Source organism: Amycolatopsis ponsaeliensis, assembly GCF_030182635.1.
Taxonomy (GTDB): Bacteria; Actinomycetota; Actinomycetes; order Mycobacteriales; family Pseudonocardiaceae; genus Amycolatopsis; species Amycolatopsis ponsaeliensis.
The window spans coordinates 1-57671 of record NZ_JAPZLD010000005.1 but is presented as its reverse complement, the minus strand read 5'-3'; the positions used below and the strand labels follow the sequence as shown (position 1 = coordinate 57671).

Annotated in this window: 42 protein-coding genes (1 of these 42 running past the window's edge); 17 read left to right on the top strand and 25 right to left on the bottom strand. The window is 67.8% G+C overall.

Annotation, left to right across the window (positions count from 1 at the left end; genetic code table 11):
* From QQ657_RS09145 to QQ657_RS09120, 6 genes are all read left to right on the top strand, one after another.
* Positions 1-713, top strand: the 3' portion of a protein-coding gene (locus tag QQ657_RS09145; RefSeq protein ID WP_284741675.1) for a fatty acid desaturase family protein. 361 nt of this gene lie to the left of the window's left edge; 713 of the gene's 1074 nt are visible here — the last part of the coding sequence; the start codon falls outside the window, past its left edge; the stop codon is at positions 711-713.
* A 124-nt stretch (positions 714-837) separates the two neighbouring features.
* Entirely contained in the window at positions 838-1962 is a 1125-nt protein-coding gene (locus QQ657_RS09140) for a glycine amidinotransferase (protein ID WP_284741674.1), read from the top strand.
* 97 nt (positions 1963-2059) lie between these two features.
* Entirely contained in the window at positions 2060-3355 is a 1296-nt protein-coding gene (locus QQ657_RS09135) for a JmjC domain-containing protein (RefSeq protein ID WP_284741673.1), read from the top strand.
* Positions 3352-4185 (top strand): DUF3865 domain-containing protein, encoded by an 834-nt coding sequence (locus QQ657_RS09130; RefSeq protein WP_284741672.1) that lies wholly within the window; start codon positions 3352-3354, stop codon positions 4183-4185. The genes QQ657_RS09135 and QQ657_RS09130 overlap by 4 nt, the downstream gene beginning before the upstream one ends.
* Entirely contained in the window at positions 4182-4604 is a 423-nt protein-coding gene (locus QQ657_RS09125; protein ID WP_284741671.1) for a GFA family protein, read from the top strand. Before QQ657_RS09130 ends, QQ657_RS09125 begins: the two co-directional genes overlap by 4 nt.
* A 137-nt stretch (positions 4605-4741) precedes the next feature.
* Entirely contained in the window at positions 4742-5608 is an 867-nt protein-coding gene (locus QQ657_RS09120; RefSeq protein WP_284741670.1) for a dimethylarginine dimethylaminohydrolase family protein, read from the top strand.
* A 71-nt stretch (positions 5609-5679) separates the two neighbouring features.
* Here the strand turns inward: QQ657_RS09120 and QQ657_RS09115 are convergent, their stop codons facing one another.
* From QQ657_RS09115 to QQ657_RS09090, 6 genes are all read right to left on the bottom strand, one after another.
* The gene (locus QQ657_RS09115) at positions 5680-7137 is read right to left on the bottom strand and encodes an NsdA family TPR-like regulatory protein (RefSeq protein ID WP_284741669.1); all 1458 of its coding nucleotides are present in this window, start codon (positions 7135-7137) and stop codon (positions 5680-5682) included.
* A gap of 796 nt (positions 7138-7933) precedes the next feature.
* Positions 7934-13396, bottom strand: a complete 5463-nt coding sequence (locus QQ657_RS09110) for a DEAD/DEAH box helicase (protein ID WP_284741668.1) — start codon at positions 13394-13396, stop codon at positions 7934-7936.
* A 72-nt stretch (positions 13397-13468) separates the two neighbouring features.
* Complete coding sequence (locus tag QQ657_RS09105) at positions 13469-15997, bottom strand: DEAD/DEAH box helicase (RefSeq protein ID WP_284741667.1); 2529 nt, start codon at positions 15995-15997, stop codon at positions 13469-13471.
* Positions 15998-16391: 394 nt separating this feature from the next.
* Complete coding sequence (locus QQ657_RS09100) at positions 16392-16691, bottom strand: hypothetical protein (RefSeq protein ID WP_284741666.1); 300 nt, start codon at positions 16689-16691, stop codon at positions 16392-16394.
* A 509-nt stretch (positions 16692-17200) separates the two neighbouring features.
* On the bottom strand, positions 17201-19573 hold the full coding sequence (locus QQ657_RS09095; RefSeq protein ID WP_284741665.1) for a LuxR C-terminal-related transcriptional regulator: 2373 nt from the start codon (positions 19571-19573) through the stop codon (positions 17201-17203).
* Positions 19574-19947: 374 nt separating this feature from the next.
* Positions 19948-21165, bottom strand: coding sequence for a hypothetical protein (locus tag QQ657_RS09090; RefSeq protein ID WP_284741664.1), 1218 nt, complete (start codon positions 21163-21165; stop codon positions 19948-19950).
* Positions 21166-21333: 168 nt separating this feature from the next.
* Between QQ657_RS09090 and QQ657_RS09085 the strand changes: the two genes are divergently transcribed.
* Both QQ657_RS09085 and QQ657_RS09080 read left to right on the top strand, forming a co-directional pair.
* Positions 21334-22713: a hypothetical protein gene (locus QQ657_RS09085; RefSeq protein ID WP_284741663.1), complete on the top strand. Its 1380-nt coding sequence runs from the start codon at positions 21334-21336 to the stop codon at positions 22711-22713.
* A 27-nt stretch (positions 22714-22740) separates the two neighbouring features.
* Positions 22741-23904: a hypothetical protein gene (locus QQ657_RS09080; protein ID WP_284741662.1), complete on the top strand. Its 1164-nt coding sequence runs from the start codon at positions 22741-22743 to the stop codon at positions 23902-23904.
* A 437-nt stretch (positions 23905-24341) separates the two neighbouring features.
* Here QQ657_RS09080 and QQ657_RS09075 read toward each other — a convergent pair whose 3' ends face one another.
* The gene (locus QQ657_RS09075) at positions 24342-24635 is read right to left on the bottom strand and encodes a hypothetical protein (protein WP_284741661.1); all 294 of its coding nucleotides are present in this window, start codon (positions 24633-24635) and stop codon (positions 24342-24344) included.
* 315 nt (positions 24636-24950) lie between these two features.
* Here QQ657_RS09075 and QQ657_RS09070 point away from each other — a divergent pair, with 315 nt between their 5' ends.
* Positions 24951-25412 (top strand): hypothetical protein, encoded by a 462-nt coding sequence (locus QQ657_RS09070; RefSeq protein WP_284741660.1) that lies wholly within the window; start codon positions 24951-24953, stop codon positions 25410-25412.
* Positions 25413-26324: 912 nt separating this feature from the next.
* Here QQ657_RS09070 and QQ657_RS09065 read toward each other — a convergent pair.
* Both QQ657_RS09065 and QQ657_RS09060 read right to left on the bottom strand, forming a co-directional pair.
* Positions 26325-27752: an APC family permease gene (locus QQ657_RS09065; RefSeq protein ID WP_284741659.1), complete on the bottom strand. Its 1428-nt coding sequence runs from the start codon at positions 27750-27752 to the stop codon at positions 26325-26327.
* A 34-nt stretch (positions 27753-27786) separates the two neighbouring features.
* Positions 27787-28398 (bottom strand): GPP34 family phosphoprotein, encoded by a 612-nt coding sequence (locus QQ657_RS09060; protein WP_284741658.1) that lies wholly within the window; start codon positions 28396-28398, stop codon positions 27787-27789.
* A gap of 418 nt (positions 28399-28816) precedes the next feature.
* Here QQ657_RS09060 and QQ657_RS09055 point away from each other — a divergent pair, with 418 nt between their 5' ends.
* The 3 genes from QQ657_RS09055 to QQ657_RS09045 are packed head-to-tail and all read left to right on the top strand — an operon-like array spanning position 28817 to position 31605.
* Positions 28817-30268 carry a helix-turn-helix domain-containing protein gene (locus QQ657_RS09055; protein WP_284741657.1) on the top strand — a complete coding sequence of 484 codons (1452 nt, stop codon included), beginning with the start codon at positions 28817-28819 and terminating at the stop codon, positions 30266-30268.
* Positions 30265-30855, top strand: coding sequence for a GNAT family N-acetyltransferase (locus QQ657_RS09050; protein ID WP_284741656.1), 591 nt, complete (start codon positions 30265-30267; stop codon positions 30853-30855). The genes QQ657_RS09055 and QQ657_RS09050 overlap by 4 nt, the downstream gene beginning before the upstream one ends.
* 15 nt (positions 30856-30870) lie before the next feature.
* The gene (locus QQ657_RS09045) at positions 30871-31605 is read left to right on the top strand and encodes a hypothetical protein (protein WP_284741655.1); all 735 of its coding nucleotides are present in this window, start codon (positions 30871-30873) and stop codon (positions 31603-31605) included.
* A gap of 42 nt (positions 31606-31647) precedes the next feature.
* On the opposite strand, the gene QQ657_RS09040 is transcribed toward QQ657_RS09045, so the two are convergent.
* Positions 31648-32109: an Imm1 family immunity protein gene (locus QQ657_RS09040; RefSeq protein ID WP_091628557.1), complete on the bottom strand. Its 462-nt coding sequence runs from the start codon at positions 32107-32109 to the stop codon at positions 31648-31650.
* Positions 32109-34457 (bottom strand): magnesium transporter, encoded by a 2349-nt coding sequence (locus tag QQ657_RS09035; RefSeq protein WP_284741654.1) that lies wholly within the window; start codon positions 34455-34457, stop codon positions 32109-32111. Before QQ657_RS09035 ends, QQ657_RS09040 begins: the two co-directional genes overlap by 1 nt.
* 357 nt (positions 34458-34814) lie before the next feature.
* Between QQ657_RS09035 and QQ657_RS09030 the strand changes: the two genes are divergently transcribed.
* A complete protein-coding gene (locus tag QQ657_RS09030) occupies positions 34815-35453 on the top strand; it encodes a hypothetical protein (protein WP_284741653.1) in 639 nt (212 codons plus the stop codon).
* Between the two features lie 114 nt (positions 35454-35567).
* On the opposite strand, the gene QQ657_RS09025 is transcribed toward QQ657_RS09030, so the two are convergent.
* Both QQ657_RS09025 and QQ657_RS09020 read right to left on the bottom strand, forming a co-directional pair.
* Complete coding sequence (locus QQ657_RS09025) at positions 35568-36107, bottom strand: hypothetical protein (protein ID WP_284741652.1); 540 nt, start codon at positions 36105-36107, stop codon at positions 35568-35570.
* Positions 36108-36198: 91 nt separating this feature from the next.
* Complete coding sequence (locus QQ657_RS09020; RefSeq protein WP_284741651.1) at positions 36199-37083, bottom strand: hypothetical protein; 885 nt, start codon at positions 37081-37083, stop codon at positions 36199-36201.
* Between the two features lie 233 nt (positions 37084-37316).
* On the opposite strand from QQ657_RS09020, the gene QQ657_RS09015 reads away from it, so the two are divergent.
* On the top strand, positions 37317-37874 hold the full coding sequence (locus QQ657_RS09015) for an AAA family ATPase (RefSeq protein ID WP_284741650.1): 558 nt from the start codon (positions 37317-37319) through the stop codon (positions 37872-37874).
* Between the two features lie 191 nt (positions 37875-38065).
* On the opposite strand, the gene QQ657_RS09010 is transcribed toward QQ657_RS09015, so the two are convergent.
* Together QQ657_RS09010 and QQ657_RS09005 are read right to left on the bottom strand one after the other, a co-directional pair.
* Positions 38066-39349: a GGDEF domain-containing protein gene (locus QQ657_RS09010; protein ID WP_284741649.1), complete on the bottom strand. Its 1284-nt coding sequence runs from the start codon at positions 39347-39349 to the stop codon at positions 38066-38068.
* 383 nt (positions 39350-39732) lie between these two features.
* Positions 39733-41004 carry an MFS transporter gene (locus QQ657_RS09005; protein WP_284741648.1) on the bottom strand — a complete coding sequence of 424 codons (1272 nt, stop codon included), beginning with the start codon at positions 41002-41004 and terminating at the stop codon, positions 39733-39735.
* A gap of 188 nt (positions 41005-41192) precedes the next feature.
* Here QQ657_RS09005 and QQ657_RS09000 point away from each other — a divergent pair, with 188 nt between their 5' ends.
* Positions 41193-41588, top strand: a complete 396-nt coding sequence (locus QQ657_RS09000; RefSeq protein ID WP_284741647.1) for a hypothetical protein — start codon at positions 41193-41195, stop codon at positions 41586-41588.
* Between the two features lie 91 nt (positions 41589-41679).
* Here the strand turns inward: QQ657_RS09000 and QQ657_RS08995 are convergent, their stop codons facing one another.
* From QQ657_RS08995 to QQ657_RS08975, 5 genes are all read right to left on the bottom strand, one after another.
* Positions 41680-42909, bottom strand: coding sequence for an ATP-binding protein (locus tag QQ657_RS08995; protein ID WP_284741646.1), 1230 nt, complete (start codon positions 42907-42909; stop codon positions 41680-41682).
* A gap of 67 nt (positions 42910-42976) precedes the next feature.
* Complete coding sequence (locus QQ657_RS08990; protein WP_284741645.1) at positions 42977-43165, bottom strand: hypothetical protein; 189 nt, start codon at positions 43163-43165, stop codon at positions 42977-42979.
* Positions 43166-43254: 89 nt separating this feature from the next.
* On the bottom strand, positions 43255-43869 hold the full coding sequence (locus QQ657_RS08985; protein WP_284741644.1) for a hypothetical protein: 615 nt from the start codon (positions 43867-43869) through the stop codon (positions 43255-43257).
* A 44-nt stretch (positions 43870-43913) separates the two neighbouring features.
* Positions 43914-46193, bottom strand: coding sequence for a dihydrolipoamide acetyltransferase family protein (locus tag QQ657_RS08980; RefSeq protein WP_284741643.1), 2280 nt, complete (start codon positions 46191-46193; stop codon positions 43914-43916).
* A 126-nt stretch (positions 46194-46319) separates the two neighbouring features.
* A complete protein-coding gene (locus tag QQ657_RS08975; protein ID WP_284741642.1) occupies positions 46320-46622 on the bottom strand; it encodes a hypothetical protein in 303 nt (100 codons plus the stop codon).
* Between the two features lie 664 nt (positions 46623-47286).
* On the opposite strand from QQ657_RS08975, the gene QQ657_RS08970 reads away from it, so the two are divergent.
* Positions 47287-47454: a hypothetical protein gene (locus QQ657_RS08970; RefSeq protein ID WP_284741641.1), complete on the top strand. Its 168-nt coding sequence runs from the start codon at positions 47287-47289 to the stop codon at positions 47452-47454.
* Between the two features lie 691 nt (positions 47455-48145).
* Here QQ657_RS08970 and QQ657_RS08965 read toward each other — a convergent pair.
* Positions 48146-49084 carry a hypothetical protein gene (locus QQ657_RS08965; RefSeq protein WP_284741640.1) on the bottom strand — a complete coding sequence of 313 codons (939 nt, stop codon included), beginning with the start codon at positions 49082-49084 and terminating at the stop codon, positions 48146-48148.
* A gap of 349 nt (positions 49085-49433) precedes the next feature.
* On the opposite strand from QQ657_RS08965, the gene QQ657_RS08960 reads away from it, so the two are divergent.
* Positions 49434-50528 (top strand): hypothetical protein, encoded by a 1095-nt coding sequence (locus tag QQ657_RS08960; protein ID WP_284741639.1) that lies wholly within the window; start codon positions 49434-49436, stop codon positions 50526-50528.
* A gap of 557 nt (positions 50529-51085) precedes the next feature.
* On the opposite strand, the gene QQ657_RS08955 is transcribed toward QQ657_RS08960, so the two are convergent.
* The 4 genes from QQ657_RS08955 to QQ657_RS08940 all read right to left on the bottom strand — a co-directional run bounded on the left by QQ657_RS08955 (position 51086) and on the right by QQ657_RS08940 (position 57147).
* The gene (locus QQ657_RS08955) at positions 51086-53140 is read right to left on the bottom strand and encodes a helix-turn-helix domain-containing protein (RefSeq protein ID WP_284741638.1); all 2055 of its coding nucleotides are present in this window, start codon (positions 53138-53140) and stop codon (positions 51086-51088) included.
* A 461-nt stretch (positions 53141-53601) separates the two neighbouring features.
* Complete coding sequence (locus tag QQ657_RS08950) at positions 53602-53880, bottom strand: type II toxin-antitoxin system Phd/YefM family antitoxin (RefSeq protein WP_091628532.1); 279 nt, start codon at positions 53878-53880, stop codon at positions 53602-53604.
* 585 nt (positions 53881-54465) lie between these two features.
* Positions 54466-55542, bottom strand: a complete 1077-nt coding sequence (locus tag QQ657_RS08945; RefSeq protein WP_091628530.1) for a ParA family protein — start codon at positions 55540-55542, stop codon at positions 54466-54468.
* A gap of 60 nt (positions 55543-55602) precedes the next feature.
* Positions 55603-57147, bottom strand: coding sequence for a ParB/RepB/Spo0J family partition protein (locus QQ657_RS08940; protein WP_284741637.1), 1545 nt, complete (start codon positions 57145-57147; stop codon positions 55603-55605).
* Between the last annotated feature and the right edge of the window lie 524 nt (positions 57148-57671).

The window sequence follows — 57671 nt, the reverse complement described above, 5'->3', positions numbered from 1 at the left end:
TCGGTGAAGGATTCCCGCCCTACCGCAGCAGCCACTACGTCCATCACGCCAAGCTCGGCTCCGACGACGATCCGATGTTCCAGTCCTACCGAGCCGGCAACATCCGTGCGGCCGGGGTGATGCCGAGCCGTCGTTCCTTCGTCGTGCGGGTCATCGTGCGCAATGCCTTGTGGCGCCTACCGAAAACCGCTGCCTTGGTCCTTGTCACCAGGGCGCCCGGGGAGACCTGGCGAGCGCTGGTGGCACGAGGCGCGTTGTGGGCCGCCGCCCTCGCGGTGTGCTGGCCCTTCGACGCCGAGCTTCAATTCCTGTTCTACTGGCTGGTTCCGCTGGTCTTCGTCAGGCCGGTCGTCACCTGGACCACCGATCTGGGCAACCACGCCGGCCTCATCGAGAACTCCGACGTGCTGCGGCAGACCCGCGGATGGTCTTCGCACTGGCTCACCCGGCACCTGCTCGGCGGCCATCTCGACGACATGTACCACCCGATCCATCACTGGTGCCCGCAGATCCCGTGGCGGCGCCTGCCCGAGGCCAAGGCCCTGGCCTCGGCGAGCCTTCCGCGCTGGAACGACGTTCCCTGGTGTTCCGGCTACTTCTTCCGCCGAAGGTCCACACCCGACCTGCCGTGCGTGATCGAGGACATCATCGCTCGCCTGAGCACGGACGCCGACGACACCCGACTCCCGCCCGCCAGCACCGCGGCCGCCTGACTCGCACCCGCCACGCCTACCCACCGACCAACCGGCACCGAGTCCCGCCGGGCACTCCTCGTCGCGCGGGCAGCGAGGCGTGCCCGAGGACATTCGGTCACCGCCGCCGAGGAGGCGGCACACCATGACCCAAGCCGATCCCATCGCCAACAGTTTCGACGAGTGGACTCAGCTGAGCGAAGTCGTCGTCGGCCGCGCCGAGCACTACACCGAGCACCACGTCGACACCTCGTGGCGCCTGTTCTTCTTCGACAATGTGGCCCCCACCCTCGGAAACACTGGTCCCTCGCAGCCACTTCTGCAGATTCCGGAGCAGCTGGTCGACGAGCTCAACGAGGACATCGCCGGCCTGGTCGACACGCTGGCCGGCTGCGGGGTGAACGTCCTGCGGCCCGCGGCTCCGGGCAAGGCCGTCGACATCCGCACCCCGCAGTGGGATGCCCGGGCCACCCCGCCGCTCAACGTCCGCGACCAGACGATCATCCTCGGGAACACGATCGTCGAGACCGCGCCGCACGTGCGCGCCCGAGTCTTCGAGAACGACCTGCTCAAGCCGATCTTCTACCGGTATTACGCGAGCGGCTCGAACTGGCTAAGCATGCCGCGGCCGGCGCTGACCCGTGATTCCCTGGACGACGCCTACTTCCGGCGCCGGGGTGTCGACGTCTCCCGCGCCGCCGAAGGGGAAGCGGCCCTCAGTATCGACGGCCTGGGCTTGGAGATGATCTTCGACGGTGCCCAGTGCATGCGACTGGGCCGCGACGTCCTGGTGAACGTCGCCAACGTCAATCACGAGCTGGCGCTGCGCTGGCTGCGCGAGAACATCCCGCAGCTGCGGTTCCATCTCCTCGATGGCATCGCCGACAACCACATCGACAGTGTGGTCGTGCCTCTGCGTCCGGGGTTGCTGCTGTTGCGTTCCCCGGAGTACCTGCAGTTTCTGCCGGAGGCCATGCGGTCGTGGGACGTGATCTATCCTCCGCCCACCGACGAACCCGAACCCGACTACAGCGGTTTCGGTTTTGTCGTGCCCATCGCCAGCCGGTACATCGACATCAACGTGTTATCGGTCAACGAGGACACGGTCGTCGTCAACTCCCATTACCCGGAGCTGGTCGCTCTGCTGGAGAAGCGTGGCTTCACCGTCGCGCCGGTCCGTCACCGGCACCGCCGGCTCTTCGGCGGGGGCTTCCACTGCTTCACCCTCGACACCGTGCGCGCCGGTGGCTGCGAGGACTACATGACCTGATCGCACCCGGCACTTCGCCGCGGACCCGCGCGCACCCTTGCCTCAGCCGTTCCCGAGCTGTTCGACGCACGCCCCCATCCGACCGTCAGGAGATCGAGTGAAGACCTACACCTGGCCCCCGGGCCCAGACTTCTGGACCGGCGAGTTCCCAGCGCACACCACGACACGGACCACGCCGTACCTGTTCAAGGGCATCATTCCGGAGGCGGCCGCGTGCTCGGACGACGTCCTGGCCGGCTTCGAGACCATCCGCCGGGCGCACGCCGCGCATCTGGACATTAAGGCCAAGGCCCGCGTCTACGTCGGTGAGGACCGTCGTGACGACCTTCTGCCGGCAGTGCTGACCGCCCCGGCCTGGGACGGGGCGAGTTTCGTGCCCTGGATGCAGGACCTGGTCGGCGCCGAGCGGTTCAGCCTGGTCATCAACAACCTGGAGACCGTCAGCCCCGCTCTCGCCGCCGGGCTCGGCGCGTTCCTGCGCACGCTCGTCGACGGGTGGGGATTTCCGCTGGGCGGCGCCGAGCAAGTCGCCTTCGCCGGCAACTACGCGGGAACGGCGTTCGGGGTCCACGAGGGCTACGAGGACGCCTTCCTCATCCACCTCGGCCCGAACCCGAAGAACTTCTACACCTGGCCCGCCGACGAGTACGAGAAGCTGACCGGCGGCAAGGACCCGCTCTACGGCGACTACCAGTGGCTGCTGGAGCACGGCGAGCACTTCGTGCTGGAACCGGGCGACGCTCTGTTCCTGCCGCGGCGGGTTTTCCACGTCGGCACCCAGGACCAGTTCTCCGTCTCGGTGGCCATTCCGCTCTACACCTACCCGCACGCGGCCATCCTGCGCCAGCACATCATCCCCGACGTGCTCGCCTCGCTACTGGCCGACCGCGGGCCCGACGACGCGCTGAGCGAGCCGTCGCCGATGGCCGCCGCGGCCGCGGGCAGCGCGCCCGTGGCCGAGCAGCTGGCCGGCCTCGGCCGCAACCTCCTGCTCGCCGCCGCCGACCGGGTCACCGACGCGGCCGAGCGCCACGCCCGCCAGCGCTGGCACACCGTGCTCAGCAACGGCGGCTGGGAACTGTCGGAGAACGACCTGGCCCGGCGGGACGCCGCCGCGGCGTTCGACCCCCGGCAGGCGACACCGGGCGCCGCCGTGTCCCTCATCGCCCCCTACCAGCTGTTCGTCACCGACGACGGTGTCTTCCTGCGCGGCTTCGAAATCGACCTCGACGTCACGTCGCTGGGCCAAGACACGGTCGCCGCCCTCAACGCCGGCGAGAGCATCACCCTGCCCGCCGACGACGCCGTCCTGGCCGCCATCTGCACCCTCGGCGCCACCGGCGGGCTGCGCATCGCCATCCACCCGACCGACCAGGAGGAATCCGCGTCATGACCCCCGAAACGTCGTACGTTCACGCCTACCTCAATGTCCATCCGGAGACGCGTGAGGTCGTCAAGGGTGCCCTTCTGGGGACCTTCACCTCGGGCCAGGACCTTGTCGAGAAGCACCTCGCGCCGATGATCGACTGGGTGTACGAGCAGATCGCCGACCAGGTCGGCGCCAGCGAGCTCAACGCAGCCCAGGCGCGGATGTACATCGAGGAACTGTCGGTGTTCGCCCGCTACAACGCCCAGTTCCTCAAACAGGCCGCCACCGCCGTCGAGGGCTTCTGTCCCGAGCTCGCCCACGAACTGCGCCGCAACCACCTGGAAGAAGGTGGCGAGCGCGGGAAGATCCCGGCGCACTTCGTGCTGTACTCCCGGGCGCTGCTGGCCGACCTCGGCCTGCTCGTCAACGGCCACGTCCCGGCGGCCGAGACCCTCACGCTGGTCGCCTTGCACCAGTTCATGGTCGGCTCGCACATGCCCAGCTCCATCGCCGGCAGCTACTACGCCACCGAGGCCGTCGCGATCGCCGAGACCGAGATCCTGCGGGACATCACCGACCGGTACGGCCTGCTGACGATCCAAGCCAGCGGCAGCGAGCTGCCGCAGCTCGACTATTACTACCGGCTCCACCTCGACGACGACCACGAGGGCACCCAGGTCGCAGGGCTCAGCGTCGAAGCAGCACACATCGAAGGCCTCGCCCAGTTCATCAAGAAGAGTGAACTCTTCCACATCGACCTTCCGCAGGCCCTCGACGGCTTCCTGCAGATCCTCGAGGCGATGGCAGACTGGTGGGCCCAACTGATCCGCCGCTCGCAGGAGATGAACCAATGACCGCTGACACCACCGACGTCGACACCGCGGCCCGCACCGGCGGCTGCCTGTGCAGGCAGCTCCGGTTCCGCGCCACCGGTGAACCGGACTACCCGCACACCTGCAGCTGCCGACACTGCCAGCACCTCGGCGGCGGCCCGATGATGTCGTGGGTGAGCTTCCCGCTGACCGGATTCTCTTGGTGGGCCGGCAGTGAGCCGTCCTGGTACTACACGTTCGAAGGTGAGACCAAGCGCGGGTTCTGCCCGAACTGCGGAACCCAGGTATGCGCCCTGGACGACGACGGCGACAGCATCGCCATCACCCTCAGCGCGCTGGACTCCGCCGACGACCTGCGCCCGGTCAACCAGTCGTTCCGGGATGACGCGGTGTCCTGGCTGCCCCAGGTCCCCGACACGCGGCACAGCACCGTCGGCTAGCGCCGCGGCTGCCCGGGATGGGCGGCAGCCCTGCTGTCGCCCATCCGGCCCGCCGGTGTCCGCCACCGGCATGACGCGATCGGCTCGACGTGTGCCACTTTCCCTTTTACACAAGCACATTCACGAGGAGCCGCATCGTGTTCAGCCCGGCCGCCACGACCGAATTCGGTGTTCTGCGGTGCGTCGCGATGCGCTACGCCGGCAACTTCACCCGCGTTCTCGACGGGGATGACGTGCACCCGGTCCTTGCCCGGCAGATGACCACCAGCACCTGGTCGCAGCCCACCGTGTCTCTGGTCCGGGCGCAGCAGGACGCCCTGATCGCACTGCTCCGCAACCGGGACGTCGAAGTCATCCTGCTCGAGCAGGCCCCGGGATGCTCGGTCCAGCACTATCCCCGTGATCTCGGCTTCGTCATCGACAGCACCCTGTTCCTGGCCAGGCTCAACTCCGAGCACCGGCAGCCGGAAGCCGACGCACTCGCGCGCCTGGCCGCGCAGGTCCCGAACGTCGCACGTCTATCGGCCGGAACGATCGAGGGCGGGGACGTCATGCTGCACACCGGCTCAGTCCTCGTCGGCCGCAGCGAGGAGACCTCCAGCGCCGGCATCGACGCACTGCAGGACGCGCTGGGCGAAGCCGGGATCGATCGCGAGGTGATCCCGGTGCCCTTCGCCGTCCCCGGCATCGTCCATCTCGACGACCACTTCAACATCGTCGCGCCGGGCATCGCGCTCATCCACGCCGCGGTCTTCGCGCACCCCCAGCAGCGCTGGTTCGAGCAGAACTTCGATCTGATCCACGTCACCGACGACGAAGCTCGCGACGTCCAGGTCAACGTTCTCGCGATCGCGCCCGGCACCGTCGTCGTCGCCGAAGGCAGCGAGCGGATCTCCGGCGAGCTGCGCGACCGCGGCCTCGAGGTCCTGGCGGTCGACTACTCGGAAGTCACCAAGGTGCCCGGGTCCCTGCGATGCACGACGTTGCCGCTCACCAGGGCGTGAGCCGCCGCAAGGCCGTCGGAACGCACCAGGTGAGCCACCCGGGACTCTCACCCTCGTCCGGCGGTGGGTGGCTAGAAGTCGTGGAGGGGCTCGCCGGTGACAAGCCGGCCGATCCGCTCCGTGAGCCTCCGGCTCTGCAGGTCCTGGGAGAGCAGCGACGCTCGATTCGTCAGCGAGGCGTGCTCGGCGGTGTCACCGCGCAACCTCGCCAGCTCGGCGCCGGTGATCAGCAGTTCAACGGCGTCGCGCGTGCGCTTGGACGGCAACGCCGTCGTTTCCTTCAAGGCCTGCGTCCCGGGCTCGGCCAAGCCGGCCACCGCGAACGCCCACGCCGCCTGCCCCTCCAGCTCCGGGCGATCGAACCACGCGATCCAGTCGGGAGTGGTGGATGGCCGGGCCCGTTGGAAGTGGTCCCTGGCACGCGACACCGCATCGAGCACCTGCGCCGGGCTGTCGTTGAGTGCCCATGCGCGGGCCTCGGTGATCGCGGCGTACGCGCGCATCAGCTGTGGTGCCCCTGCTGCCGCCAGGACTGCGCTGCGGGCATGGGCAAGGACGTCGTCCCGGCCGCCTTGGGTGGCGGCCAGCCGAGCTTGGTGGATGTGCACGCGCGTGATGCGCGCGCGGTCTCCGATCGCCTGGGCCAGGCGCATCGCCTGCAGGTCGTAGCGCTGGGCCAGACCCGGAAGCTGATCGTCGTAGGCCATGCTCGCGACGGTGAGCACGGCGTCCACGACGCTGCCGAAGAGCCGATGTCCTCTCCGCGTGGAGAAGGAGCCGTTGAGCATTGGGGTGGCGTGCGTGGCGAGGAAGGAGGCGAAGACGCTTCTGAACTTGCCGCCGCCGTACTGGGCGTCCAGTTTCCCAAACAGGCGGGTCTGATCATCGAGCAGGTCGATGTCGGCCGCGGAGACCTTGTACGGCCCGCGGCCGGAAGTGACCGCGTCGGGGGGCATGACGAGTGCTTCGCGGGAGGCGGTTCCGAAGACGCTCGCGGAGAACGCGCTCTTGACGACCGTGCGTTTGCGCATGGCGTCGAGGGTCCACAGTTTCGAGAGCATGCGCACGGCGTGGGCGACGTCTCGGTATTCCAGGGATTCGGCCGCGATCCTCGTGGTGTCGGATGACCAGCCCAGGCTTTCGGGCGTCACGTGCCTGCGCAGCGCGGAGGACAGGACGTGACACACCGCGGCCGCGAGCTCGGCGCCGGGCTTTGCGTTGGTCGTGCACCAGCGTGACACGGTGCTTGGGCTGACTGTGTGCGGCACACCCACGGCCTCGCACCGTTCTCTGACTCGGTGGGCGAAGCCTCGCAGTGACCAGTCAAGGCGCTCGAGGTGCTTGCACAGCACCTCGTTGCGGTCCTCGTTCTTCTCCGTGTGCGGGCCGGAGCGCCCCATCGCACCACCATTCGTTGCACGCGTCGTGGCGATGTCCGGCAGGACGACCAGTGTGCAAGCCTGTCGGCATCCGGCCGTCGGCTGAGCCTCGGCTGTAACTCGGATTTCCCGTTCGGCTGCGTTGTTCACCCGCCCCCCTCACATCAGGGAAATATCTCTACTCGGACAATTCTCAAATTCGAATTACAGCGACACAGTTCCTTCCAGGAGCACCGACTCGCGACTCAACTGGAAAGACATGTCGATGCGAATGCCGCGCGGCGGCGACGGGCGAATGCACCAGCTTTGTCCTTCCTGGCAAGGTGTTCTCGCCGTTGCCCAACTTGCGGTGCGGCAAGTCCTGGTCCTCGGACAGTCGCGGGCTCTGCAATGGCTGTTACGCCGGGGCTCTTGTTTCGCAACGCCGTGACTTGTCGTTACCTGGGGAATTCCGGCCAGGGACAGGAATGGGAAACTGGACATGGTTCGCGGTCTCCCCGGCAAAGTTGTCGCGTTGTACGCCGGCATCCTCACCTCGGCGTGGCCGCGGCGGCTCAGGGGCGTCGCGATGCGTGCTCGGCGGTGCGGCTCTTTCACGTCGTCGGCCTCTTCCCATCGTGGTCGTTGTGGGCAATCGGGCGCTGAAGATCTGGATTCCCAGCCTCGGACCTTGTGTGTCGCGCGGGCTGCGCCCGTGTCGAACCTGCGGCTTCCACCCTGTAGCGGATCACTGCGGCGCGACAGCGGCTGGTGTCAAGGCCCGTCCCAGTGGCGTCAAGTCCGCCACGTTGACCTCGGGCCCGCGCGCCGAAGATGGCGTCGGCCTCGCGATCTTCGGGCCACGACGGTTCCTGTGAAGGGAGTCAGGCCGCAGTCGGGCATACGGGTCATGGCATCCGCTCTCGGTGAGCCGCTGAATGCGGCGCACGACGGCCGTCCCGCGTCGTCACCGGGTCGTCGGTTTCTGGCATGAGCGGCGGCCCGTGATGCGCAGTCCGCAGGAGACAAGGTCGATGACCGCGGGTTCGGGCAGATCTCCACGATCGGCCATGGTGCGGGCACGCCGGAGCCAGTAGTAGAGCCCGAAACCGTCTGGACTTTTATACTTTGCGGGCATGTCGTTGGGATTTCCCTCGGTTTCGCAGTATGTGCGCAACCTCGCGACGGCTTGACTCCATGCGCGCTCATGGTCCGGGCGCCAATCCATGCCGATCTCAGTGAGCAGCACGGCCCGGTCGGGTCGGAGTTCTCCCTTGGCGTGCAGATTTCGCTGATGGGTCAGCCACTTTCCCAGTTTGATCATGGTCGCGTCGGCGCACCCGAAGGAGAAGTGGCCGTGTTGTTCGCGGAATTCCTTGACTTCACCGAAGATTCGCAGCCATTCGGCTTGTTTGGCGGGAACCGGGTTCCATTGCATGCCGATCGATTCCAGCAGCGCGACCCGGTCTCTGCCGAGGCCGCCTTCTTGGTGCAGGCGCCGCTGGGTGCAGACCCAGTTGTAGAGGGCATTGATTTCCTTGGCCTGGCTGGGTTTGACGGCTGGAACGTTGAGATGTCCGTGTTGCTGGTGAAAGAGCTGAGCGACGGCGAAGTGGGCGCGCCAGGTCTCTTCGGTTGCCTCGGCTCGCTCCCAGATCATCCCCAGCGCGTCGAGCTCGGCGATCTGGGCGTCGCTGAGCTCACCGGCAGCGCGATTGGTGCGTTGGCGCCCCAGCCATCCCCTGACTTCGACGCCGTCAGTTGAGTGGGTGCCGCGGCCGGTGAGGATGCCTGGCGCGGTGCGTACGTCGTCGGGAACGCGGATGTGGCCGTGTTCGGCCCGGTAGGCGGTCAGGAACTCGATCATCTGTCGCCAGGCGGTGTCCTTGGGTGACCAGACCATGCCCAAGGCGTCAAGGGCCGCGGCGCGGTCGGCCGCGAGGTCGCCGACGGAGTGCTGGCGGCGCGCCCGGTGGACTGCTTGGCCGATGTCGACGCCGTCGTGGGTCTGGGACTTTGACACGGCGATGTGGCCGTGTTCGGCGTGGTATTCGCGCAGGGCTGCGAGGTGGGTTTCCCACAGCTCCTGGTGCGTCTCCTGACGGCTCTGGACGGGGTTCCAGCCCATGTCGAGGGCGTCGAGGGCAGCGACCCGGTTGGCGGGGAGGGTGCCGGCGCGACGGTGGCTGCGCTGCTGGTTCAGGAACCGGACCAACGGGTAGGGCTTTCCGCGTAAGTCAGCGCACTCGAAATTGTGCGGGACTTTGAGGTGGCCGTATTCGGCGTGGAACGCGGTCGCAGCGGCGAGCTCCTTGTCCCAGGTTGCCTGCTGCAGGTCCCAGACCATGCCGAGGGCATCCAGCTCGGCGATCTGGGCATCGGTGAGCTGATCGGCGGCGCGCGCGGAGCGGCGAGCGCTGATCCACCCGGCGAGGTCGACGTCGCCTTCGATGTGGCCGGGTTCAGGCAGGAGGTGGCCGTGCGCGGCGTAGAAGGCCCGCGCGGCGGAGATTCCGCGTTGCTTGGCGCTGTGGCGGGGTTCCCAGTTGATGCCGAGGTCTTCCAGGGCGGCGATGCGGTCGGCGGGCAGGGTGCTGGCGCGGCGGGCGGCGCGGACTCGCGCGACGATCGCGCCGACGATCGGCTCGCGATCACGGCTGACGTTGATGTCGCCGTGTTCGGCGTGGTACTGCCGGAGCGTGGCCAGGTCTTCGGACCATGGCGTCCGTTTGGGTGCCGCGGTGGTCTTGCGCGTGCGGGGCCGGCGGGTCAGCGCGCCGAGATCGCGTAGATGCTGGACGCGTTCCGCGGGCAGGTCGCCTTGTTCGGCTCGGCGTCGCTGCCTGACGACCCAGCCGTAGATGTGGAAGCCGCTGGCAGTCTGCTGGCCGGCGCGCAGGGCCGAGAGCGGGCCGACGGTGCGGATGTAGTCCTGGAGCTCGGCGATCGCGCGGTCCCAGGGGTCGCTGGGGGCGGGCCATTCGATGCCGAGGGCGTCGAGGAGTTTGGCGCGGTCGGCGGGAAGTTGCCCGCGGCCGTGCTTGGCTTTCTGGTAGGCCAGCCAGTTGTCCAGGTCTGCGCCGTCGCCGATGCTGTGGCCGGGGGGAATGTCGAGGTGGCCGTGCTGAGTGTGGAAGACCCGGACGGCTTCGTAGGCGGCTTGCCACTGCTGTTCGCGGGCGGAGAGGGGATTCCAGTCGAGGCCCAGTGCGTCGAGGTCGGCGATCTTGTCCTCGGACAGCTTGTTTTTGGTGCGGGCGGTGCGGTACTGCACGACGAGGGTGTAGACCTGGCGAGCCTGAGGATCTTGTTCGGCTTGGGCGTAGCTGACGTTGATGGTGCCGTAGCGCTCGTGGACCGCGGTGAGGGCGGCCAGGGACCTGGCCCATCGGCTGACGCGCTTCTGCCAGATCATGCCCACGGAGTTCAGGTCGGCGATCTGAGTGCTGGACAGCTCGCCATCGGCATAGCGTTTACGCTGCAGGGTCAGCCAGTCGGCGACGACGGTGCCCTTGCTGGTGGTGAGATCGGCCGGCACGAGGATGTCGCCGTGCTGGTCGTAGTAGGCGCGCAATGCCTCCATGACGCGGTCCCATGACCTGGCGCTGCCGGGTTCCCAGTCCATGCCCAGGGCGTCGAGGGCGGCGATGCGGTCGGCGGGCAGCGTGTTCTGGCGCCGGCGGGTGCGGCAGACGCTCAGGACGGAGGAAAGGTTGATGCCGTCGTCGTTGACCAGGTCTTCGGGAACGGTGAGGTGGCCGTGTTCGTCGTGGAACTCCTGCAGCGCAACAAGGTTGGCTGTCCAACGTGAGGTGAGCGGGTCCCAGTCCATGCCGACCTTGTCCAGCATCAGGACTTGGTCGTCGGTGAGGGTGTCCCGCTTCGCGCGTTGAGTGTCGATCCAGGTGCAGAGCCGGTATTCCTCGCCGCGGACGTTGTGGACGGTGTGGTTGCGCGGCACCCGCAGGTGCCCGTGCTCGGCGTAGAACTCGGCGCACGCGGCGTGGCTGTGTTCCCACCTGGCCTGGTGGGGACGCCAGGGCATGTCCTGCTCGTCCAGCGCCGTGATCTGGGCGTCGGTGAGCTTGCCCTTCTGCCATTCAACGCGGCGGAGCTTGAGCCAACCGACCAGATCGAAGCCTTCGTCTTCGTCGAGGGAGTGCAGCTGGTCGGAACGGCGGACGTCGAGGTGGCCGTAGAGCATGTGGTACCGGGTCGCCGCAGCCAGTCCGCGCTCCCAGTTCTGTTCGATGACGGCTGCGGTGTCCCAGACGATGCCCATCTCGTCGAGCGCGTCGATGACGGGCTGTTCGAGGGTGCCGTTGCGGTAGGCCGTGCGCATCTTGGTCAGGAACGCGCCGAGCGCCGGGTCGGACTTCTGGCTGGGCAGCCGCCCGTGTGCGGTGTAGAAGTCGCGGACCTGGGCGAGCCGTTCCTCCCGGGTGTGGCTGTGGCCCTTCTGCTTCCTCGGCCAGTGCATGCCGATGGTGTCCAGGCGGGCCTTGCGATCAGCCGGCAGAGTGCCGCGCGCGTGGGCGGCGCGTTGTGATCCCAGCCAGGCCGACAGGCTGACGTTGTCCTGGCGGAACGTGGCCGGCGGCCGCAGGTGCCCGTGTTCGGTGCAGAAGGCGTGGGCGACGCTGAATCCGCGTTCCCAGTCCGCGGCGCGCGCATCGAAGATGAAGTCCAGCTTGCCCAGCGCGGCGACGCGGTCGGCGCCGATCCGATTCTGCTTGTAGGCCACCCGGGTGGCGCTGACCCAGTTGCCGAGCCGGAAGCCGTCGCCGGTGATGTGGCCGGGGTTCACCCGGGAATGGCCCCAGCGAGCATGGAAGTCGGCGAGGTGGGCGTAGCCGTCCCACCACTTCGACGTGGTTGATTTGACCAGCCGGATGGTGAGGTGCTCGACGAACTTCGGGGCTTGGGCGGTGTGGGTGTCGGGCAGGATGAAATCCAGGCGATCCAGCCCGGACTCGGTCGTGAAGTGGCTGGCGCGGCAGGTATCGAGGGCGTTGCCGAGCATGTCGTCGTGGGCGCGCAGGCCGCGCACGACCTGCCACAGCACGTCGTAGCTACCGGCGTCGATGGTGTCGTCGTCGGCAGCGGCATCGTCGTCGGCGAGCAGGATCGGCACGATGATCGTGGCGATCCCGCTGCCCTCGGGGTCGCGGCGCAACGCTCGGCCGACGGCCTGCACGATGTCGGTCGGTGACTTTTTTGGTGCGGTGAAAGCAATGCCGTCGACGGTCGGCAGGTCGACGCCCTCGGACAGGCATCGGGCGTTGGAGATGACCGACCAGCCGTCATCGGGCGGGTTGGCCAGGCGGGACAGGATCTCGCGGCGCTGGGCCTGTTTCATTTTGCCGTGCACGTGTGCGGCATGCAGGGGACGGCGTGGCCGCAACGCAGGTGGGATCGCGTCGATCGTCTGCTGGAAGGTATCGGCGAATCGCTTGGCATCCTGGACCAGCGGGCAGAAGGCGATGACGCGGCGCAGCCCGAGTTCGGCGGCGGCGCGAGCGGTGGCGGCCTGGACCATCGCGGTGTGCTCGTCGGGCAGACGACCTCGGGCGCCGAGGTGGCGTTCGGAGTTGCGCAGGACCGCCAGCACTTCGGCGCGGGTGACACCGACAACCACCAGGCGGTAGTCGTCGAGGTAGCCCTCGTCGATCGCCCGGGAGAACGGGTAGTGGTAGAGCACCGGGCCGAAGACGTGCTCGTCGTCCATGCTGTAGACGGCGGTGTCGCTGGCCTTGCCGGATTCCCACATCCGCGGGGTGGCGGTCATGTACAGCCGGCGGACGGCGGGCAGGACCTCGTCGTCGTGGAGCAGGGCGGTGGCCTTGCCGACCGAGCCGGCGCTGTGGTGCGCCTCGTCGATGACCAGCAGGTCGGTCGCGATCCCGGCTTTCTGTAGGCCGGCGCCGATGACGTGCGCGGAGATGTGGGTGCCGACGATGAGCCGGACGGCTGCGGTGTTGCCCGCCCGCAGCCATGCGTCGACGACGTCGGAGTCGGTGGTGACCGGCTCGAGGATGTCCTCGGTACTGGCCTGGTCCTCGACGGCGACCGAGTCGTCACTGCAGACCGCCAGCGCGCGGTGGTCGTCGTCGCTCTCGGCCCAGGCTGCGAGGGTCTGAGCGACCAGGCCGACGGTGGGCACGACGATGACGACGATCCCGCCGTGGGGCACCAGCCGTTCAGCCGACCATTGCGCCATCCGCGTCTTGCCGGTGCCGCACGCGGCCCGCAGCTGGCCGCGGCCGCCGCCGCGCAGACCGTCGACGACGCGGGCAACTGCGTCACGCTGGTAGGCCCGGTCGCTGAACGCACGCGCGGGCGCATCGCCTGCCGGGCCGGTCGTGAACAACGCCGTCTGGCCGGCTGTTGCGGTGTCGCGGGTTCGTCGTCGAATTGTGCTGGGTGCCACGCGATGGTTGTCCTCGGTGTGCGGGCTGTGCCGAAGGTCGGACGGGAGCAGCGGTTCAGGCTCGGTGGGTGATCAGCCTGGTGGGGCGGCGGCGCGGAACACCGGCTGCGGGATCGGCCGGGGGTTCCAGCGCATTCCGAGCGAGTCGAGCGCGGCGATCTGCTCGCCGGTGAGCGCGTCGGCCCGCCGTTGGATCCTGACGGCCTCCAGCCATGCGCCGAGGCGGCCGTCCGGGGTGTTCGGATCCGGGGCGATCGTGATGTGTCCGTGCTGCCGGCGGTAGTCGGCCAGGGCGGCGACGTGGTCCTCGAACGTCTCCGGCTCGTCGTGCCAGTGCATCCCGAGCGCGTCCAGCGATGCCTGGAACACCGGATGCGGTCCCTTCGGGGTGATCCAGTGCATCCCGAGCGCGTCCAGCGCGGCGATCTGGGCGTCGGTGAGCTTGTTCCTCTTGCGCTCGATCCGCACCGAGATCAGCCAGGATCCGAGGCGGCCGTCCGAGGTGTTCGGATCCGGGGCGATGGCGATGTGGCCGTGCCGGGCGTGGTACTCGGTCAGCGCCGCGACGTGGTCCTCAAACGTCTCCGGCTCGTCGTGCCAGCGCATCCCCAGCGCGTCCAGCGCAGCCTGTCGCGGCGGTTCCAGCTCACCGGCCGCGCGGCGGGCGCGCTGCTTGTCCAGCCAGCTCCGCAAGTCGACGCCCTCGACGCGCAGGGAGCGCACCGGCTCCAGATGCTGGTGCTGGTCGTGGAACGCGGTGGCGGCGCGCAGCCCGGCAGCCCACTCCGCGGCGCGCGGGTACAGGTCGAATCCGAGTTCGTCCAGGGCGGCGATGCGATCGGCGGCGAGGCGGCCCTGGCGGTGGGCGGTGCGGACGTTCTCGCACCACGCGCCGAGCTTGATGCCGTCGTCGGTGACGTGGCCGGCGTCGACGGTGGTGTGGCCGTGCTGGGCGTGGAACCGCTCGAGCGCGGCGTAGCTGTCCCACCAGGGGCTGCGGGCCGAGGAGATCATCCGGGCGGTGAGGTGGTGCAGGAAGGTGCCGTCGTCGTAGCCGGGCGGCAGTGTGACCAGCACATGTTCCAAGGGCTGCTGCTCGTCGTAGAAGTAACGCGCGTTGTTGCGGACGTGCTCGGCGCGGTCGATGGTGACACCGAGTTTGTCGTCGTGGGCGCGCAGGGCGCGCACGACCTGCCAGAGCAGGCGGTAGTCGGCGAGGTCGGTCTCGTCGAGGTCGCTGGGCTCGTCGGGCAGCAGGATCGGCACGAGGATGGTAGCGGTGCCGGTGCCGCCCGGGTCGCGACGCAGAGCGCGGCCGATGGCTTGCACGATGTCGGCCACGGATTGCTTGGGGTGGGTGAACACGATCCCGTCGATGGTCGGGACATCGACTCCTTCAGCCAGGCACCGCACGTTGGTGACGACGGTCCAGCCGTCCTCGGGTGGGTTAACCAGCAGCTGCAGGCGTTTCTCTCGTTCGGTGGTGCTCATGCCGCCGTCGACGTAGGAGGTGGTCAGGCGTGCGGTGGGCCGCATCGACTCCGGCAGGCCGGCGAGGGTGGCGTTCATGGTGCGGGCGAAGTCCGCGGCTTCATTGAGATAGCGGCAGAAGGTGAGCACCCGGCGCAGGCCGAACTGGGCCGCGGCTTTCGCTAGGACGGTCTGGACCATCGCGGTGTGCAGGGACGTCGTGGAGTTGCCGGCGACCGCGCCGCGCGGGAGCCCCGCCAGGTGTTCGCGGATTTCCTGACGTGTCGCGCCCATCACGACCAGGCGGTAGTCGTCGAGGTAGCCGTCGTCGATGGCGTCGGAGAATGGGTAGTCGTAGAGCACCGGGCCGAAGGTGGTCTCGTCGTCCATGCCGACCATTTGCTTGGCGAAGCGGCGGGGACCGTCGCGGCCTTCCCGGACCGCGCTTTCGCCGATGACCTTGGGGGTGGCGGTGGCGTAGAGGCGGCGGGTGGCCGGCAGGTGCTCGTCGTCGTGCACCAACGCGGTGTGCTTGTCGATGCGTCCGGCCGCTCGATGCGCCTCGTCGACGATCAGCAGTTCGGCAGCGGTCCCCGCGGCCTGCAGGGCGGCGCCGATGACGTGCGCCGAGCGGTGTGTGCCGACAATCAGCCGCAGTCCCGCTGTCGTCGGGGCACGAAGCCAGTCCGCGGCCACGGCGGGATCGGTGGTGACGGTCGCGGGCAGGTCGGCAACCGCGGTGGCCGAATCGGCGACGGTGTCGTCGCTGCAGACGGCCAGGGCGATGTGGTCGCTGTTGGTCGCAGACCACTCCCACAGGGTTTGGGCGACCAGGGCGACCGAGGGGCATGCGACGACCACCACTCCCCCGCTCGGGCAGAGCAGTTCGGCGGCGCGCTGGCACATGCGGGTCTTCCCGGTGCCGCAGGCGGCGCGCAGCTGTCCGCGGCCGCCGTCGCGCAGGCCCAGGACGATGCATTGAACCGCTTCCACCTGGTAGAGGCGGTCGCCGATCGTCGGGTGCCCGCTGGTGATGGCTTCGAGGGAGAACAGAGCATCGGCGGCATCGGCCGGTGGCGGGCTGGGGCGTGTCCCAGTTCTCGTGGAAGCGTTCGTCGGCGCTGGAACCACGGCTCCTTGATCGACTGACAGCGGGGCGCAGTAACGTTACTGAGTGCGCGTTACTGTACGCAAGGTGCAACTTCGCCGGGTCCGATCCGCCCTGGCCAGAGCAGGTCACCCCCGGGACGCGCGTCACCCATTCGCGTGAGTGATCGAGGTGACTGCGTTCGACAGGCGGCCGAGCGCGCGCCCAACTGCCGCGCGCGAAGCCGGACCATGAAGCACCGGCGCGACGTCACGTCCGCACCCCTGAAATCGTGGCCGCAATTGGAGGACGCGAAAACCCTGAGGCACCGCATTGACGGCAGCAGCAGATTTTTGCAGTCACGGAATAGACGGAATCGCGACGTTTACTGGCGGGTCATCGGAACCACCAAGGGGACGCTCACCCGTGCCGAAAATCTCAGAATGGCGGCTCTACATGCCGATCAGGGTCACTCGCAGCCGGGGAGAATTCCTGCGTCGGGTGCAGATTCCTGATCGCGTCGGTGAGGGTCGTTCCAATCCCCTCGGCGATCGAGCGGGCAGCCCGAGGGTTTTCTATCACCTCGCCGGTCTGATCTTCGGCGAAAATGGTGACAACGACGTGATCAGGGCTGTCGTCGGGCTCGTATTCGTGTCCGGGGCGAACTTTGTCACCTGGGAAATAGGTGACCTGGACGATATTCCCGCGGCGCTGCCACCAGCCGATCTCGGAATGCATGAGTGCCAACGTCCTGGGCCGGGTGCGAGTTGTCGTGACGAATCGTACCGGCGCGGCACGCGGCCACCACCGTCCCGGCTCGGGAGTCGCGCAGTACCCATGGAGCGGGGCATCGCGCCGGTCGATGCCACTGGCAAGCGGAACTCTCGTGATGCGCGCGGCGTAGCCGTGCTCGAGGGTCGCGACGCCCGGCGGATGCGTTCGAAATGCGCTGACCGGGTGACACCCGCAGCCGGGCGCGATCACCAGCCGTCACTACGTGGTGATGAAGTACGTGCTCGCCTACGTGAGTCCCCGGATGCCATTCGAGGGTGAGCGGCACAGACTGGACGCAGTCCTCGTACTGATCGGGGGAGGACGTGGTGACCGTCAGCCGCACGCTCGGCGACCTAAGTGTGCGGCTCGGAGACACTGCGGAACCGGGTGAGGACCTGGCCTGTGCAGGGCTCGAGTGGGCAAACTTTGCAGCACTGCACAGGCCAATCCCTTGCCGAGCGGCGAGGGCGGAACTACGTGGTTCCCCTCGCCGGGAAATTGCCCGGCGTCGCGACCCAGGCCGCGACCTGCTGCCGGTTGTTCAACCCGATCTTGGTGAGGATGTTGCTCACGTGCTTCTCCACCGTCCGTGCGGAGATGACGAGTTTGCTGGCGATGTCGGGGTTGCTCAGTCCCTCGGCGATCAGCTTCGCGATCTCCGTTTCCCGTCGCGACAGCGTCGCGCCCGCGCTCGAGGTCGACCGTGACGCGGCCTGCCGCGGATCGGGGGCCCGACGGTGCAAAGCCAGGGTGAGGGCCTCGTCCCAGGTGAGCAGGCTTCCCTGCCGATACGCAGCGGAGTACTGCTGCGGGGTCAGGACGCTGCGCACCAGCCGCTCGGCTACGGCTCGCTGTTCGGCGAACGTGCGCAGGCCGGACATCACGGCTCCGGTCAGCTTCCGCATCTGGTCGGCGGCGCCGAACAGCCAGGCCGCATACTCGAACTCGCCCATCGCCGCCGCTGCCCAAGCGAGTGCTTCCACACTCCACACCGGGCCCCACTGGTCGCCGATCGCCCGCTGCTGGCTCAGCGCGTCGCGCAACATGCGGGTCGCTCGCTGCCGGTTGCCGAACCTCAGTTCGGCGAATCCCGCCGCCCACCGAGCCCAGGAAATCGACCAGATTCCCCCGCTGGCCTCAGCTTTGTTCAGCAGGTCCTCGCTGGCCGGCAGCGCAGTGTCGCGATCGGTCAGGAAGCCGGCTGCCATGGTCGCGAACAGGTCCGCCATGTACGCGTCACCGTGCGCGCCGAGCCGCAGGAACAGGTCGCGCGCCTGCAGCAGCAACGCCACGGCGTCGGGGTGCGCATCGACCAGCCATCGCCGGATTCCTTCGGCGAAGCAAACAACGGCCTCCGCGAACCCGTTCTCGGCGCCGGGCCCGAGTTCGCGGTAGGTGCCGCGGATCGTGTCAGCGTCATCGTGCTCCCCCTGACACAGAGCCAGCCACGCGGCGCACGCCAGCGCGACGCGGCGCAGCTCGAGGTGACCCGCGCTGATCTGCTCAAGGCTCCGTCGCAGCCACATCCGCCCTTCGCCGATAGTGCCGTGGAAGAACCAGAATCGAACCCGCGACAGCGCGATCGCGACAGTGATCGCGGAGACCTCGGCGCCCGGCTCGCTCAGGCATCTGTCCATGAGCGCACGGATGTTGGGCAGGTCGGCCTTGAGCAGCGTCAGCAGTTCGATCTCACGGGAGGAGTACCAAGTCGTTGAGGCGTCGACCACGAGGTTCTCGTAGTAGACGCGGTGCCGCTGTCGCATTCGCGCGGTGTCGCCGAGTTCGTCGAGCCGCTCCTGGCCATATTCACGCACGGTATCCACGAGGGTGTACCTGGCGGAGCTTCGACTGTTGTCAACGGTGAGGATCGACTGTTGGTTCAGGCCGGCAAGGAGGTCGAGCACGTCGTCGGCGACAAAGCCGCCGCCGGCGCAGACGGCTTCGGCGGCATCCAGGTCGAAGCTGCCGGCGAACACCGAGAGCCGGGCCCACAGGGTGTGCTCGGCGTGCGAACAGAGCGCGTAGCTCCAGTCCACTGTGGCACGCAGAGTCTGGTGGTATGAGGGCACGACGCGGGGATCGCCACCGGTGAGCAGCCGGAAGCGATCGCTGAGTCGGCGCAGGATCTCTTGTGCCGAAAGGGTTTTCAGTCGCACGGCGGCCAGTTCGATCGCCAGCGGGATGCCGTCCAGGCGGCGGCATAGCCGGGCAAGGTCGCGCAGATTGTCGTCGGATACGGGGTATCCGGCGGCTGTGGCACGATCGACCAGCAGGCGGATGGCCTCGAACTCGGTGAGCACGGCGTGGCCGGACTCCAGCGTGTCCTCATCGGGCACCGAGAGCGGCGGAACCACGAAGACATGCTCGCCGTGCACGTTGAGATGGGCCCGGCTGGTGGCGATGATCTTAAGATTCGGCGCGACGCCCAGCAGCGTGCCAATGAGGACACCGACCGCGTCCACCAGGTGCTCGCAGTTGTCCAGGACGAGCAGCAGGCGCCGGTCCTGCAGGTGCTCGATGAGCGCATCCATGGGCGGCCGGGCGGATTGGTCGCGCACGCCCAAGGCCTCGGCAACAGCACTGGCAACCAGTTCCGGCTCGGCCAGCGCCGCCAGAGACACCAGGCGCACACCGCCCGGGAACGCCCGGCGCGATTCTTGCGCCAATCGCAGGGCGAGCCGGGTCTTGCCGACACCGCCGAAGCCGGTGAGCGTGAGCAGCCGGGCGTTCGACAGCAGCCGCTTGGCCTGCCCCAGCTCGTTCTTGCGCCCGACGAACGTGGTCACATCGGCAGGCAGCTGGCCTGCCGATGCGGCCGCGTCCCGAATCGAGCGCTGGGCGGACATGACTCCACATTAGGCCAACCGGCTGACAACAATAGGCCTTGTTCTCGCAGGTCACATGCCGAGTTCTCTTGTGCTGGCCCCCGATCTGGCCGTCACGCTGGGCACCTCGCGCGAATCCTCTGTGGAAGACACCCGAGCCCGTCCGTCGGCACCACAATGAAAGCGGACGCGCAAACAAGGCATGGCGCGGATTCGCCGACGAGAGCATCCACTTCGCCGGTCGGGCGCGTGTTCACCGATGCGCTGGTTCGAGCGCACCGTCCACTGTGGCGGCCAGGTAGTGACCGGATGCGCTTCTCCATGGTGGAGGGAGCGGCTCCATGCTCAGTCAGGCAATCGGCGTCACGGATGTTGCGGCTCATCGAACCGCGGCCTCATCCCCACCCGTCGTTCCGAGTTGGCGTAGAGTCCGCCGGCTCCGCGGCCGGGGCGTGGGGAATGGATGGAGTGCGGCGCCGTGCGCGTTCGCGGCTACCGGGCGGCTGCGCCTGATCATGGGCCTGCAGCTGAGCCTCGAGGTCCCGTAGTGCCTCTTCGGTGCCGGCGGGCTGGCGGTTGCGGGTCACTGCGAGCACGCGGCGCGCCGCGTCGGGGGTCTGGACGAGGACTCGCCATCCGCGGGTTGCGTCGGCGTCGTTGAGGATCCACAGGTCCTGGCGGGTTTCTTGGTCGGGGTAGAACCCGCGTGATCCGCGCAGGGCACCGCCGGCGGCCGCGCACGCGGAAGCCCACGCCGCGGCGTTGTCGCGCAGCCACGTCAGGGGCGCCAGGTCCGAGTCCAGGTGCTTACCCCAGCGCATGCCCAGCGTCCGCGGAGCCAGGCCGATCATCGAGCTGAGCGAGGACAGGCCGGCGCCGTCGACCAGGGCGTGCGCGGCGGTTCGCCGCTGATGCTGGTCGACGATCTCCAGCAGCAGCTGGCGGCTGGTCTCGGCGACGAGCAGCTGCACACGCGGGTCGTCGTGATGGGCGCTGCCGCCGACGAGCTCGGCCTGCACGGTGTCGATCATCCGTTCCAGGTCACGGCGTACCTTGCCGGATACGACATCAGTCTCCACCGCTGGTGGCACAGGTTGGCAATCTGCTTGCCGACCGGCTCCGGTCAGCCACATGTCCAGCCTCAGCCCGTTGAGGCCGACTTTGACGATGTAGTCGATCGCCTTGCGGCCTTTGTCGTAGGTGTCCGCGAGCTCGGGCTGCGCCAGCGCGAACCGGGCCATGTCCCACACCTGCTGATCGATCTTTCCGGGGAAGTCAGTGGTGCTGTGACTCATCAGCGCGTCCAGCGGCGGCTCCTTGACCATCGCCGGATGGGGCAGCACGAACGCCAGGAACGCCGCGACCTCCGCGGCATCGGTGCTTTCGCGCCGGAGTCGCAGCTGCGCGGTGTCCACCTCGGCCAGTCCGCGGGCCGCCGCGGTCGCGCGGCGGCGCATCGTGTCGATCGTCGGCCCGTCGCACCAGGTCAAATACCAGCCCGCGGTCTTGTGCGAGCTGTACTGGTCGTAGGTCGCCTCGACCCGGACGCCGGTCTTCACCTGCAGCATCCTGGCCAGCTTGCGGATCGCGCTGCTTCGGCTCACCTCGTCCACCTTGCCGGGTGGCAGCTGATTTGCCAACTATCCTGAGCTGGGCATACAGCGTGTCATGCCGCGTGCTTCGGCGAGGCAAGGCCGGCGAAAACCGTGAGGTTCGGGCTGGGCTGCAGGCCGTAGGGTTACCAGCCTCGGCGAGAGCCGGAGGCCGGAGAGGGGACAGCGGTGGCGGTTGATCTGGAAACGCTCGTCGCGCAGGTGTGGAGCCCGGAAGTGCGGCCGCTCGCCGCCGAGGCGTGGCGGTGTTACAACGCAGGCGCGATCCGATCGAGCATCGCTGCGACCTGGTCGGCGGTCAGTGCGGACATCATCGTCAAGCTGATCCGGCTGGCCGACGAGGGCGACAAGAAGGCCGAGCCGTTCCGCAAGGACGTCACCGACGCTCAGGCAAAAGGACTGACGGGCGAGGGGGTGCGCGCCATGCAGCGGATCGAGGCGTCGCTGGTGGACAAGGCCGTGGAGTTCGAGCTGGTCGACACCGTCGGCAAGCGGGAGCTGGACCGGATCCGGGAGGATCGTCACCTGTGCGCACATCCGTCGCTGCGCGCGGCCGGGGAGGTCTACAACCCAAGGCCAGAGATCGCCCGCGGGCATCTCGCCGCCGCGTTGACCACGTTGCTGATCCACCCGCCGACGCAGGGTGGCACGCTGCTGGAGGAGTTCAAGAACTACATCTGCGACCCGCTCTTCGTACCGTCTCTCCCGCACATCCAGGCCACCTTCCACGACCGGGTCCGGGACGCCACGCGCACGACGATCATCAAGGTCGCCGCGAAGGCGGCGATGCTCGAGCTCGACCCAGACGGGCGGATGCCCGCTGCCGCGCACGCCGATCGAATGGCGGTCGCGCTGCTCGCATTTGCTGATCGCGCGCGCGAGGTGGTGCGCGATGCCGTCGGCGACACCCGGGAGCGCTTCGCGCTGCTCGACGCCGCCACCCAACTGCGCGTGCTGGTTCGGATGGCCGACCAGGACTACTTCTGGACCTCGGTGGACCAGGCCCTGTCCGACCGGTTCCAAAACCTGCTCAACGTCCCTATCTCGGTCGGCGAGTTCGATCCACTGCCAGCCGAGGTCGCCCTCAGCCTGGGGCTGGTCGGCAGCGCCTACGCGCGAGCCCGGCTGCCGATCCTGCAGGCCCGATTCGACGGTCTCAGCATGCATCACCAGATGGCCGTCATCGCCGCCCGGCCGAACGGCTTCTTCGTGCCGAAGATCATCGAGTTCTTGCGGGCCGCGGGAAGCTGGCGCACCGGCGAACAGGTCGGACGGCTGGTCGTCCAGCATGCCTCATGTCTCACGCCCGAGACGCTGCAGCAGGTACTCACCTCGTGGTTCGACAACAGCGAGTGCCGGCTCGCGGCAGCCATGCCGGAGCTGGCGGTCCAGCTTTTCCATACGACCGCGTACCTGGGGTCAGTCCGCGGTGGTGCGTTCGTTGACTTCGTGACCAAGTGCCGGGCGTCCGAGGGTGAGGGCGACTTCTACAGCTACCCAGCGCTGGAGACCACGTTGCGGACCGCGGGGTTCATGCCGGCCAGTTAGCCGACAGGCTCGGTGAGGATTGGGGGCATGGGTGCGATCGTGCCAGGCGGGCTAAGCCTCCCGTGCCAGGTGCGTCCGCGTCGTCGCCGACGGCCCGCGATACTGGGGCGTCCGCCGGATCCCCAGCCCGAGGAGTTCATCGTGACCGAGTCCGCCGGCCGCCGCTTCGACGACGCCACGGAGGCGCTACGGCACGGACTGCGGACCGGCGAGCGGCAGTACCCGTTCGTCCTCCTCGACGGCGCTCCCCTGTCCGGCGTCACACGGTCGATGTATGAAGCCGTGCGCCGTCACCCCGACGCCCTCCTCATCCACACCTGGACAGCCCTCGACGTGGCAGCAGCCGTGAACTCCCCCGCCGCGCTGACGGACTTCGACGAGCGGCTCGACCCCACCCAGCCGAGCCTGATCTGGCTTGACGACCTCTCCCCGGCTGATCTGCTGCTGCTCACCCCGGGTGTCCTGGACGCGGTGTCCCACCGCGCGCTCATCATCGCCAGCATCAACACCAGCTGGGTGGACCGGATCCTCGCCGACCGATCCCCGGTCACCGCCAACGGCCGGGTCGTGCTGCTCGAGTACGCCGCTCGTGTCACCGTCTCATTCGAACTGGAACACCACGTGCGCAAGCAGCTGAGTGCTCAGCGACCTGACCTGGACTTCAGCACCAGCGTGGGCGAAGCGTTCGTCGGCGGCAATGTCCTGCTGCAGCGCTACAAGTCCGCAGGCGCCGCAGCAGCCGACGGCCGCATGCTCGTCGAAGCCGCAAGCGACGCCCGCCGCGCGGGTCTGCACCGCGGTGTCCGCGAGACCGAGCTGAAGAACCTGCTCCCCCGCTCCAGCGTCGCTCCCCGAGGACAGCGTCGGTTCGCCAGCGCACTGGAGTGGGCGACATTGGCGCCCGCTGGCGCCAGCAGCGGAATTCTGTTTTCCGGCAAGGAAAAGGACACGTGGCAGGTGATGAGCTACGTCGCCGCGGCCGACGATGGCAGTCGCGGCAATCCGACGCGGCCGATCTACGACCAGACCTGGGACGCGATCATCACGACGGTCCCCGCAGCCGATGCGCTCCAGGTCGGGGTGAGCGCGCACCTGCGGGGTCGCGCCGATGTGGCAGAGAAGGCTTTCCGACGTGCGGCCGGTGCTGATCACCCGGTCGTGGCGGCTCGGGCCGCCGCCTTCCTGACCTGATCGGGCAGGTCACGCGCGGACATCCGAGCCTGGCAAGGCTGCTCGTCGTCAGACGCGGGTCTGCCCTGTCCGCGTTCTGCGCTCGACCTGGGAGATCCGGTGGCCCAGGGTGGCGGACAGGCTGCCCAGGTCGCCGGTGATGCTGCGCCGTATTCGCCTCGGTTGATGAGCATGCTGACGGCCTGGACTTGGTCGAAGCCGTCCAGGGTTTGAAGATCGGCCAATTCGACCTCGGCGATCTTGCGTCGAAACTGCTGGAGCGCCGCCACACCATGCCCGGCGCTCCAGCTCAGCGAACAGGACTGGGTCGACCGGACGCTCCTTCCTGACTCTGCGCCTTGCGGAGGCTGCAGGCGGGTACCACAGGCTTGGTATTCAAGCGAGGATCCGAGGAGCGAGGATGCGCATCTGGGTTGCCCAGCTAGCGCCTGAGCTCATCAGGCGTGGCCGGCGGCGGGCCCGTCATCGGCATCGTCGTCCGACGATGCCGGAATGAGCCACGGTGGGAACAGAATCTCGGTCGCCTCCGGATCCAGCGCACGACGGCGCTCGTTGCGGACTGCGATCTGCTCGGCGAGCAGCCTGGTCTGCGGCTTGGACAGCTGCAGTCGCGGTGGCGGCGAGGATCCCTGGTTCGCTCGGCGGGTGCGCGCCACCAGCAGGACGACGATCGCGGCCGGAAGCGCGGCGACGGTCATCAGTGTCGCCAGAACCCACGATGCCATCGTCACGCCTGCATCCACGCTGCGCGACGCCGCGCGGCCCGGGGCGCGAATACGCAGGCCTGGCAGGCGTGGAATTCAGTACGTGGTCTGGGCATGTTCGTCGATTTCAGGAGCGGCGGAGCCACGCTGTTCGAGGCCGGGGGCCTCCGTGATGGCCGGGCGGTGTAGTCGGGGTGTTCACCGGACCCCGATGACAGTAACGTTACTGACGGCGCGTTACTGGATCAACCTCCTGGTGCTCACGACCGGGTGGAGAAGCGGTCATCAGTGGTCGCTCCGCAGGAGCGAGAGCGCCCAGCACGTACCCGAAGGAGCCCTGTCGTGCAGCTCAGCCTCCCCGACGACCTCGCCATGCTGATCCAGTACACGGCGGCACGGTCCGGCAGCGACCCGCGGCAGTGGGTGTGCGCCATCCTGCGTCGGCATCTCGACTCGCTGGCTCACGCTGGAACACCGATGCCCGAGACCCTTGATGACGCCACGCTGGTGCTCATCGTCCTGGCACGCTCGGACCTGCTCGATGACCAGGACAACTACATCGCCCACCGCGACGTGTTCGACCTGGTGGTCGAGCGGCTTGCCTGGCCGAACAACGAGCAGAGCGAGACTCGGCTGACATCCGCGTTGAGGACAGTCTCCGTGCACCAGACCGGTGCCTGGGCTCCCAGCCTGCATGGGCCGGGCAGGACGGTCGCGGCGTATTCGGTGCAGGCATTGCTGCACGCGATGACCTATCCGGACCCACCCGGTCGCCGCCTGCGCCTCGTGGGTCCGGTCGATTAACGAACGGACCACGCCGCATTTGTCGTGACCCAATGGGTTTGCTCGCGTCCACTGTGGATTTCTTTCCGAGCTGGCCGGGTTCATCGTGGCCCTGGGACGCTCCCGGAAGCAGTGGGCGATGTTGTGTGAACAACGCTGGGGCAGACGGTGCGGCGGCGGCCAGGCGCTGGTGGATCCAGGCGATGTCGCGTGGTCCGAGGCGGGTGGCGATGCCGATGGAGGCGACGTCCGGGTTGCCGCCTCGCGAAATGACGCCAGTGATGATCGGCACTAGTGGACGGTCGAGCAGGCGTGGTCACGAGACGAGTCCTTTGCGGATCCGGGAATATTTTGCGGCGCAATGCATCAGACACCGGCTAATGACGAGCATCGGGTCGTGTCAGACGAAAGAGACGTGGCCGCAGCCAGATGGCTGCGGCCACGCCTTCGGTGTCCACGCGACCCGCAGCGTCCACGTCGGACGCCGCGCCATCGGCTACCCGGACACGCGGTGAGGCAAGTACCTCGCCTGATCCCGGGTTTCTCAACCGGCGGCGCGCGTGCACGGCGGGTCCCGCGTTACCCCCGGGTCGGCGTCGGCCTGGCTCCCTGGTGAAGTCCGGCGCCGACCCGAGCATGGCTACGCCGCGTCGTAGGTGAACGTCCGGAAGGACGCGGCGTCGCTGTAGGCCGTGGCGACGGTCAGCGCTGTCGCCGCCCGGCCTGCCTCACGAGGTCTCGTGCGCCTGGGTGTTCGTGTCGTGGAGTTCAAGGAACCTCATTTTCCTTCATCACTGGGTTTCCCGGCGTGGGCCGGGACCTGGTTGGCATCTCGACGATGCTCGACGATCTGGGGCGTGGGCAAAGGGAGCAGGCGCATCGACTTCAGCAATTTGTCCATAGTGGACGCTGCTCTCTTTGTCACCGCGCTGGCTACAGGCGCGTTCTTGTTGTTGCGGTGCCGAGTCCGGCGACGCGGCGGTAGAGTTCGGTCCGTCGCCGCATCAGCAGTGCCCACACGGTCGCGATGACCAGGACGACGACGTACCCCGCGAGAACTGTTGCGGGCAGCCACGACTCCGGCCCGACGCCGAGCGCGGCCGAGGGGCGCGACAGCACGAGCAGGGCTAGAAAGGTCAGCAGGACGCTTGCGGTGATGCTGGAGGTGCCGATCCGGCGGCGTCGAGTGCGCGCGGCGGGCGACTCCCGATCCGACCGGGTGACGCACTGGGCGGTGACGGACAGGGCCGTGACTGCGAGCAGGACGAGGATGCCGACGGTTCCGCTGACGAGGGTCACCCGCGAGAACGTCAGCACGTCCATGCCGGTGGCGGTCGCGGTGCCGATCGCCGCGAACCCGAGCAGGGTCTGGACGGCGGTCGCGATGACGGGCCGGTGGCGGCGGGTACTGGTTGTCCCGAGTACAGCTGGTGCCGCGGCATCGCGTCCGAGTTGGACGGCGTACGCCGTTGCCGCGTTGTGCAGGGCGACGGTCGCAGCGGCGGCGCTGGCGGCGACGATCCCCCAGCCCGCGATCAGCGGGCCAGCACTGGGTGTCGCCGCGTCCGCGACGTCGCTCTTGGCCGCGGAACTGAGTGCGATCGTGGTCCCCGCGGTCAGCACGATGAGCAAGCCGAGCGTGGTGACGCCGGCTCTGGTGATCCCGCGGTGCCCGGCACGGCAGGAGCTGACGTACATGACGCTGATTTCCACTCCGGCGAAGACAGCGGCGCCCAGGATCAGTGGCGCCGGTCCTGTCGCTTCGGCCGCCTGGTCGCCGAGCAGGGTGTGTGGGAGCGAGCCGCTGAGGGCGAGGAAGACCATGGCGGCGATCTGGAGCGCGGCAACGATGCCGAGAACGGCCCGCACGGCCGCCAGGCGCCAGGCTCCGACGGTGCCGGCGACCAGAATGACGGTTGTGGCACCGATCTGCCACGGCATCGCGTCACCGCCACCGTCGGCGGCCACCGCGGTCGACACGGCGTGCCCGGCCATCCCGGCCATTCCCGCCGCCAAGGCCGTGTAGGCGGCGACCGCGATCCACCCCGCGGTGATTCCCGGCAGACGCCCGAGGCCGTGCGCCACGACGGTGTAGAACCCTGTCGGGACTCCGGCATCGGTCAGGGTGCGCGCTGCCGCGAGGTAGCCGACGCCCTGCAGCATCACCAGCGCACCGACGATCACGACGACGATCGCGAAGCCGGCCGTCGCGGCGCCGCCGGTGGTGAACGTGATGACTTTGGCGGCGGGCGCGGCCGCGCTCACCGTGATCACGACGACGCCGGCGGCCGAGATCCGGTGGCGTCCGGCACCCAGGCGCACGGAACCGGCGGTGCCGGGCGGGCGGGGTGATGAGTGCATGACAGGGAAAGCTCCCGGGCGGAGGGGTTGTGGATCAGAGGGCGGTGGCGTGCACGTGGAGCGCGAGGGCGGCGACGGAGAGGATCGCCGTGACCTGCGGTGCGGGTTCGGTGGCGTTCAAGCGCGCGGTCGTGGTGTTGCTCAGCATCAGGTCCGTGCTCTCGTCGTCGAGGTTCAGGAGGGTCAGCAGCCGCCACAGAGACGCCGCGGTGGTGTCGATGGGGTCGTGGTCTGCGGCCGCGGTCAGGTAGAGGTGCGGACGGCGGATCGCGCGCAGTCCGACGAAGTCGAACCGTGGGCGGCGATGGCATCGCGTGTGCCGAGGTTGTGCGTCGCCCCGGTGGGCCAGCCGCATCCACACCAGCGGTGTCACGGTGTCGGCCAGGACGTAAAGACTGTCGGTCACCGATCGGGGCTGCGCTATCCGGCGAAGATCGTGCACGACCCGGTGCGACAGCGGGTCATCGCCGGGGTTTCCGGCGATGATGCGAACGCATCCTGGCGGTTCGATGCGGATGCGTTTCTCGATCGTGAGGTCAATGAGGACCGCTGCGGCGAGCGTCAGCTCCATGGTGGCTCGATCGCGCACAACGGGGTCGAGCTGGATGTCCCCGGCGTGGTTCGCCGCGAGGAGCAGATCGGCCACCTGTGGCCGGTCCTTCGGCGGGTAAGCGCGGGACGAAGCGCTCTTCGTGGGGTCGAAGGGCACTCCGTCCCGGCTCCGCCCGGCCGCGGGGAAACCGGACGCGGTGGAGGCCGGCATGCCGCGCGGGGCGGGAATTGCGTCGCGGCTGTCCTGAGGTCGCGGCTCCGCCGCGGCTGGACCGACGCGTTCGGACGCGTTGAGCTCGTCGTCGACGGTGCCCGGGTGGTGCATTGCGGTGGTGACCTGCAACGGTGGTGCGCTCCCCTCGGGCAACGGGTGACGGAAAATGACCTACAGCGAGTAGCGGGGGCTTAGCCTGTCGGAATGTGACGACCGCGGGAATGGCTCGCTGGTGCCGCCGTGGTGCCGCGACGAGCCATGGCCCGTTATTGATCGGTTATCTGATACAGGTGTGGGCATGGTGCAGGTTCGACAATGGACAGGGCGTGAAGCGGCGCTTCTGCGGCAGGCGATGCGTATGTCGATCCGCGAGTTCGCCGCGAAACTGGACGTCGGCGTCAGGACCGTGAACCGGTGGGAAGCCCGGGGCGTCACCGTGTGCCCGGTGCCGGAGTCGCAGCAAATCCTCGACGCGACGTTGGGACTGGTCGGCGAGGAGGTGCGCGAGCGCTTCCTGCAGGGTCATCGCGCGGCTCAGCTCGAAGCCGGCATTCCTGCCGTCGCCGTTGACACGAGGCGCCCCTTGGCCGTACAGCTGGGGGACTCGGCTGACGCCCTGGACGGTTCGCCAGCCGACACGGTTGGCAGGATCGAGGAGTTCACGGCGAAGGACATGGCGACCAGGCGCTCGGTGCTGCTGGGCCTGTCGCTGCTGACCGGCGAGCAGCTCGTGAAGCAAGTGCAGCAGTGGACGGCGTCGCTGCCTCTGGTGCAGGTACCGACGGACCGCTTGGGTGATGACGAACTGGCCGGGCTGGAGCAGTCGGTGGTGTTTTTCCGCCGCTGGGACGCGGCCGGAAACGGTGGCCTGCATCGGAAAGCCGTCGTCGGTCAGCTCAACGCCGTCGCCGAGGCGGTCAGTCAGTCTGCTTCGCCGGCCACGCGCCGGCGTCTGCTGCAGGTGGTGGCGGAGTTGGCGCAGCTGGCTGGCTGGATGACCTACGACACCGGCGCGTTCGGCCTCGCGCAGCGGTATTACCTGTTCGCTCTCGACGCTTGCCGTCACGTCGAGGCGGCCGACCTCGGCGCCAAGATCGTCGGCGACATGACGCAGATGTCCACCGCTCTGGGCCGATACGACGACAGCGTGTCCCTGGTCCGGACAGCCGCGGCCCGCCTTCCGCGCAACGCCAGCGCGCTGGTCCGCTCGGAACTGCTCGGTCTGGAAGCCCGCGCCTGCGCGCAGCTGGGTCCCGCGCAGGCGTCAGCGGCGCTGCGCGCGGTGGATGCCTGCGTCGAGACGTTCGAGGGCGCCTCGACCCGGGATCGGCCGGACTGGGTGCACTACCTCGATCAGGCCGAGGTCGAGTGTCTGGCGGCCAACGCCTACACCGAGCTCGCCCTGGTCGACACCCGTCCCGCGCGCGCCGCGACATACGCAGGTCGCGCGGAGCAGCACGTCATCAACACTGTGCGTGCCCGGGAGGGTAGCTACCTGCGCAGCCGCATTCTCGACGACCTGCGGCTGGGCAGAATCCGCCTCGCGCAGCAGGAGCCGGCCGAAGCGGCCATGATCGGCCTGCGCGCGGTGCAGCAAGCGCAGGGGATGAGGTCGACCGTGGTGACCAAGTGGCTGACCGGTCTCGCCGGCCCGTTGAACCTTCGCTACGGCAGTGTGGCCGAAGTGTCGGAATTCATCGACGCCCTGACCGCCTACATTCAGTCGGTCACGGCGAAAGGGGTGCTGTGACGTCCTCTGCTGGTGACACGTTCGTGCGGATCGACCGGGCCGGTGAGCGTGCCGCGGAGCTGGCCCCGGCTCTCACCGCGATCTACTCGGAGGTGTACGCCGAACCGCCCTATCTCTGGGGAGAAGAGCACACGTCGATGTTCGTCCGGTGGTTCGCCGGCCAGCGGGTGGCACCGGGATTCGATCTTGTGGTCGCGCGCGCGGACGACGAGATCGTCGGATTCGCCTTCGGTGTCACCCTGCGGCCCGACACGCCGTGGTGGAGCACCGTCACCACACCGGTGGACGCCGAGCTGGTCACCGAAACCCCTGGCCGAACCTTCGCCCTGGTCGAGCTGCTGGTCCTCCACCCGTGGCGACGGCGTGGAGTGGGCCAGCGTCTGCACGACCAGCTCCTCGAGGGCCGGAGCGAGCAGCGAGCCACGTTGACCGTGCTGCCCGAGGCGGAGCCGGCGCAACGCGCCTACCGGGCGTGGGGCTGGAGGCTTGTGGCCCAGAAGACAAATCCGCTGCCCGGCGCCCCGACCTTCGACGTGATGATCAAGCCGCTGTCGCCGCGTGGCTCGCAGGGCCCGCGACCCGCGTGACGCTATCGTCGGCGCATGGGCAAGGGGAACCGCAACCGGCGTGACCGTGACGATCGGCCGAAGCCGCAGCCGCAGCCGCAGCAAGTCGCCGGGATGGCCGCCGATGAGCCGATGCCGGAGCGAGATGCCCCCGGAGGGAAGGGACGCTGGGCGCAGCGGGTGCTGGATCAGACCCTGCACGCGACGCTGTTCCTGCTGAACTACGTCGCGTTCGTCGACCAGGGCGGGTTCGACGTTCCGGTGACGGAAGCGCGGAGGGAAGACGAAACCCAGCAGGACTACGAAAACCGCCGTGATGTGACGCGGATGCTGAAGGAAACTGAGGCCGCGGCTGGCAGCTGGGCTGAACTCTGCGTCGACGAGCTGCGCAACATCAAGCCTTCCGACGCCGGCGAGGTCGCGAAGATCATCCTCGGTGAGGGCATCGAGTGGTGCCGGCAATCGTCATTCGACCCGCGCCCTTCGGACATGGTGGCAGGTGCGCGTTCGCTGCTGCAGCACCTGTGCTCGGCCGAGCACAAGCTCGACGCCGTGGCATCGATGATGACCATCGTGGATGCGGTGACCAAGGGTCGCCAGTTACCGATCGACGAGATCGCCCCGTTGAACCCCATCGGCACGATCCACGCCGCGGCCGCGCTCACCGGGCACCTCTTCGCCCAAGCCGAATGTGTCCCGGACCGCGCCGCGACTCAGCGGGAGCTGATCGACAAGGGCAAGCAGTGCGCCGACTCTCTGTCCGGCCGCTGAACTGGCACCGAGGAAAGGTCGAGCGGTGCGGGGCCCGTGGATCTACTCCGGAATCCAGGCACCGTCCATATAGCTATCGGGTTCGCCCGGAAGACGCGGGGGGCTGGGTTCAGCCATCCATTGCACGGTGACAGGCTGCCGATGGGAAGCGTAGTACTCCGCAACCGTGGCATACACCAGATTTATGGGCACCTCACTGCGAGGCGGCCGAGGAGCTTCATAGCCCTTGATGTCACGATAACTGGCGAGGTCCTCGTTCATCCCAACCGTCGGCACGAATGACTCCCGCGGTGTTGACCAGACAAGTGAACCGACTGCGCCGCGAACGCCGACACGCAGACCTTCTGTGGCGTCGGGCCCGACGTTCAGCCTCCAGAATCGGCCCCCCGTCATGTCCGGATCTTCCAGCTTCTCGTTTTCTGCCCGCAAGGTCCGCAAGAGCGCATCAAGATCGGCGACTTGAGTGATGTCGTATTCGACAGCCTCAGGCAAGACGTCATCCATCAGAACTCAGCATCCCTTTCGTAGTGACGTTCGACGGGCTCGTGGCCCTTGTCCTCGTCAGTACCATACACCGTAACCGAAAAAGGCAGCGTTCGAGAGACTTCTTGCAGCATTTTGTCACAGTAGTGGCACGGCTTGTTGTTGACCACAATGACGACATTATCGGGACGCTCCCACGGGTGCATCTGACTTACTTTTATCGAGAGCATAGCCAGTAGTTTTATCTCCACATGCGCCGCAGATATTTCCTTGTCGTCTTTTGACACTGTGTCCGGGAGACGCTGAAGGTTTACCCATTCTAAGACAGCCTTGTACCTCTGCCGCTCCTCCCACGGGTCCCGGTCGTAATAAACGGCATCTCGCCCACCTTCTCCCGAAAGGACGAGATCCCAATTGGGGTATCTAGTCGTGAATCCGTGGGATTTCTCGCGCGGCGCGCGGGGAGGAAGGTGTTGTACCCTGTCCCCCGCCTCCGCAAAATAGCGAAATCCCCCTCCGCCTTCGATAATTCTCCGGTCGCCGCTTCCGTCGGGCGAACCCGGAGGCGGCGGGTCTCCCGGTGGCGGGGTCGATCCGCCACCTCCGCCGCCTCCGATGGCGGCAGTGCGCCCCCCTGCAGGTGTGGCACCGTAGGCGCCGAGTTGAGTTCGTGGTCTTTGAGGATTCTGGGACGCCAGGGCGAACTCAGGCTGTCTCCCCCCAGCGAATCTGGACAGCTCCCACGGGGTCGGGGCGTACCCGTCGGCGGCCAGTCTCTGTCGAGGAACCAGCAGCAGGTGTGCCTGCTGTTCTGGGCGACCGATGGCGTCCTGCGGGTTTGACCCCAGTGCCTCGGCGAGCGCGTTCGGGTATCGCTGCAGTGTCTCCAGCAAGCTCGGCGCTGCCGCCGGCCAACGAAGTCGCCTGCGAAGGAATAGCAGAGCCAGCCTTCCTTGGCCGGGGATCCCGACGGCCTTGGCGGCGAGGCTGGCGGGCAGGTGGATCATCTGCCACAGGCGGCGCAGCGGACGACCCATCACGATGAGGACCGTCGTAACCATGGCGGCGATGAGGATCTGCACCCAGACCGACAGGGTGGTGTCCGCCGCGAGCAGCGCCTGGATCACGACGGAGTGCACGCCCGCCAGGACGGAGATCACGACGAGGTGGAAGCCGACGGTGCCGGCGATTTTCACCACGGCGCGCAGGACATCGGGCTTGAGCAGCGCGACCAGGCCGATGAGGGGCGCGGTGAGGATGAACAGCCTAATGAGTACCTGGGCGGCGAGGACGGCGGCGTTGGCTAGCAGCGGGAAGCTCGACATGCTGGCGGCTTCGGCGAGGGAGAGCAGTCCGGCGCCTGTGCGCGAGCCGGCCTCGCCGGTGAAGTAGCCGGTTGCCGGGCCGAGTTTCGTCGAAATGTCCTTGTATGCGGCCTTTTTCGCATCAACAGCCTGCTGGTTGCCTTCCGAGCCGTCGCGCAGCTGTGTCCAGGTGAACGCCTGCGCGTCGAGCAGTGGACGGCCGAACTGGCCGGCTTGTGGAGCGGTGGGACTGCCGAACTCGCCGCGGAGCCAGCTGTCGTAGATGACGTGCTCGTGCAGCGCGGTGGGCAGCGCGTCGCGGGCGGCGGGATCGTTTTCCTGTTCGGTGAAGCCGTTCTTGATGTTCGTGGTGGTCGCCACGATGGCGTGGTCGATGGGTCCGAGGTAGGCCAGCATCGCGATGGAGGACGCGGCGATCCAGGCGCCGGCGAGCCCGTAGAGCGCGCGCTTGCTGACCGCGGCGAAGTCGCCTTTCCAAATCCGAGGCACCAGGGCGAGGGACAGCAGGAGCGCGGCGAGGGCGAACAGCTGGGTGTAGATGTTGGTGAACGTCTTGTCCGCGCCGGATTTCACCGCGCTGTAGATGGGTGTGAGCAGCGACCCGTCCGCCACCATGTAGTGCAGGGAGTTGGTGGTGCCGACGATCCCTTTGCTGATGTCGAGCAGCTGCCCGCCGGCCCAGGTGTCGAAGCCGAGCGATGGGCTGGTCAGCCCCGACAGCGGGCCGCAGTCGGTCTCGTAGGTGTTCCACACCAGCCCGGCGTAGCCGTAGTCGGCGTAGGGACTGCCGCTGGTCCCGTGCGCGGCCGGGTCGAGGGCGCCGACCAAGCCCGATCCAGGCCGTTGCGGGTTCGGCGCCTCCCCGCACGCCGCGGCGACGGCGGGCAGGGCAGTGGCCAACAGGTGGACAGCCAGGAGGCCAGCAACGGCGATGACGCTCCAGGCCCGGCGCAAATTCGGCATCCGCGCGGAGTGGGGAGTTCGGCGCCGACACTGGCGTCGCGCGGTGAGCACGCCCAGCACGATCGCCAGCAGCAGAATCATCCGGGCGGCCCCGGCTGCCGAACACGGCCGACCAGGTCGGCCGTGCGGGTGCGCGGTTGAGGATCCCGCGTTCGCGTAGTGGCACTGCCCCGCTCTACCACCGCGACGCGGTGTTCGCGCCGCCGTACTGTCCGGCTGGCCTGGCGATTTCGCGCATGGTGGTGGGACCCCTCCCCCGGCGACTGCTCACTGTCGGTGCCCTCTCGACCTCAGAGAGGTTACGTCCAAATGGTCGTACTGTGAAGGGATCACCAGCGACCGCCCATGCACCGTCTCGCGCGAGCGTGCCGACCGGCATGGGCCTCTCCCGCTAGCGGCCGGACCGGTCAGCGTCGACACTGCCGGTAGCGTGGCGTGGTGAATCAGGCACAGACGGCTCTCATCAGCGCGGTCACCGCGGCCCTGGTGACGATGCTGATCGAGTTCGCGGCGAAGCCCCGGCTGGAGGCACGCAAGGACCGGGTTCTCGAGCTGCATCGCGAGCGGCGCAAGTTGATGGCGAAACTGGTGGTCCTGCCGTACGAGACCCGGCATGTCGTGCTGCTTGCGAGCCCTGGTCTGGCGTGGGGGATGGGAAAGGTCGCGTTAGAGGATGCCGGTGAAGTCACCGGCGGGCTGCAAGCTGATCTCGCCAAGCTCGGCGACCTGCTGAGCACTCGTCAGCGCGATTTGGTGGGGCGGTTGCTCGGCCTCGTCGACGCTCGGCTCATGACGTTGAGCTACCTGGTGCTGCTGCATGAAACGTCGGGGGTCATCGCGGAGGAAAGCGCACGCCGTCCCCTGGCTGCCCAGCTTCCGATGGCCGAAGAATTCCACCGCCACTACTTCGGCGTGGTCGAGTGCCTCGCCGGCAGCTACACGATTCTCGCGTTGAGCAGGTGGAGGCCGTGGTCCTACGCCCGCACCGTCGCCGCCTGGACCCGGAAACTGGACGCGGAGAACGCCGAGATGCAGGCGTCCGCGCAGACCAGTGATCATTCGTCGCCCGCTGAGTGATCATCAGTGGCTCGCGGATCAACCGACCGCTGTCCGGTCCGCCGACGCCAACTTCCTGTCGGCCAGGAACTCGGCCTGGATGTTCGTCTGCGGCAGCGCGAACGCGTCGGAGTGTCAGGTTCCGATCCACGTCGAGACGCTGGCGATCGCCTCGTCCATCTGGGCTTCGTAGGCTTTCCGGGCCTCTTTCTCGGCTTCGCGGCGTTGCCGACGCAGGGTCGCTTTCGTGAGGCCGGCGCCCTCTGCGCGTGCGAGTGCGGTCCCCACGTGCGCGCAGAGGCTCGTCAGCGCCGCCCAGTCCGGCCCTCGTTGGTGCAGCAGCGCGGTGATCTCCCTGTCGTCGTCGTGGCCGAGCTCGTCGGCCGAGGACGGGCCGAATTCCGCGGCACAGGCCCGTTCGAGCTCGGCGGCATCGCCGAGCATCGTGGCCAGCGCGGCCAGCGACAACGTCTCCAAGCTGTCCGGATGTGAGGCGGGCGGGCCGCCGGCTTGGGCCTCGAGGACGCGTACACAGCGTCCGATCAGGACTGTCACTTTGCGTTCGGTGCCGTCGGGCTGGCTCGCCCAGGTGCCCTCGTCGTGGTCGATGTGCCAGAGCGTCAGCAGTTCGCCCCAGGCGAGGGCTGCGGTCCACGGGGTCCACTCGCGTGACATCACTGGATCCTTTCTGCGTCATGGCTTGGTGTGATCCGGTGGCGCTTCACCATGATGCTGTACGCGGTCGCTGTTCCTGGTTCGACGCCCGTCAAGCCTCCGTTGCGAGAAGTCGGGTGCCGGCCACCAGATGCTCCTCAGCGGCTGGGGAGCGGTCACCGGTTTGGAGGTGGATTCCGGCGCTCGTCAGGCGGGACAACACCGTCTCGGCAAGGCGGTGCATCCGTGCCGGCTTCTCACGCGCGGTGCCCTCCGGGTCTGCTGATTCGTTCCGGTGCGGCGAGGCGTTCTCCTCGGCGCCGGGGCGGTCGGGGTTGAGCAGCCGGAGATAGACCTGGCCGCTGGCCTCGAGGTCGATCTGGACGGGGCCACAGAAGTACGGCCCGAGGTACTCCTCCCCCGGCTCGGGGTAGTAGCCGTCCGGCGCCGCCCAACGCAGAGACTCGGGAAGGGCGTCCCGGATCGCCTCCACGAGGTCGTGCCCGGCGAGGAAGCCCAGCACCAAGCGACGGGCCCATGCGCCCTCGACGTTGCGAGCGATCATGTTGCGCCCCAGGCGATCCACAGTCGCCGCTCTGATAATTTCGTTGCGCACGCGGGTCCGCGCATCCTCAACCTCGCGTTTAGCGGCGTCGACGTCGATGGTGGACACCCGCAAGCGTCCGGCCGCGAGCTGATCAGCCGTTGCTTCCAGCACAACGGCAGGATCACCCTCGGCACCCACGTCGTCCCACACCACGATGCGCGCACCGGTCATCCCCCGGCCCTGGCCGAACGCGGCCAAGCCGGCGAGCGCCTCGTCCAGCTCGTCCTTGGCGGCGTCTGCGGGTTCACGGTGGATGCCGATCATCTCCATGGTGTCGACGATGTCGCCGTAGAGCGGCTCGTCGGCGCCGAGCAGGTAGCGCGTGATCGGCACCCAGCCGTCGTGATCGCGCATCTTCACTTCAAATCGCCAGGTCAGATCGTCGGCCATACCCGTCCCTCCAGAGTGGTTCACCAGTGTACCGGTTCACTGGTGAACCACCCGGTTGTGGCGGGTCTCCTTCGAGTGGAAATGGGGCGCCGAGTGTGCGTGCTCCCGGCATCGCCGTGGACGAGTGCGCGCAGGTCGTCGCGCACGTTTCTCGATGCCGGTCGTATCGGGCAGTTGTCGTGCGCGACATAAGCGCGACATCACCGCGGACGAGCGGCGCCATGATGAGGATCATGACGAGGTACCCGGTACGCGCCGACGTCCGGCTCAACAACCCGACGCTGGAGAGCCTGCTGAGCGGGCCTGTCGTGGTGCTGATGGTCGGCCCGGCCGGGGGCGGGAAGAGCACGGTGGCGCGCGAGCTAACTGCCCAGCGCCCCCATCTGGAGATCGTGTCCTACGACCGCGAACAAGCCGACGGCCGAATCGTCGGCGCGGCGGCGGTGGCCCGCGCCCACGGCCGACTCCGGCAATGCTGCGCCGGCGGGCGCGGTGCCGTCGTCGACGGCACCCACCGCCAGCCCGAGCGCCGCGCCGCGGTCCAGCGGATTGCCGTCGCGCACCAGCTGCCCACGATCGCCCTGGTAGTCCTGCCCAGCCTGACGCGGTGCCTCGAGCAGCAACTGCTGCGGTCCCGGGTCGTGCCGGAAAGCGACGTGCGCGCCCAGCACGCCGCAGTGACCGAACAACTGCCGAGTTTGCCCGCCGAAGGCTACGAACTCGTCGCAGTACTCGACCCCGGCCACGCGGTGCCCCCCGAATATCCCGAAGAGTTCGGCAACACCGTGTAATTCCGTTTCCCGGCCGAGCACGAAGCAGGAGCCCAGCTCTCGCTCGAGGACCTCATCGCCGCCGAGCACAAGACGCTGCCTGAGGATCTCATCCGGCGTTGCAGGAACTACTCGAGGACAGTCTGGCCCGCTACGTCGAGGTCGGCGCGAACATCGCACTGCCTCGTAGCCGCCCTGCGCCACCCAACCGGTTACGGCTGCTCGGCCGGTCTGTTGTGCGGTTCCGAGTGGTCGTCGGCCGTCCGCAGATCGAGGCCGTCGGGCAGCTTGACGCGGTTGCGGCCCTCGTCTTTGGCGGCGTAGAGGTTCGAGTCCGCGGCAAGGACCATGTCGTCGACGGTACTTAGCCCGGCGGACGGCCACAGGGCGCCGCCGATGGAGACGGTCAAATCGGTGACTGATGTCGGGCCGTGATCAGTGGTGATGGGGATGACCAAGACGTGGATGCGGCGGCGGATTCGTTCGGCAATAGCGCCGAGTTCGCGGCCGTCGACGCCCGGCAGCAAGACGATGAACTCTTCGCCGCCCCAGCGTCCGGCGGCGTCATCGTGACGCACCTCTGACTCAATCGCATGAGCGACAACTCGCAGAACATCGTCGCCTGCCGGGTGTCCGTAGGTGTCGTTGATTTTCTTGAACAGGTCGAGGTCGATCATCAGCACGGCGAGCGACACGTTGTCGATTCGAGCGCGGTCCAGGGTGCGCTCAGCGATTTGGTGCCACCAGTCTGCGGAGTGCAGCCCGGTTTTATCGTCGGTACGTGACGAGGTGCGGTACTGGGCGAGCAGGACGCCGCGGTGCAGGGCGAGCAGGCCGATGACGATGCCGGCGAGCAGCCACGGGTTGAACTTGAGCAGGCCCGCGGCGCCGAGGCCGAGGCCGAGCGCGCCGGCTTCGATGATCTGCTCGCCGAACTCGCCGATGACCTGCCCGGCGCGCATGCCGGGCGAGGAGATGAGGATCGCGCCGACGACGAGGGCGTAGTTGACGAACCAGCGCACGATCGCGGCGACCAGGATGATCGCGAGCCCGCCGAGTCCTGCGGGCACACCGGGGTGCGGTGCGGGGCCAATGAGCAGGACGAGGGCGGCGGCTTGGGTTGCCAGCAGGACGGTGGCGTCGCTGAATACCCAGCGGTAGAGCGGGCGGCGGCCGCGCCAGACCCGCAGCCAGGCGATGGTGTGGGTGAAGACGATCAATCCGCTGGCCACGGCCGGGGGCAGCACGATCACTGCGGCGAAGTCCCAGAGCGTCAGGCTGTCGACGAACGGCCCGACGCCGGAGGTGAGCTTGCGGGCACGTTCGATGCTGCGGGAGAGCTCGATGTGCGCGATCGCGCATATCCCGAGGATGATGGCTGCCACGCCATCGGCGCGGGTCACCGGTAGCACCGGGACCATGGCACCGGTGGTGGCTACTGCGAGGATGTCGACGGCGAGGACGTAGGTCAGGACGTGGCGAGGCAACGACCACACTGCCCAGGACCTGGCCCATCGCCACGGCCTACCGACCAGCGAAGACACCGGCCGTCACCCCCAGCAATGATCACGTCCACACATCACAGTTGGGCAGCGTAACGCTGCGGGTGCGGGTCGTGACAGCCTGCTGACGCATCATCATGAAAACCACCCGGATGGCCCAGCTCTCCGGCGCGGTGGCGAAGAGGAGGTGAACCTCATGCGCAACAACACCTGGCGACGCAACAACACCTGGAACTGAGCCCGGCCAGTCTCGGCAGCGTCACGTCCCCGAAGGAGGTGATTCTCGTGCGCAACAACACCTGGCGACGCAACAACACCTGGAACTGACCTCTTCCTCTCCCCACCCCTCCCGCCTCGAGCACGAACGGCCGGCACGGCTACGTGCCGGTGCTGGTCGCGCCGCGCCCCTGCCCTGTCCGGGGCAGGAGCGGCGTCGTCCTGCTCCAGGCGGCCGAGGCTGTCATCGCCGCGATCGTCCCGCCGAGGCCGGCGAGGCCGATCACGACCGCCGGGGTGATGGCCTGCGCCAGCAGGCCGCCGATCACCACGCCGACACCCTGCGCCGTCTGCATCGCCGCGACAGCCAGGCCGATCGCCTGGCCGCGGGACGCGTCGGGGACGATCTGCACGAACGTGGTGTTGGCGACCATGTCGTAGGCCGAGAAGAACCCGTTGGCCACCCACAACACGACGGTCACCGCCAGCGGCGGCGCCCACGCGGTCGGCATCAGCACCGCGCACGTTGCTACGGCCAGCGGGCCCATTAGCCGCAGACGCCGATCCGGCCGCACGCTCTTGAGCGTCAGCATGCCCAGCACCGCGCCGACGGGGTTCGCGACCAGCAGCAGCCCGACCGCGAGCGTGCCGCCGTGGATCTGCGCGGCGTAGGGGACTGCGAGGCCTTCCGGGATGACGTAGAACCCCGACACGCAAGCCAGCCCGACCAGCGCGCGCAGGCGGCGATCGCCGGTCACCAGGCTGAAGCCGGCACGCAGGGTGTGCCACCAGGCCCGCGCGCCGCGAGCCTGCGTTCCGGACGCCGGCGGCCGGTGCGGGCGGACGCCAAGAGCCAGCAGCAGCGCCGAGAGGGCGAAGGTGCCCGCGTCCACCGCCAGTGTCGTGTGTGTCCCCAGCGCGGTCACCAGCGCGGCGCCGACACCGAAGCCGGCGATGTGACCGAGCTGGTCGGTGGTGCGCATGACCGCCGTGCCGACGATGAACCGGTCACCCTCGAGCACCGCGGGCATCACCGCGCTGCGCGCGGCGGTGAACGGCGCGTAGAGCACCTGGACCACGGCCAGCAGCACCACCATCACGATGATCGGCTGGCCGGGCAGTGCCATGACCGCGACCAGCACCGCCCGCAGCACATCCGCGGTCACCATGACTGCGCGCCGGGGAAACCTGTCGGCCAGGCCGGACAGCAGCGCTCCCCCAGCCAGGTTCGGCAGGATCGTCATGGCGTAGGTGATCGCCGCCCAGGCGGGCGAACCGGTCCGATCGAACACGAGTATCGACAAAGCGACACGGGCGAGCTGGTCGCCGAGAACCGACTGCAGATGCGCCAGCCACAGGACACGGAACTCCCCGACGATGAAGACATCGCGGAAAGTGGCAGGCCGAGCAGCTCTCGGTTCGTCCTCCGTCATCTTCTCCCCCGGTCTGAACACTGCTTGGTGCTATTCAACCCCTGGCAATATAGCCACGATCGCGTCGATGACCAGGGCTTAGAGTCACAGCTCGGTTACCGAATGCTGTGCGCCGGTGGCGGCACGCATCACCGGATCCGGCGGCCCTGCGTAGGGTGGCCGCGGTGGAGGGGAACCAAAATCTGACAGTGCGCCGCGCGACCTCCTCGGTCTGCGCGGTGATCGCTGTAGTGGCCTGGGGCGTGACGTTGCTAGTGCTGGGCCGCAATCCCGCCGTTGCCGACGCGGTCCGGACCGAGCTCGGCGACGCCGGGGTGACGGGTGCCGCTGCGGTCATCACGGCCGCTGTCGGCCTGCTGCTGATCACCCTGGTGTTCCGCTGGGCCGGGTCGCGCGTGCCGACCGGTTTCGTTGCCGCGTACCTGATCGCCGACGTGGTGGTGTGGATCCTCATTGGACTGCTGTCGGTGTCTGTGGTCCGCTTCGAGACCGGCGCCGGGATCATGCTGATCAGTGGCTGGGTGTTCGCCGTCCCGTCGATTGCCGAGTTAGCACTGGCGCACCGGTCTCGCCAGGCCCGCTGAGGCGTGGGCCCTGCTCGTCGTCGACTTAAGCGCCGTCGGCCCGTGGGGCACGGACGCCCGTGGGCCGACGGCGCCGATGGGAGCTGAGGACTCAGGCGCTCGCCGAGGCGTGTTGTGGAACGACCCGGCAGCGGAAGTCGCCAGGAGCGATCTCCGGCGGCAACTCGAGTGTGACGTGGCATCCGGGGCGGTAGCGCTGCTCGAACCACGCGCGAACTTCGCGCAGCAGCCGGTCGAGTTCCCGGCTGCGATCAGCGGTTTCGACGTTCTCCGGCCAGGTGAGTGCCGGCAGGTCGACGATCCGGGTGGTGGTGCGCCGCTGCTCGAAGTGATCCAGCAGCAGCGCCGGCACGCGCGCCCGATCCGGGACGGTGATCACGGCGCGCACGTTCCATTGCAGCCCGTACTCCAGGAGGACCTGCAGGTCTTCGACCGTCTTGGCGGGCCAGTCGGTCATGGTGTTCTCGTCGAACGCGCCGTCGATGAGGACCAGGATCGTGGTGTCGTCGGCCTCGGTGCCGGCGTTGCGGCCTTGCCGGTCGCCGCGGTCGATCACGACCGCCGCGGCCTGCTTGATCAGCACGAACAGTTCAGCGTGCGCGGTGTCCAGGTGTGCGGTGACATCGCGAAGGCGGTCGGGGCGCGCGGTGTGCGCCCACAGCAGGCCGCTGGGCAGCGCGGCAAGCTCGGACTGCAGCGTGTGGGTCAGTAGCATGCCCGCCTCGCCGATGATGAGAGTGTGGCGGCCTCGGCCCGCCTGGCCGACGACCGCCAGCGCCTCCGACAGCGCGGCCCTGTCCAGGGCAGCGCTGGGCGCGGCCGGTTCCGGAGGGCTGGTGACGCCGCGGCTTCGGCTCGGCAGTGGGGTCCGCAGGAGGACGGCGGTCTCTTCCAGCGCGGCGTGCACCATCTTCGGGAAGTCTTCGCTGTTCTGGGTGGCGATTAGGACCCGCAGGCCGGTGTCGCCGGTCGCCCCCAGGGTGGTCACGAGGTTCGCGATCTGGTCCACAGTGAGGTCGGGGTCCGGGTCGTCGAGCACGACGAGCAGGTTGCCGTCGGGTTCGGTCACGGCCATGCGGGCGGCGTTGAGGAGGAAGTCCAGGCTGGGTGTGCACCAGCTTCCCTCTCCTGTGTCGCCGGGCACCTGCACCGGCAGGCCTGTCGCGGCGAGGTTGCTCAGCCACCGGCTCGGGGTGAAGGCGTACACGCGGCCGTCGTGGGCGAGCTGGTCGCCGATCATCTGCTGGACGGTCGTCGTCTTGCCGGAGGCGCTGGGGCCTTGCAAGACGATGTGCGGCTGCGGGCCGGTCGGTGTGGTCACCGGGTTTCTCCTTGGGATCGTGGGATTCCGGACGGGGTGGGTGCGCTGGCGCTGGTGACGGTGCTGATCAGCCGGTGCGGCGCCGCGGCGGGCTCAGTAATCCACCGCCGTCGTCGGGTATTTCGCCGCGCGCGTCGGGGACGATCCCGAGCCAGCCCGCGCCGAGGTCGTCGAGCTTCTCGGTGCCACACACCCACAGCACGACGTCGCGGCAACGGGGGATGTAGGTCGCATCGGGACGATCGACAGTGGTCACAACCGAGTCCTCTCCTCGGTACGGCGGGGCCCCGTCTCCGGGGCATCCGGTGGTCGCGGATGCTCCGGACACGGTGGTGCTGCAGGGATTCACCGCTGCGCCGCGAGGACCGTGTCCTCGGCGTCGCCGGTGTCCTGCCGCGCGAACAGCGGGACCGTGCCGTCGGGCGCGACCGGCAGTGGCGCCTCCTGGGCCTCCTGCTGCAGCTGCGGCAGGAGCTGTCGCTTCTCGGCGAGCAACCGCTGTACGTCGCCTGCGGCGTCATCGCGGTCGTCGGCGGAGTCGCGCTTGAACTGGATTCGCACGTACAGGCGCAACCCGCCACCACCGGCGGCGAGCGCTCCGATCAGCGTGATCGGCCACACCCATCCGCCGAACAGGCCAGCCAGCGCGAGCGTCAGCCCTGCCAGGGTCAGTAGCCCCAGCAGGAAAAGCCGGCCCACACCGACCGAGGCCTCGTCTCGGCGCGCGTCGGCGAAGTCGTCGCGGGCCTGCTTCAGCTCGTCGTCGATCTCACGCAGCCGGGGCACGTTCTCCTGGAACCGCAGCAGTGTCCCGGTGAGCGCGTTGACCCGCCGATCAAACAGGCGCCGGTAATCCGGGTTGGTGGCGTGAGACTCCCGAAGTCCCTTGTTCTTCAGGATTTCCTGCGTCAGGTCGTCATCGAGACGGTCGTACACATCACGCTGGCGGTGCTCGATCATGGCTTTCTCCCATCGGTGGTGAGGGGCTGGGTTCAGTGGCGCGGTCATGCGGTTTCGCGGCTGTCGTGGCGATCCGGGGTTGCGTACAGCCCGGTGTCGACCTTGATCAGCAGTCCGGCGTCCACGAGCTTGGCCAGCCCGTTCTGGAAGCTGGGCTCTGACGTCACCGGGTCACCGTCCGCGCGCAGCGCGGCGAGGATCACCGCACGGCGCACGGGCTGTGTATCGGCGTCGGCCACGATCTCGACGATCCGATCGGCTCGCGTCTTCGGCGCCAGCTGCGGCGTGTACTGCGGCGCCGGGCTCGGCGTCGCTGCCGCGGTCCCGGTCTGCGCCTGCAGGAACGCGTCGAAGGATCCGTACTGCTGCTCGACTTCGGCCACGGTTGTGGCGAATCCGGCTTGTTCGGCCGCGCTCATCTTGGTCAGGTCGACTCCGGCCATCTGGGCGAGCCGGGCGACCGCCTCCGGGGAGGCTTCGACCGCCACCGCCACCGCCAGCCCGCCGCCGGCCCCGCCGGTCAACGGCTCCGTCGGCCGGGCCGGGGCGGCTGGGGTCGTGGGCTTCAGCGGTTCGCTCGGTCCGACCGCTCGCGCCGGGGCGATGCACGGAGCACCGGTCAGGTACGCCTGGAACGCCGGGGTGTAGCGGGTGTGGCGTGCGGCGTACTTCGGTCCGGCGGCAGCCGCCGAGCCCGCGTCGAGACGGCGCACGAAATTCCGCCGGGCCCAGGCGACGTCCGACAGAGTGAGTCCACTGTGGAGCTTGTCCTTGGTGGGGTCGACCTCCTGAATGTAGGGAGCCTTGACCAGCTGCGGGTAGTTGCCGTCGCCGTCGTCGAGCCAGAACTCGCCCTTGTGCCGGGGGACTTCCAGCTTGTAGTCACCCATCAGCCGCCCGATGGTGGCCAGGTCCTTGATCCGGAACGCGGTGGTGAACCCCGCCTGAGCCTGCAGGTCGCCACCCTGGTCGCCGAGCTGATCGTTGGTGTCGCGCTGCGTGGCGTAGTGCAGGAAAACCTCTCCCGAACCGGCGCCCTGGCCGATCATCGCGCCCATCTGCGCGGCGTAGTAGCTCTGTCCGTTGTAGACACCACGCACGCTCTTGTTTCGCAGCGCGAACGACGCCTCGTCCATCAGCACGATCACGGTCGGCCAGGCGGTGCGCTGCGACAGCGGCTGCGACTGGCGGTACCGCGCCACGCCCATCGCCGCGCACAGCATGTCCACCGTGTCCTGCGGGCCGTTGGCGACCCAGTCGAACGGCAGGTCGAAGTCGGTCCCCAGGTAGATCTCCAGCCAACCCATGACCAGGTCGTAGAGCTTCTCCGTGCCGCACACCCACAGCACGGCATCGCGGCAGCGGGTGATGTAGGCGATCAGGGTGTTGATCAGTGACGACTTTCCCGACCGCGTCTGTCCGATGTGCTGGCCGTGCTGGCGCAGGGGAAGGAAAACCGGCTCGGTGTCCAGGCCGAATCCGACCCGCGCGGGGTCGCGCAGCGAAGCCCACTCCAGGCAGTCCTCGTACGGGTACAGCCGGCCGGTGACGTCCTGGGTTACCACGGAAATCGAGTAGGCGCCGGCGGCGGGCTCCTTGCGGATGTTCACCCACTTCGACTGCAAGGGCATGCGCATCACGTGGGCAAGCGCGATCGCGATCGGCTCGGCCGCCGACGTGGGCAGCGACGCCTTGCTCGTGTCGCTGCCCGCGAGGGCGAGCCGCTCTGGAGGCACCTGCACCTGGAACTTCGCGCCGAAGTCGTGAATCGGCTTGTATCCCTGCTGTGCCAGCCATCCGAACCCGGCTTCGGTCAGCGCGCGTTTGAACAGCAGCTGTGTGTGATCGAGCTGGAGGTCGGCCCGCTCGAGCACGGTCACCGCTGAGCCGGCGGTGCGCACAACCTCGTGCGACACAGCTGTAACGCCCGACGGCGCAGCTGCTCCCACCGAGTTCTCCGGCTTGGGTTCGGACTCCGGCTTCACTTTCGGCTGCAGCCGGAACCAGTAGTACTCCAGTGCTGCTGCGACGCCCGTCTCCACGAGCATCGTCGCGGCCAGGCCCATCAACCAGACCGCCCACCACCGGATCCCGATCAGCTGCAGGACGAGCACAGCCGCAACGAACACCGTGGCACCCGCGGCGATGAAGCGCGTGGCGAGCACCTTGACCTTGTACGACCATCCCCGGGTCAGGCGGGATCCGTGCACCAGACGGTCCGCGATCAGCACGCACACAGCCGCGAACACGGCTGTGATCGCGACGGCGGCCAGCGGCGGCGCTTCGAAGATGGCCGGCAGCATCCCGAACGCCAGCGTCAACACGCCTGCGCCACACGTGAAGACAACTTTGTACGGGAGCACGGGTTTCTACCTCCAATCGATGTATCAGGGCGCCGCGACCGCGAGGAGTCAGCTCGCGGCCGCGGCCCCGCTCGAGGACCATGGGGTTTAGCTGGCCTTGCCGCGGCTCACGGCCCCGAGGGCGTCGTAGCCCGCGGCCATGCCGGTGCGCAGGTCCGCGGTCTCACCCGCGGCGGTGGCCTCCTGCGAGAAGCGCTGCTGTGCCTCGGCCATGTCCGGCTTGTCGGAGAGAAGACCGGCCTGCAGCCGCAGGTTCCGCTCCTTCTCGGTGAACTGGGTCGCCGACGACCGCGCGTTGTCCGCGGCGTCGCCGAACGCGGACGCTGTCGTCGTGTGGGTCGACGGGTCTTCCTGGGCGGCCAATCCGGTCGTTCCGATGTCGGTCTCCATCGCACTGCTCCTTCCATCTGTTCCGGTCGCGACTGCGGGTTGCGGTCGCGGTGGTGCTGGTGTGGCGGGGTGTCCCTGGTCGTCGAAGTCGGCTTCCTCAACCGGCTTCGGGGCCGCCTTTGGCTTCGGTGCCTCGGGCGGCTGCTCCGAGGCTGGCGTGTCCTTCGGCGCCGAGGCCGGCTTCTCCTTGCCGGTGCGCGATTTCCGTCGCGAGCTCTCATCAGCGGGGTTGAGCGGCGGATTGGAGAATCCGGCGTCGTCGAACGGAAAGTCCTTGTCGCGCGCCGAGTTGCCCCGGCGGCGCCGCCGACGGCGACGGGTGCGGTTGCCTTTGTCCGGGTCCGGTTTGGCTTCACTGTCCGAGCCGGACTTGTCTGGTTGCGGTTTTGCGCCCTCGGCTTCCTTGCTCCGCTTGCGACGCCACCATCGGCGGCGTCGGCGTCCTGTCTGATCAGCGGTGTCGTCCTTTTTGGTCTCCGGGTTCGTGTTCGTGTCCTGACCGGGTTTCCCGCGGCCCCGTCGACGTCGGCGTCGTCCACGCGAACGATCGCCGGCGTCCTCGGCCGCGGCTCCCTTGCCGCGCCCGCGGAACGGCCACAGGTGACGGCGTCCCGTGTTCTTGTTGCCCGAGCCGGACTTGCCGCGTCCCCCGGATCCACGTCCGGTGCCGGACGTCGAGGCGGTCCCGGATCCCTTGCGCCCGCCGGACGTGGCCTTGCGGCCGGCCGCCGAGCGTCCTCGTCCCGCTCCGCTGCTCCCGGCGGCGCCGCCGGAACTGCGCCGTCCGAACCTGCGCCGTCCGGTGCCACCGGTCGCGGCGCCGCTGGCCTGACGTCGCCCGGCCCGTCCGGTCGTTGATGCGGGTGTCGCGGACGCTCGTGCGGCACGCGCACGCGCCGGGGTCAACCTGCTCATCAACGACCGGCGTCCCGTGCCAGCACCAGCGGCCCTGCCTGGTCCTGGCCGCCGCGCGCTGCCACCGCCTCGGCCGGTCAGGCCGCGGCCGCCGGACCCGCTGCTCCCGCGTGGAGCCGCGCCGGACCGGGACCGCGACAGCGGTCCCCGGCCCCGCCCGATGGCCCGGGGCGAGGGCGACGATGTCCGGGCGCCGGATCCCTTGCGGTTGCGCATCATCCGGTGCGCAACCAGCCCGGCGCCGCCAACCGCCGCGGTTCCGCCGAACACGCCGAGCGCGAGAAGCGGGGATACCGCCCACATCGCGCCGCCTGCCACGAGCGCCACAACGGGAGCCGACCAGCCGAGCAACCTTGAGGCCGAGATTCCCTGCGACGCAGTCGTGGTCTCGGCCTTGCCGTCCCTGCCCTTCTCCGCCGCCGTCGTTGCCGAAGTGGTCGTGGCCTCCGGCTCCTGTGCCAATGCCGAGTCGTCTTCGGCCGGGAGCGGGGTGCTCTCGAACACGTTGCGGGCCAACGGTGTTGCACTGTCCGTGGTGGACTCGTCTGTGACGTCGGTGGTTTCGGTGGTCATCTGGTTCACCTCCTGGGTTGGCCGGTCGTTGCTGATCAGAGAAGTTCGGTGCGGCCGTTGAGGCAGCGGTGGACCCGCTGGACCATCCCGGTGCCGACCTTCATGCCGTGCTCGCGGTAGGTCCGCTCAAGTTCTTTCCTGCCGGGACTGACTGGCAGGACACCGTCTGCGATCCACTGCCGGGCGACTTCGAGCTTGTCCCGCAGGTGCGGATCCGCGGGCAGCAGGCCGCCGTGGTCGAGGTAGCCGAAGTACGCCCACATCCGCGGCACGCAGGTCACGATCAGCACCGCAAGCAGTGGCCACACCCCGTGGCTGACGAGTTCGACGAAGTCGAACCTGTCGGCCACGAACGGCAGGTGGTGCCAGGTGTTGAGCACGAAGGTGGTTGCCAGCAACGCTTTTTCGGTTCGCTTGACCGCTGGATCGTCGACGTGCACGCCACGGGTGGCCATGAACGCCTGGAAGGCGAACAGCGACAGCATCAGCAGGGCGATGGCCGGCTCGACTGTCCAGGCGAACCACCACTTGCCGCTGCCCTCGGGAGCGCCACCGGCGACGGTGTCGTGCACGTTCGCCGTGGACACGAACAGGCTCAGCACCAGGCCCGCGCCGGCGGCGTAGGTGATGGCGGTGCGCCAGCGCGCGGTCGACAGTGCACGACGGTTGGTGTCGTGCAGCAGCCTCTGCAGCTTCGCCGCCTCGGCGGCCTTGGAACGCTCGGTCAGGACGCGGGGCGTGTCCGCCTCGGTCCAGTTCCGGTCGTCCATGAAGGTGCTGATCGCGGTGTGCTCGGCAAGCTTCTTGCGCAGCTTGCGCACGCGCCTGGTCTCGCCCGTGGGCGGGGCCGGCGACCGGCGGAAGAACCTCTGCCGAGGCAGCTGCAGGTCGGCATCCAGGTCCGTGGCTTCCGGACGCGGGTGCCCGTTGATGCGCGGCGGAACGACCTCCGGCTCAGCGAACAACGTCGTCATGGGTAGTGCTCCTCCGCACGGTCGGGCAACTCGGCAGGTCTCGGGGCCGCGCTGGCGCTCCCAGCAGCTCTGGCCGCGGCGTGCGAGCGATGCCCGCGGCGGGTGAAATCGTGTTTTCGCTGATCACGGCCCCTCCCTCCAATCAGTTACGTCTCTACAGTAACGTTACTGTTGCCACGTTACGTGAAGCTCTCGCTCCTGATCAAGAGGGTTCCCAGTCACACCGACCGCCCCGGACGCACTTGGGCCAGGTCGGCGACGCCGCAGGTAGCAGGCCCGAAACGGCCTCTGATCAGCGGCTTCTCATCGATCAGAAGCGTCGCTTCCTGTTGTCAGACCAGGAGTTCCGATGTCACCTGCAGCACCACCCGCCGACGACGCACGTCGCCCGCTGCCCGCTCCCCCGCTGGCGCTCCATCTCGTGGGCTCGGTCCCGCCCGCGGTCGGCGGCGATCCGGACCGCGCGATGAGCTGGCTGCTCGACCACAGCGCGGGCGCGACGCTCACAGCGCTGCCGTTCGAGCCCGACTCGCGCTGGATCATCGACTGGCTTGATCAGCTGGTTCACGTCGACGCCCTCGAGCAGGTCCGACCCGGTGCCAGCCGCGGCTACGACGACATCCCCTCGCACCGCATCCGCCCGGGCCACGAGCTCAACCCGCACGACCTCGCTCTCGGCCGTCACCAGCACACCGCCGACGCGATCGCAGCCCACGACCGGCTCGCCGCCGCCCGCCCGGTTCCCGCCCGGGTGCAGGTCAGCGTGCCGAACTCGCTGGACCGGGCGATGTTCGCGGCAGGCTCACCCGCAGCGGCGCACCAATGGATGCCGGCGATGCAGAAATCCCTGATCAGCGAAGTCGTCGACCTCGTGGACACCTGGGGCGAGCGGCTGCAGCTGCAGCTGGAAAGCCCCGCCGTCCTGGCCAGCTACCACCGCACCCCACGCGAGGAGTGGCCAGCGCTGACGACTCAGCTCGTGCACCAGGTCGCCGAAGTACTCTCGGCGGCCGGCCGGGCAAGCTGGATCCTGCACTTGTGCTACGGCGATTTGGAACACCAGCCGCTTTTCACACCGACAGATCTCGACGCCGCGGTTCTATTCCTGAACGCCCTCAACACCGCACTCATCAGCCAAGACCAGCCAATGCCCCCCGTCCACATCCCCATGTGCCACGGAAATGCGGAGCCTCCGACAGATCCGCAATTCTACCGACCGCTGAAGAACCTCCAGGATGGCATCAGCGTCATTCCTGGAATTGTCGCGGAAAACCATCCCAGCGCGACCGCTATTGCCGCCCAGATCGCCATCAGCACTCTTGGAAGCCGGGTTGTGGCGCTCGGCGCCGCGTGCGGTCTCGGCCGCCGTTCACCCTCCGCGGCCGCGGCCAACATGCACCTGGCCACCGAGCTGGTCACCACGCGGCAACTCATCACGCCGTAAATTCTGCGCCGCCGCGCACCGCCGAAACGATCACCACCCCGATGGCCCGGACGGCTCCCGTCCGGGCCATCGGCTCGTTCGACGCGGCGAGCTGTTCACCGCCATCCCCGGATTCCCCACCGCGGCCACTCCTCTCCGATCGCCTCGACGTGCCAAGCCGCCGACGCACCTCGCGCTCGATGCCGTTCCGGACGGGAACGCCGCTTCGCGCCCACAGCCGTTCCAGTCTGGAACGGCCTCCGCCCCCGGGTGCCGTTCCAGACTGGAACGGCACAACCCGGCACCCCCCTGCCACCGCCGGCCGAAGTCGATAGACCTCTGCGCGTCCGATCAGGACCGCGCAGTCGCCTGCTGACGTCCACCCCGTTTCGGGCCGACCCGCCCACCAAACCGAGGCATTCACGCTCTGTAGTTTTTGCGAGTCTTCGTGTCACTTCACTTCACCTGTTCACCTCACCTGCCCCACCCCCTCTCGCCTGCGCCTACACGCGGGCAGCCCCCTCCCGGTGGGGTGAAGTGAACAGGTGAAGTGAACCCGCTCCCGTCGACTCTGCCGATCACACGGAGTGGCCGGATCTTGCTGGCGAACTTCGCTCGAACGCCTCCATCGCCCGCAGCTCAGCTGGGAGCTCCGGGCCCAACTCGACCGCTCCAAGCATGTCTTCCAGGAGATCGAGAACCCGATCCTCAACCGTCGTCCGCGCGTAGGGATCCTCCGGCGGCTCGCGATCCAGTAGCAGTTCCCACGGCACCGGGCCCAGGGCTTCGGCAACCGTCAGGTCGTCGAAGTCATCACGCTCGGCCGGGCCGGGAACGTCCTCCGGCGCCACAAACCTGACGGTTGCCGCGTCCTGCCAGCTGGCCAGCAGCTTCTTCCACTGCTCGCGCTCGACACGGATCCGCTGCAGCGCGTCGGCATAGAGCTGGTCCGCGCCGACCGCGTGGCCAGCGTCAGCCACCGAGGTCGCGCCCACCGCGATCCCGCTGAGTTCGACCAGGCCGTGCTCGCGCAGCTGCCGTAGTGCGTCGTACACCGCGGATTTGCCCAGGCCGGAGAGCTCCACCAGCTCCGCCGCCGTGCTCTGCCGGCCGCTGCGCTCGAGCACGCTGTACACCCGCCACGGAGCTAGCCCCAGCACCGCCCACACCGGGGCCAGTGCGCCCAAGTGTTGCTTGACCTGCAAGAATTCAGTCTCAGCCGACGCGATCTGCCGCAGGTAGTACCGGCTGCCCCGGGCCGTACCCGCGCCCGACTCGATCAGCAGCACCGGCGACCCGACCGCGTCCTGCAAGTCCCTCAGCACCTCGGCGATCGTCTCGATGCCGATCAGCCCCGTCACCAGCCGAAGGCTCCGCACGGGTAGCTCCGCTACCCGCAAACGATCCGACTCCGAGTCGCTCTGCAGCAACGCCAGCCACGCAATCCCATGCAGGACAGCAGCGACGGTCAAGAACCGAGATCCCTGGTAGTTCTGCCGAGCCCACCCCTCCGCCGATTGCAGCCAGCGGTGCGTCCAGTGCGAATTTCCCCCAGTCCCCTTAGGTACCCCCCCGTGTAAAAAACTGTAAGTGTGTGCGGAATCCCGGAATTCGTGTTCTGCGGCATTTTCGGCTCTTTCGGCGAGGGCTTTCCGGACAGCTTCGGCTGCACGGTTCCACTCCTGCTCCAGGTACCTCAGTCCGCGTTTGGTGGGGCGGTTGACGTCGTCGGCCAGACCGCGGAAGGTGCCGTTCTCGACGTTCTCGCGAAGGCCGACGAAGGTCCAGCTTTGCCAGACGACGTGGAGGATCGCCGCGCGGCGAGCTTCGCTGCGGCCGGCGTAGTTGCCGAGCTCGCCGCGGGTCAGGTACTCCAGCGCAGCTGCTTTGAGCGGCCGAGGCCCTGAAGCCGAGGGCACGACCGGCTCGTCTTCGCTGTTGGTGCTGATCAGCGGGGGAGCGAAGTCGAACTGACCAAGGCCGACGTCGAGCTCGACGGCCAGGCGCTCGAGCGCGCCGCTCGACACCGGGCCGTCGAGCGCCTGGACCGCGGCCGACAGGGGCGTCACCAACTCCCGGTGACCGCCGCCCCGGCATGGTGAGGCCGGCAAGCTCAAGCAGCCTTGCTTCGGGTTGAACATCGGCGCCAGGTCGAGCTGCACACCCGGGTGCCGCTCAGCCATCCACGACTTGAACGCACGCAGCAGTGGCCCCACGATCTCCACAGGCTCAGCCCTCGCCAACCGAGCCCAAACGTGAACACCTCCCCGAGGTGACCGATCGACGATCGGCCGAAAACCGGCTCTGATCAGCAACGACGCCACATCCGCGCCTGCGGCCAAGGTCGTCTCGGAACTCGTGGACACGGGATCCAGATCGATCCCAAGCCACTGCGTGCGGCCGTCGTGGTCGAACAACAGCGCCGCGGTCGGCCGGCTCGGCAGCTTCGCCTGCAGTGGGACAGGCCACCGGCGGTACTTGCCGCTCTCGCCCATCACCTTGACCGATCGCCGGCGGTCCGGCGCCACCATTCCGGCGCTCAGCGTCTTCCAGACAACACCGGGGGAGTGGTGGCCCGTCGATCCCTTCGAGGAGCTCTGATCAGGGACAACGTCCAACAACGTCGCCGTCATCGCCCGGCCGACCCATGCTGGATGACGTCATCAACTCGCCTGAATCGCGAGTGCGGAAGGAAATTCGGAGCTTGGTTTCGCCTCCGATGATCATTTCCGCAGAGATCACAGTCGAAGTCAGATGTCTCTGACCAGCAGAAACTAGCCCACACGGGCAACACTCGGCCGCCACGCTGGAGTGACAGCCGTGCACAAGGTACACTCAACACAGCAGAGGCCCCCTTGAGGGATGCCAAAGCTGCCCGAGTGGTGACTCGGGGTTAGACAAGTTAAAAGTCCTGTTCAATTGGCCCGAGCAGACCACTCGGGTGCGTGACACGAACCAGCGGTGAACTGGGGCGTGGTTCAGCTAGGTCGGCTTCCCAACCGGCCTTGTTGGACGCAAGCGGAGACGAGGTCCAGTCGTCTCCCCACTACATCCGCCGAGGCGGCCTCTCCTAGAGGGGCCGCCTCTGTGGTGTTTACGAGGCTTCTTGTACCTCCTCTTCGGCAGGTAACTCAGCAAACATCGCCAACACCTGCACTACGTCATTCGTCTCATGTCCGCCCTTCAGGGCCTGGACGGCTTCAAGCATCTTCAGCCCGAGCTCCGCTCGGGCATACCAAGATTGCGGGACCATCACCGTGCCGGCTTTGCGGCCCCAGCGCGAGATCATGACGTGCTCACCGTCAGCCTCGACCGCATCAAGGAGCTGCGTGAGCTTTCCTCGTGCTTCCTTGGATGGAACGTGCAACGTCATACCCGAGAAGTTACAACATCTCGCCCCTCAACGCGATCACAACCCCCCTCGGCGTGTCGCTCTCAGATGCGCTAGCAGCCTCCCAGGTTCTCTCGGGTCGTTCGGACCCTCTTGGAGCCCTCTTCGCTAGCCAGTGGCGAAGCTGGGGGGTTGTACGCCGCACTAGATTCCGGATTGTCCGCAGTAGCAATGTTGCCGTCAGTGCTGTATAGTCGCGCGCGCGCGCCCGCGCGCCCGCGCGGGCGGGCGGGTGCGCGCGCGCAACGTGAGGAGAGCCTCCGGGGCTAAGTATCTCGACTGCGGGCTACTTGTTCGCATCAGCCAGGGTGGTGCCTACCCGCACAGACTGGGGGAGTGGCAGGGAGTGATGGCGAATTTCGTGGCAGGACGCTACGTCCGAGAGTTGGAAGTCAGCCACCTACACTTTCGCCGCCAGGTGGTTGCAGGCAAGCGTGGGGGAGCAGAGACATCCCAGACATCGCGATGCCGCGGCCTCTGGAATCAAGGCCGCGGCATCGCGATGTCTATCGGTGTGGTGTTGTGCGTCGATCACCACTGCGGTGATCTCTCGAAGCTGGTTGGGGCTTAGGGCGCGAATACCCCGTTCTCGAACGCCCAAGCGAGGGAGTTCCGGAAGTCGTCTGTCACCGGGTCCCTGGGCACCCACATCGGAAGCGGTTCGCGCCCGTTGTAGGCCTCGCTGACGGTGACTGCTTCACGGATCTCGACGTCAGGAACGATCTCGCCATGGCGCTTGCGGAGCCGATCAAGCATCTCCTGGCCAAATTTGCCGCGTTGGGATGACGCTTTCACTCGACAAGGCAGGATCATCGACAGACGGAGATCTGGGTTGTACTCCTGGATTGAAGTGATCGTCTCTTTCAGATGCGTGAGGTCAACGCCTGTTGTCTTGTCGTCGAGAAGGACGCAGTTGATCGCTCGCTTCAGCCTTACCAGTGCGGACATCATGGACATCGACTTGGTTCCGTGCAAGTCGTAGCCGCGGAAGTGAGGAGCCGACTGGACCTTATCCATGCGGCGGCTGAGGAGCATTCCAGCGAGCGGGTCTGAGGCGGCGAGTTCGGCTTCGTCGCGATAGAAGTCGATCTTCTCGCCTGTAACGTAGGAGGGGCCGTTGGGATAGATGTGAATCCGCTTGAGCCAGGCAATGGTGTTCGCATCGCTGCTCGGAACGACAACTCCATACCCCGGAATCCCGGACTCGTTGTACGCGCACCGGCGAATGTCATCGAGGGTGATTGCACGAGGCTCGTCTTCGCCGGGAAACTGAGCTTTGCGACGCAGCAGCGCGTCACCAAGTACAAGGGGTGCTGGGTACTTCACTCCTGGGCTGTACTCCTTGCCCAGTACCAAGAGACCATCACCTTTGTCACCGTCATCGAGCCCGTCGCTCACGCCAATCCCAAAGTGCTTGCTCGCATTGCCCTGTCCGTCGAGATCGACAACCTCGACCTCGAAGCCGAGCTGAGCAAGCAGTGCAGCGTAGGTTACGAGCGCGGTCGTTTTGCCCGCCGAGCCGGCTTCCCCAACAGTGCCGAACTCGACTGGGGCTGTAAGCGGCGTCTCCTCGATGTACCTGGCTACTGCTTGGCTGAGGCGTTCTTGAGCGGACACCTTCATCACAGAGGTGGCTTCCGTCATTTGTGGGGCCCTTTCAAGCAGGTCGGCGTTCCAGACTGGAACGCAGGAGTCGAACGGTGCTCACAGGTTCTGGAGCTTGTCTTCTTCGTAGGGCGAGAGGCTGTGGTATCCCAGTTCAACGAGCCGCGTGATGTACCTGACCACGACTGGGGGCCATGGCCGGCCGCCCAGGTAGCGCTCGTCTGCTGCTTGCGCCTCGATCGATGCGAGAGTCGCAGCCAGGGCAAGTCGACTTGCCTGAGGACGGTCGCTGGAGATTACCTCGCCCAGGTCAAACTCTGTAGCGACGGATGCCCCAGTCCACTGTGCAACCTCGCTGCGCCGAAGGACCGCCTTGTCTACGCCGCCAGCGAGAACCCCGTCGGTCAGAATCTCGATCAGCGCGTGACGTTGGTTGTCCTTGAACGTGCTGTAGTCGGCGACGATCTTCTGGCATGCCTGCTTCCGCTTAGCGGCCGAATCATGATGGGCTTGGCGGCGCTCTTGCACGATCCTTTGCTGCTCCAGATCTACTGGTGCAGGTTCTTTTTTGCCGCTCTTCGTTTTGGAGGCGCCTGCAGTCGAGTTGTCGCTCTCGATCTCGTCGCTTTCTCCCGAGTCGCTCGCCGCCTCCGACTCGGCAACGGCAGCCTTGACCGCCGGTGCGAGGTCGACGCTGAAGTACTGCAGCGCGCCATCGACGATCGCGACTCCGGCGAGGTTTTTCTCTGCCCGAGCGCTATCGATCTCTTCGTCAGTAGCTAGGCGATGCTGCCAGCCATCGTCACCCCAGTGTTCCTTCGGGTCGATTTCCGGCAGGCCGGTCTGCTGGATTTGCTCGCGAAGCGCTTTGGTTTCAGCAATCTCGCTCAGCCGTCGAACTTCTTGCTTTACTGCGGCCTTAAGGCTCGGCCGCTCATCAATGTCGCCGGTTGTGGCTGCGGTCAACGCCCTATCGCGGCTCTCGTCATCGGGAAGCTCGGCAAGGACCGTGAGTGCTCCATCCGCGGTGATCTGCCGCGTGTTCAGAAGTTCCTTGCCAAGAGGAGTGAGTTTGAGAAGCGAGATTCGACGACTCACCTGGCTTTTGCTCTTCACCGAGCCACCGACGGTGTCGACGATTTCCTGGTAGCTGAGCCCGTCGTCGTAAAGGCGCTTGAACCCCTCAGCTTCTTCAAGCTCGGTCAGCTGCAGCCGGCCTGAGTTTTCGACCAGGAAGATCTGCGCGAGAGCGCGAGCAGTCGCATACTCGTTGCGAACGATCGCCGGGATGGCTTCGAGGTCCGCCAGAGTGCTGGCCGCCCGCCGCCGGTGTCCCGCGAGGATGACGTAGTGGCCTTGCTCAGTGTCACTGTCGAGTTGTGGCGAGTTCTTGATCAGCTCTGCGCGCTCACACACGAGGATCGGTGAGATGACCCCGAACTCGCGAACACTGGGCAGGATGTCAGAGAGCCTGTCCTCGTCCAGCTCCTGCCGGTGCTTCGGGTTGATCGGGCTGTCGACGATCTCCGTCAGCTCGATGTCGATGATGCGGAACCGGTCCGGGTTCTGCTCGATTTCTTTCTCGAGGCTTCCGATCCCGAAGGACTTCAGGGCGCCCGCGCCGCCGGGCTGAGAGCCTGCCACTCCCGCAACTGGGATCGGCAGCGCGGGAATAACGGGCGGGCTAGCGACCACGGTCGTTCCGGTGCCCCTCGGCCCTTTGCTTCCCTGATTGTTACGGGGCATGTGTTGGAACCCTTCGGCTGATCGTCGTTTAACCGTCGCTGCTGAGAAGCAAGACCATGCTCGGGACTGGCGATCGTGCCGCCACGCTCTCATCGATTGCTCGCATATCGATGCCCTCAAGCAGCCCGCGAACTGAGTGAGGTCAGCATAGAGGCGGTTGGAGGTTCTCCGAGCTTCGACCCGCCGTGCCGTTCCCGTCCGGAACGACCACCGCGACCGCGCCGACCAACCGAGCAGCCGAGCAGCCGAGCAGCCGAGCACACCGTTCCCGTCCGGAACGACCACCGCGACCGCGCCGACCAACCGAGCAGCCGAGCAGCCGAGCAGCCGAGCAGCCGAGCACACCGTTCCCGTCCGGAACGACCACCGCGACCGCGCCGACCAACCGAGCAGCCGAGCAGCCGAGCAGCCGAGCACACCGT

Excerpts from the sequence above, each read along its gene's own strand:
- QQ657_RS09025 (WP_284741652.1), bottom strand. The coding sequence starts at position 36,107 with ATGTCACGCGAGTGGACCCCGTGGACCGCAGCCCTCGCCTGGGGCGAA.
- QQ657_RS09130 (WP_284741672.1), top strand. The coding sequence starts at position 3,352 with ATGACCCCCGAAACGTCGTACGTTCACGCCTACCTCAATGTCCATCCG.
- QQ657_RS09015 (WP_284741650.1), top strand. The coding sequence starts at position 37,317 with ATGACGAGGTACCCGGTACGCGCCGACGTCCGGCTCAACAACCCGACG.
- QQ657_RS09140 (WP_284741674.1), top strand. The coding sequence starts at position 838 with ATGACCCAAGCCGATCCCATCGCCAACAGTTTCGACGAGTGGACTCAG.
- QQ657_RS09055 (WP_284741657.1), top strand. The coding sequence starts at position 28,817 with ATGGTGCAGGTTCGACAATGGACAGGGCGTGAAGCGGCGCTTCTGCGG.
- QQ657_RS09080 (WP_284741662.1), top strand. The coding sequence starts at position 22,741 with ATGGGTGCGATCGTGCCAGGCGGGCTAAGCCTCCCGTGCCAGGTGCGT.
- QQ657_RS09035 (WP_284741654.1), bottom strand. The coding sequence starts at position 34,457 with ATGATTCTGCTGCTGGCGATCGTGCTGGGCGTGCTCACCGCGCGACGC.
- QQ657_RS09005 (WP_284741648.1), bottom strand. The coding sequence starts at position 41,004 with ATGACGGAGGACGAACCGAGAGCTGCTCGGCCTGCCACTTTCCGCGAT.
- QQ657_RS09045 (WP_284741655.1), top strand. The coding sequence starts at position 30,871 with ATGGGCAAGGGGAACCGCAACCGGCGTGACCGTGACGATCGGCCGAAG.
- QQ657_RS09125 (WP_284741671.1), top strand. The coding sequence starts at position 4,182 with ATGACCGCTGACACCACCGACGTCGACACCGCGGCCCGCACCGGCGGC.
- QQ657_RS09020 (WP_284741651.1), bottom strand. The coding sequence starts at position 37,083 with ATGGCCGACGATCTGACCTGGCGATTTGAAGTGAAGATGCGCGATCAC.
- QQ657_RS08985 (WP_284741644.1), bottom strand. The coding sequence starts at position 43,869 with ATGATCGAGCACCGCCAGCGTGATGTGTACGACCGTCTCGATGACGAC.
- QQ657_RS09100 (WP_284741666.1), bottom strand. The coding sequence starts at position 16,691 with ATGCATTCCGAGATCGGCTGGTGGCAGCGCCGCGGGAATATCGTCCAG.
- QQ657_RS08975 (WP_284741642.1), bottom strand. The coding sequence starts at position 46,622 with ATGGAGACCGACATCGGAACGACCGGATTGGCCGCCCAGGAAGACCCG.
- QQ657_RS09040 (WP_091628557.1), bottom strand. The coding sequence starts at position 32,109 with ATGGATGACGTCTTGCCTGAGGCTGTCGAATACGACATCACTCAAGTC.
- QQ657_RS09095 (WP_284741665.1), bottom strand. The coding sequence starts at position 19,573 with ATGTCCGCCCAGCGCTCGATTCGGGACGCGGCCGCATCGGCAGGCCAG.
- QQ657_RS08945 (WP_091628530.1), bottom strand. The coding sequence starts at position 55,542 with ATGACGGAAGCCACCTCTGTGATGAAGGTGTCCGCTCAAGAACGCCTC.
- QQ657_RS08950 (WP_091628532.1), bottom strand. The coding sequence starts at position 53,880 with ATGACGTTGCACGTTCCATCCAAGGAAGCACGAGGAAAGCTCACGCAG.
- QQ657_RS09065 (WP_284741659.1), bottom strand. The coding sequence starts at position 27,752 with ATGCACTCATCACCCCGCCCGCCCGGCACCGCCGGTTCCGTGCGCCTG.
- QQ657_RS08955 (WP_284741638.1), bottom strand. The coding sequence starts at position 53,140 with ATGACGGCGACGTTGTTGGACGTTGTCCCTGATCAGAGCTCCTCGAAG.
- QQ657_RS08965 (WP_284741640.1), bottom strand. The coding sequence starts at position 49,084 with ATGACGACGTTGTTCGCTGAGCCGGAGGTCGTTCCGCCGCGCATCAAC.
- QQ657_RS08960 (WP_284741639.1), top strand. The coding sequence starts at position 49,434 with ATGTCACCTGCAGCACCACCCGCCGACGACGCACGTCGCCCGCTGCCC.